Source organism: Streptomyces sp. NPDC006512 (assembly GCF_040611935.1).
GTDB lineage: Bacteria > Actinomycetota > Actinomycetes > Streptomycetales > Streptomycetaceae > Streptomyces.
The window spans coordinates 54,811-110,220 of record NZ_JBEXPG010000007.1 but is presented as its reverse complement, the minus strand read 5'-3'; the positions used below and the strand labels follow the sequence as shown (position 1 = coordinate 110,220).

The window sequence follows — 55,410 nt, the reverse complement described above, 5'->3', positions numbered from 1 at the left end:
TCCGAACTCCGCAAACGGGAATCGCTCGAAGCCCTCGGCCACAAGACCCTCTTCGACACCTACCCGGTCCCCGAGGGCCCCGGACACCTCCGCGACAGCCTGCGGCTGCTCGCCCCGGACCTCTCCGACCTTCCCCCCGTCCTCCTGCTCCCCAAGTTCCACGGCCCCACCGCGGCACACTGGTCCGGACTGCGGACCACGCTCGTCTCGGCCCTGCGCCGCACCCTCGGCGCCGACGGCCTGGTCGAGTTCCAGGAAGTCGACGGCGCCATCTCCTGGCCCCACGCGGGGCTCTACTGGAACGACCTCTACGGCCTGCCCACCCTCGTCGTCCAGGTCTCCCTCTTCCGCGACACCCTCGACCTCGCCCTCGGCGGCTGCCACCTGCGCGCCGCCACGGACGGCCCCCCGGCCGACCCCCTGCGCACCGTCCACCGCCACCGCCGCGCACCGCGCCAACGGTGGACGGACAAGGAGGTCGCCCGCCTCAACGCCGCCGCCCCGCCGGCCCTCGCCCTGGCGGTCCCCGACGACGAGGAGAGCGGCGGCCGGCTGGAGGTCGAGGTCGCGGCCCGCGCCGTCACCGCGGTGGTCACCGCCGCCGTCGACACCTACTGGCTCGCCGTCGCCGTCCGCTACCGCCAGCGCTTCGACGCCGCGGTCGCCCTGCTCGGACCCGACGCCCTCACCGACTGGCCCGCCGACCTCGGCGTCCCCCTCGGGCAGGTCGCCGACCCGGCCCACCACTTGCTGACCGTCGCCCGCCGTGAGGCCGTACGCGGACGCACCGCCGAAGCGGAGGCGGCACTGGAACGGTCCCTCGCGGCCCTGGCCCACCCCGACTACGCCCTCACCGGGCCGCCGTACCCGCCCGGTGAGGAGATCGCCGACCACCTGCGCGAAGCCGACCCGCTCTACACCGAAGCCCTTCGCGGGGCCGTCGCCACCCTGGACGCCGCCACCGGCCCGGACGGCCCGGCCCCCCTCCCCGCCGCCGTACGGGAGGTGCTCGATGCCCGATGACACCCTCGACCTCACCGGACTCCCCGACGCCCTCGACCGCCACCACGCCCTCCTGCCGCAACCCGAACCGGCCGTCACCGAAGCCCTCGCCGCCCTGCGCGACGCCTGCGAACGCTCCCACCTGGCCGTCGTCGGGCCCGAGGCGGCCGGCAAGTCCACCCTCGTCAACGCCCTGGTGGGCGCCGAGGTGACCCCGGTCTCCGCCGGGCTGCCCGGGACCGTCGCCCCCGTGCACGTCCTGTACGGGCCCGCCCACGACCCGCGCTACCGCGTCCTGCGCCGCACCGAAGGGGCGGACCCGGGGCGGCCGGGCACCGGGCAACGGGTCACGGACCGGACTGCTTTCGAGCAGTGGATGCTCCAGGCGCACAACCCCGACAACGAACGGGAGGTCCTGCGGGGCGAGATCGAACTCCCCGCAGCACTGCTGCGCAACGGGCTGCGCCTGGTGGACCTGCCCGGCATCGCGGGCGTCTCCGGCCACGTGGCCGCGCAGACCGAACGCGACCTGGACGGGCACGCCTTCAGCGTCGTCCTGGTGTCCCTGGGCCGCGCCAGCCTCAAGGGCCTCGTCGACATCGTGCGCGAGCTGCGCGACGGTCCCCGCCCGGCCAGGGTCGCCGCCGTCGTCTTCAACGAGATCGACCCCCGCCCGCTCACCCCCGAGCGCCTCGGCGACCACCTCGCCATGCGGCGGCGCAGCGTGGCGGAGCTGCTGCTGCCGCACGACGAGGACGGCTCCCTCGGCCTCGCGCAGGCGTCCCTGCACTGCCTGAACCTGCTGGCGCCGGACGAGGCGGCCCTGGAGTCCCTGCGCACACGGCTCCTGGAACGGATACGCCGCGACGTGGGGGACACCGTGGCCCACACCGCCCAGTACGCGTTCCCGGTCCTGGGCGCGGCCCTGGACCGCCGCAGGGCACGTACCAACGACGTACTGGCAGGCCGGATCGGCCGCGAAGAGATCCGCCGGCACCGCGACGAGGTGCTGGCGGGGGTCGGATACCGGTACCGGCTCGCCCCGTTCGTCCCCAGCCCGGGGGGCGACGTCCTGGCCACCATCGAAGGCGCCACCCGCAAGGCGGACTGGCTGGGCGTGGAGCAGGTGTTCCTCGCCGAAGCGCGGCGGCTGGACACGCTCCTGGAAACCCACAAGAGCCGCATCATGGGACCGGTCATGATCACCAAATCGGAGGCCAACGCGATCAACACGGAGGTCCGGGCGGCCCTGGACGAGTCCCGCACGCGCATCAGCGCCGCGGCGAAACCCGGTCTGAGCCGCCTCGCGGCGGACCTGGACGAGTACGCCCGGGAACGTGAAGCACGGTTCGACGCCCTGATACCGACGGAGCTGTACCGCAGCACGGGCCGCGCCGCCTCCGTCGGGGCCGTGCAGGTGGGCAGTTACCACTACGAGAGCGCGGGCGACGCGTTCGAACGCGAGGTGGAAGACGACGGCCTCGTCGGCTTGTTGGGGGCCGTCTGGTACGTGCCCTACCACTATCTCGGAGGCGGTCACCGCGGATACTCGCTGAGGGAGATCCGCAAATCGAGGGGGAGGATATCGTCCCTGCTCCTCGGTACCTCGGAAGCGCCGGCGGAAGGCTGGCTCGCACGGCGCAGGAGCCTGGTGGCGGCGGCCCGCGACGACCTCGTCAAGAGGATCGGCAGCCTCGGCGACATGGCGGCCGAACGGCCGGCGTCGCTGACCTCGGCCCTGCGCCGGCACCTGGACCGGCTGGACGGGGCCCGCGAGGACCTCGCCGCCCAGCGGAAGCTCCTGGGCCCGGGCAAGGTGAGGCCGGCCGGCTGAACGGTGGTGGCCGGGGCGGGCGTCGTGCCCGCCCCGGCCGGGGCCGTCTACTGCCAGGAACCCTCGGTGCCGAAGGCGGTGGTGTCGGTCACCGTCCCGCCGTCGACGGTCCGGCTCTCCTCGGTGTACACCTCCCCGCGGGCGGTGAAGCGGGAGTCGTCGCCCGTCGGGTCGTCCGCGGTGCACTCCCCGCCGGTGGTGGGGCCGTCGTCCCAGCCGTCCGGGTAGTCGACGTCGACCTCGCCCCCGTAGGAGTCGCGGACGGTGTGCACCCCCTCCCCGATGGTCTCCCGGGTCGTGTGGTGGACCTCGATCCCGAACAGCCCGTCGTTCGCGTTTCCGTCTTCCCCCTGGCAGCCCTCGCCCGCGGGCGCCGACTCCTCGCGCATGTCCTCCGAACCCGGCACGTGTGCCCCCTTTCCGGGACGGCGACGCCGTCGTGGCTCCGCCCGGACCACCCCTTCCCGGGCGAAAGGGCCGCCACACCGCCGAAGGTGAACTTCCGCTTCTTTCGTCCTCCCCGTCATGTGCGGGGCGTTTGCCCCGACTTGTTCATGAACTGACCCTGCGGGGTTCCTTAAGGGAAGCTGAAGGACCCTTCCACGGGGCTCTTTTGGCTGATCACCGGCCTAGTCTCGGTCGCACCCCTCCTCCCCTCTCTCTGTGAGGTGCTACAGGCATGAGCCGCAGCCGAACTCCCGCAACGCCGTCCCGCGTCGACGCCCGCCGGAAGAAGACGGTCCGCACCCGCATCGTGCTGTCCGTCACCGCGGCGTCGGCGGCCGCGGCGGTCGCGGTCGGGGTCGCCGTGGCCGACTCCGACGGCGGTGCGCGCGTGGACCGGGCCGACGGCGCCACCCAGCCGAAGGCCGCGAAGGCGGACCCGAGCGAGCTCCCCGGCGGCGCCGAGGTGACGGCGACCCCCACCTCCACCCCGGCATCCCCCGCCCCCTCGGTCTCCGCCGAGGCCGCGGCCGCCTCGGGCTCGCCGCTCCCGGCTTCCCCCGAGGCCGGGGCCGGGTCCCCCGGATCCGCCGCCCCCGAGAAGCCCGTGGAGGCGGAGGACGCCCCCGCCAAGCCGGCGGCGACCCCGACCCGCAAGCCGGCGCGTACGACGGCTCCGACGTCCGGCGGCTCCTCGGGCGGTGGTTCCGGCTCCTCCGGCGGGTCTTCCGGCGGCGCCCCGAGCGACACCGAGTCCGCGGTCCTCGCCCTGGTCAACAAGGAGCGGTCCGCCGCCGGATGCGGCCCCGTCACCGCCAACGCCAAGCTGACGGCCGCGGCGCGGGCGTACAGCGACACCATGGCCCGCAGCGGCGTCATGTCCCACACCGGCCCCGACGGGTCCACCATGACGAGCCGTGTGGAGGCCGCCGGATACGCGTGGTCCCGCCTGGGCGAGAACATAGCCCGCGGCCAGTCGGACGCCGACGCGGTCATGAAGGCGTGGATGAACAGCTCCGGCCACCGCGCCAACATCCTCAACTGCGCGTTCAAGGAGATAGGCATCGGCGTCCACAAGGGCGACGGCGGCCCCTGGTGGACGCAGAACTTCGGCGCGCCGAAGTAGGAACGTGCCGGCGGCCGCCGTACCCCACCCCCCACCGGCCGCCGAGCGGCAGACGTCCTCCGACCCGTCCGCGGGTCCGGAGGACGTCGGCGTTCGGCGCCCGTCCGGCTCCGCCCGACTCCGTCCCGCCTCGTCCGGATTCGTCCGGGGGGAGGCGGTGACGGGCCGCCCGGTCCGTCGGTCACTATGGGGCCGTGCCCCGAATTCCGCGCTACCTGTTCATATGGCTGTCGTGCACGGCCACCAGCGTGACCGCCGTGCTCGCCACGGTCCAGTTCGTGGTCGGCTCGACCCGGCACACGCCCCCGGTCGCCCGCTCCGCCCCCATGGTGTTCGAATCCCCGCCGGCCTGGGAGGCGGTGACGGCCGCGCCCTCCGGTACGCCGTCCCCCTCCGCGTCCCCGTCCCCGTCCCCGAGCGGCTCGCCCACCCCGACGGAGCGGCCGTCACCCTCCCCGACGCCCCCCGCGAAGGCCCCGTCGGCGGCTCCCCGGACGACCGCGCCCAAACCCGAGGTGGACTGCCAGGAAGGCGGACCGGGCCTGCACACCGTCCCCTCGCAGGGCGGGAAGGCCACGGTGCGGTACGGGAGCCGCGGCGTCTGCCTGATCTCGGCGATTCCCGGCCGGGGGTTCAAGGCCACCACGTCACAGACCGCGGACGACACCCTGACGGTCACCTTCACCGGCGCGGACCACCGCTCGGTCATCACGGCGACGATCAGCCCCGTGGCGAAGGCGAGCATCCGCGAGACCTCGTACTGAGCGCACGCCCACCGGGAACCGGGAAGGGATCCGTCGGAGAACCGGGGCGGGAGGAGGTCCGCGGCGACCGATCCGCACCACCCTGCCCCACTTGCCCCCTTCCAGCCGATTCACCGCCCTACGCAGGCACATGGACCGGGTTCCGCCGAAGCGGAAGCTGAGCTCTTCCTTAGGGCAACCTCAAGATCGGGTCCACCCGGTCCGCGCGGCCCCGAACGGCCCTACGCTCGCGTCAGCCGAGCGGCCCTCGGCGCCCGGGCCCGGCGGCTCCACCGCGCCGGCGGGCGCCGCCGCCCGTCGCCCTTCCCGCAGTCCGAACCGTGCCTTGGGGTGTCTTCGCCATGAGTTCCCGCCCGCTCCGATCCGTCCCCCGCGCCCCACAGGGCTCCCCGGCCCGCCGCCGCGTGCGACTGCCACTGGTCGCCGCGGCCGTGGTCGCGGCGGGCCTGACCGCCGCGTGCGGTCCTTCCTCCCCGTCGGTCGGCGCCGCCGCGGCGTCCGCGGCCGGAACCGCCCCGCCGGCCCCGGCCTCCGGGAGCCCTTCCTCCGCGGCACCGTCCGAGTCGGAGCCGGCGGTGGCGTCCCCGAGCGCGACGGCTTCCCCCTCGCCCTCCAGGTCCGCGAGCCCTTCGCCGTCCGCCCCCTCGCGCGCCCGGACCGGATCGCCCGCCCCCACCCGCTCGGCCGCCCAGCCGTCCCGTACGACGGCCGCCCCGGCGCCCGCACGGGTACCCGGCCCCGGCTACGACAGTTCGGCCGACGGGCAGCGGCAGATCGACGCGGCGCTGCGCGCGGCCAAGGCCGACGGGAGGATGGTGCTCCTCGACTTCGGCGCCAACTGGTGCGGCAACTGCAAGGCCGCCGACCAGGTGTTCGCCCAGCCCCAGACCGCCGCGCTCCTCGGCGACTCCTACCACATGGTCAAGATCGACATCGGTGGCAACAGCTCCGCGAACTCCGCGCTCCTGCGCAAGTACAGCCCGGGGGGCGGAAGTTACAAGATGCCCGTCCTGGTCGTCGTCACGCCGTCCGGCACGGTGCGCACCGACACCCACGCCACGGGCAACCCCTCCCTGACCTCGGAGGGCCTCAACGCCTTCCTGCGCAAGTGGGCGTCATGAGACGGGTGCCCTCCCGGAGGGCCCGCATCGCGGCGGCCCTCCTCCCGCTGGCCGCGCTCACCGCCTGCGCCGGCGCACAGCCCGCCGGCAGCGGCGCCGCCCCGGCCACGGCGCGCTTCACCGCCAACGGGGTCACCGTCACCCTCACGGTGTCCGACTGGCACGCCCCGAAGGGCACCCTGACCGCCGTCCTCACCCCGGAACAGGGATTCCACCTCTACAGCACGGACCTGCCGCTCACCGGAATCGAGGGCGTGGGCAGGCCCACCACGATGGCCGTCACCGGCGCCCTGACGGCGGAGGGGAAAGCGGAGGCCGCCGCGGAAGTACGGTCGATCACCCTGCCCGGCGTCGGCGCGCCCGTGCCCGTCTATCCGGACGGCCCGGTCACCGTCACCCTCCCCGTCCGCGCCGACGGCGACGGGGACGCGACCGTTCTGTTCGGCTACGCGAGCTGCAGCACCCAGGAGGGCTGCACCATCCCGGTCAGCGACCACCCCGTACCCCTGCGCGTCACCGGCGCCGAACTCAGGCTCGGCACCCCGTAGTGCCTTCGGCGACGACGCCTCACGGATCCGGTGGTTGCTCAGGCGTGCTGCATCGCCGTGTGCTGACAGAACTCCCGCTGACACCGGGCGTCTAGACCGCCGTCGTCGTCAGGTGAAAGGAACTGGCTGCACGTGCAGATGTAGCAGTACAGAGGACCGCCAGGGTCGTAGTCCGCTTCACGCAGGCGGGCCGCGGCAGCCTCGCGTACCGAACGGCTGTGATTCTCCAACTCGGCGAAGTCGGACTCGTTCTGCTTGAACGCTTCGCGTTGAGCTTCCGTAGGGGGCCCCGTCGGGGCCGGCTGCTCGCTGGGTTCCGTCATCGCAAACACCTCCGTGCAGAGCTGTGCCGAGCTGCCGGGCCGAACGCAAGAGGCGGCCGATCGTGCCCGGGCTGAAGGGGGAATCGCGGAAACGAGTGGGGGGCACCCGGGCATGGCCGCAAGCCCTCGACCGAGCGCACCCCCATTGTCCGACCGGTGACGCGGGCCGGCCACCGGTGAAGCCCTCCCCCCTCCGCCGCCGCGGACTCACCAAAGGAGACGGCCCGCCCCGTGGACGGAGCTGCTCCGGGACCGCGCGGACCGGGTGGTTCCGGAGACGGCCTAGGGTGTCCCCATGCCCAGCGTCCTCGTCGTCGAAGACGACCCCAGCATCCGCCAGTCACTCATCGAGGTCCTCGCGGAACACGGGTATGCCGTACGGAGCGTGGGCGACGGGTTCGGCGCGCTCCGGGAGATCACCCAGATACCCGTCGACGCGGTCGTCCTCGACCTCGGGCTGCCCGACCTCGACGGAGGGGACGCCCTGCGCATGATCCGCGGCATCTCCTCCGTGCCCGTACTCGTGGCCACCGCCCGCGACGACGAGACGGAGATCATCAAGCTCCTCAACGCGGGCGCCGACGACTACCTGGTCAAACCGTTCTCCGGCGGCCAGCTCATCGCACGCCTCTCCGCCGTCCTCCGGCGCACCACCCAGGTTCCCCCCGCCCACACCCCCGCGGGTTCCCTGCCGGCTCCGGCCACCGAACCGCTGCGCCCCACCACCGTCGGGGAACTCGCCGTGGACCCCGTCGCGCGCACCGCGCACCTGGCCGGCCAGGAGCTCCACCTCACCCGCCGGGAGTTCGACCTCCTCGCCTTCCTCGCCCACCACACCGGCCAGGTCGTCTCCAAACGCAGGCTGCTGACCGAGGTCTGGCGCGAGCCCTACGTGGACGACCAGACCGTCGACGTGCACCTGTCCTCCCTGCGCCGCAAGCTCGGCGAACGCGCCGCGGCCCCGCGCTACCTGCTGACCGTCCGGGGCGTCGGCATCAAACTGGTGGCACCCCGTTGAGACGCTCACTGGCCGGAGTCGCCCTCGCCGTGACCTCCATGGTCGCGCTCTCCTTCCTCATACCGCTGGCCGCGCTCGTCATGTCCCTGGTCAAGGAACAGAGCGTCACCGCCGCCGAGCAACGTGCCGCGGCCCTCGCACCCGTCCTCACGCTGACCACGGACCCGGCCGCCCTGCGGGAGTCCGTCGCCGGCCTGGACGCGACCGAGTACCTGGTGATCCACCTGCCGGACGCCCCGCCGCTGGGCAGCTCCCAGGCACCCGGGGCGCTGCTCCAACGGGCGCAAAAGGCGCGGGAGTCCATCTCCCAGGAGATTCCCCGCGGCTGGATCTCCCTCCAGCCGGTGGTGCTCCCCGGAGACCGGGTCGCCGTCATCGAGAACTTCGTCCCCGAGGAGGAGCTGACCCGAGGGGTCAAGGCCTCGTGGGCCGTCATGGCCCTGCTCGCAGTGGGCCTGGTCGCCGGCTCCGTCCTGGTCGCCGACCGCCTCGGCGCGAAGGTCGTCAGGTCCTCCAGGAACCTCGCGCAGGCCTCCCGCGCACTGGGCGAGGGCGACCTCGACACCCGGGTGGACCCCGTGGGACCGAGGGAACTGCGCGATGCGGGCGTCGCCTTCAACGCCATGGCCCACCGGATGACCGAGCTGCTCGCCGTCGAACGCGAACTGGTCGCCGACCTGTCGCACCGGCTGCGCACCCCGCTGACCGCCCTGCACCTGGCCTCGGAACGCATGGCCGGTACTCCGGAGTCGGCCAGGGTCGAGGCCGCGGTCGCCGAGCTGGAGGCGGAACTGGAGGCCATCATCACCGCGGCACGCACCCCGCTCGCGGTCGGACCCATGGGCCAGGGCCTGCTCGGCACCCCGGACACGAACGCCGCGGACCACGGCGCCCGCTGCGAGGCCGCCGACGTCGTCCGCCGCCGGACCGCGTTCTGGGAGGTCCTCGCGGAACAGCAGAAGCGGCCCTGCTCCCTCGAACTCACCCAGGAACCCACGGCCGTCGGCCTCTCCGACGACGACCTCGCCGCCGTGGTCGACGCGCTCATCGGCAACGTGTTCCGCCACACCGCGCCCGGGACCCCGTTCGGCGTCCGTGTCGTGCGCACCGCGCAGGCCGTCGAACTGGTCGTGGAGGACTCCGGGCCGGGCATCCCGCGTCCGGACCAGGCCCTCTCCCGCGGCGGCAGCAGCGGCTCCTCCGGCCTCGGTCTCGACATCGCCCGGCGGGCCGCGGACGTCACCGGCGGCTCCCTGCGCATCGCACGCGGCCCGCGCGGAGGCGCCCACATCACCGTGACCCTCGCCCTCGCCCCGCCCCTGCCGTCCGAGCGCCGGCCGCGCACCTCCCGGCGGCGGCCCGGATGGCTGCGCCGGCGGTGAACGCCCCGGCCCGCACCACCGAGCGCGGGTCCCGCACCTGATCTAGCATCGTGATGTGGGTGCGAAGCGTGACGCCACCGACCGGCCGGCCCCCTGACCAGGGACGGAACCCGACAGCCGGCTGGCCGGACCACCGCACGCCACGAGCCGGAGCCGTCGGACACGCGCGAAGCGAAACCGGACGGCACTCCTCCATCACTCCGCGATGTCCTTCTCGCATCGCGTGACTCGGCGCGCGCACCCAGAACCCAGGCGGACGCCCGGCGACGAGCCGGGCCGAGGGAAGGGAAGAGGGGAAGACCATGAGGAAGAAGATCCTGCCGACGGCGGTCGTGGCCGCCGTCGCGATCGGCGGCTGGACCGCCGTCACCGGCACCACGGCCGGGGCGACGGAGAGGGCCGTGCCCAGCGCCACCTGCATGCTGTCGGAAGGCCCCAACAACACCTTCGGAGTCTCGGGCAACGGCTTCAGGCCCGGCACCCAGGTCACCGTCAAGAACTCGAAGGGCCAGGTGGTGCGCACGACCACGGCCATCACAGGAGGCTTCTTCGAGGTCACCGGCCTCCCGAACGACACGTACCGCGCCGAGGGCGCGAGACGCCGCGCCGCGACCTGCCCGCGATGGGTGTCGGACGAGGAAGCCGCCATCAAGTGCACCGTCACCAAGGGACCCGGCCAGACGTTCGGCGTGTCCGGCAGGGGCTTCCCGGAGGCGGAGACGGTCACCCTGAAGAACTCCGCGGGCGCCGTCGTGGGCACCACCTTGACCATCAAGGACGGCTTCTTCGAGTTCACGGGACTGCCGAACGACACCTACAACGTGACCTCGAAGTTCGCCAAGGTCACCTGCCCCCAGGCCGCCGCCACCACCGACGGCGGCTAGTGCCGTCGAAGTCCGGGCCGCCCGGCTCAGACCTGGCCGAGGTCCGAGCTCACCCACCGCTGCGGACGCATGTGGATCACGACCTGCTCGCCGTGCTCCTTCCACGCGAAGTCGACGTAGCCCTCCACCTTCTCCGCGGGCAGGTACCGGGCGGACATCTCCACCAGCTTCTCGCGCGTCGCCGGTACGGTCGACACGACCGGGCCCTCCACCGAGACGTAGCGGATCGACGGTTCGACCCGGTCGACCATCAGGGTGAACCGGCCCGCGGCCCCGATCAGCTCGGCCTTGCGGGAGTCCCGGCCGGTCATGATCCAGACGTCGCCGCCGGGGGAGTACTGGTACCAGATCGGGACCGTCAGCGGGGCACGGTCGCCTTCCGGGCCGGCGTCGACGGCGAGGGCGGCGATGTGGGCTTCGGCGAGGAACTCCTCGCGTTCGGCGGGAGACAGGGGCACGGGATACTCCTTCGGGAGGGAAGGTCTGTACCGGGTCAACTCCGCCCCGCCCCGGGCCATTCCCCGGGGTGCGAGCGGTACCGCACCGGCAGCGGCCGCGTCCCAGGATGCCACCCGCGGGCGGCGCTCGCCCTCACCGCAGCGCCGGTGGCGCGCCGCCGTCACAGGCGGGTCCCGGTCGCCGCCCAGCCGGAGGACGGAACGGCGAGCGGCCCCGCCGCCGGGGCGAGCGGCGACGGGGCGCGGTGCGTCAGGCAGGTCAGACCGGCAGCTCGTCGACCGTGGCGACGACCGTGCCGAACAGGTCGGTCACGGCGGTGAGGGCGGCGGCCTGGAGCGCGGTGGCGGACAGGACGGACCCGTCGGGGGCGGCGAGGGCGCGCGTGGCGGTGGTCTCGGCTACCACGGTGGGGCGGTATCCGAGGTTGAAGGCGCCCTGCGCGGTGTAGTTGACGCACATGTGCGTCATGAAGCCACCGATGACGAGGTCCCTGCCACTGCCCGGCGCGGCGCCCAGAGCGGTCAGGGTCCGCTCCAGCTCGGTGCCGTGGAAGGCGTTGGGAACCTGCTTGACGACCACCGTCTCGCCTTCCGCCGGGGACACCTCGTCGCTGATGGCGCCGATGTGGGCGCGGATGTCGTACGGGGTGTCCTCACCGCCGTCGTTGACGACGTGGACGACGGGCGTGCCGGCGGCGCGGGCGCGCTCCAGCAGCCGGGCTCCGGCGGCGACGGCTTCCTCGACGCCTTCGAGCGCCATGACGCCCGTCCGGTAGGTGTTCTGGAAGTCGATCATGATCAGGATGGAATCGCTCAGCTTGGGCGGCTGGTTGTCCAGGCCGGAGAGGTCGCGCAGGGTCGTCGAGGGCTGGATCGTCGAGGGCTGGATCGTCGAGGGCTGGTTCGTGCTCATGGAGTGCCTTTCACAGGGGGTTTGACGGTGGTTCGGGCATGGCAAAGCCGTCCGCCGTGCCCGCGTACGGGTGTCACGGTGGTGGCGGGTGGGAGGGGTGGGTCGGGTCAGGCGTCCGTCTGGGTGCGGAAGCGGCGCCGGTAGGCGGCCGGGGTGGTGGCCAACTGGCGTTTGAACGCCCGGTGCAGGGTCTCTGCCGAGCCGAGTCCGGCCGAGGCCGCGACGTGGTCGACGGGACTGTCGGTCGTTTCCAGGAGCCGCCTGGCCACCTCGACGCGGGCGGCCTCGACGTACGCGGCGGGACTCGCGCCGGTCTCCTGTTTGAAGACGCGGGCGAGGTGCCGCTCGCTGAGGCACATCCGCGCCGCCAACGCCTGCGCGGAAAGGTCCTCGTCGAGGTGGTCGGCGATCCACAGCCGCAGCTCGTCGATGTCCCGGCGGGAGGACGCGGGCCGGCTGAGCGGCACGGAGAACTGGCTCTGTCCGCCCTGCCGTTTGAGGTACATGACCAGTTGCCGGGCCACCGCCAGCGCGACGTCCTCACCGAGGTCCTCGGCGACCAGCGCGAGCGCGAGGTCCAGGCAGGCGCTGATCCCGGCACCCGTCCACAGCCGGCCGCGGTCGGTGCGGACGAAGATCGGATCCGGGTCGACGGTGACGGCCGGATGGTCGGCGGCGAGCTGGGCGGCGGTCGACCAGTGCGTGGTCGCCGTCCGCCCGTCGAGGAGTCCGGCCGCCGCGAGCAGGTGTGCTCCCACGCACACCGAGGCCACCCGCCGTGCGTGCGGGGCGGTTTCCTTCACCCACGCCACGACACCGGTGTCGATCCGGGCCCGGGGCCCGTCGTCGGTCATGTCCACCGCGCCGGGTACCAGCAGGGTGTCGACCTGCCCCTGGACCTCGCCGAAGGCCAGATCGGCGAGCAGCCGCACACCGGCCGACGTCCGTACCTCGCCGGCGGCGGGGCCGGCGAGCCGGACCCGGTAGCCGGCGCGGCCCGCAGTCTCCCGGTTGGCGAGCGCGAAGACCTCGGCCGGACCGGTGACGTCGAGGAGGTCGACATCGGGGAAGACCGCGATGACGACACGGTGTGTGAGGGGCATGAACACATCCTCACGGCCCCCACCCGTGACCGCAATGACGGTTTCCTGTCACATCCGGACATCCGGACACCGGACACCGGACATCGGTGGGCGCGGGACCGGCAGGGAGAGCGGAGGCGGACGCAGTGATGCGCGGGCCGTTGCCGGTCCGCGCATCCTGCCTCTGTCGAGGGCTGGGGTCAGTAGTCGCCGTGGCCGTGGCCGCCGCCGTGGCCGCCCCAGCCGTAGTCGTCATCGTCGTCCCAGCCGCTGTTGTGGTAGCGGCCGCCGTCATGGTCCGAGTCGCCGCCGCATCCGCCACCGGTGAGGTAGCTGACCGAGTGCGTCGGAGCTGCCGCCGAGGCCGTGCCCGCGGTGCCGATCGCGGCACCGCCAGCCATCAGAAGACCGGCAGCGGAGACCGCGAGGAGGCGCTTCGCTCTCTGTGCATGCATGGGAATACCCTTCCTTCCACCCTCCTCCAGCTTTTTCAGGGCAGGAGCGGATGGCCGCGGCCGCAAGACAGGGTGCGGCGCGGGTCGTATGCGTTGCCGCCTTCACGTACGGCACGTCTGCCCAGCGGTGCGTCCGCGTGCGACGTACGTTCCCCGGGCCGGGCACGCTACAGAGCCTCGGTCCCCGTCGAAGCGGAGACTCCGGCCGCCAGGGGGCGTGCCCCGGGGGAGCGGCCCTCACCCCACTCAGGCTAGTACCGCTTGCGCGGGTCAGCACCTTGTGGCGGCCGGGACGGCATCGTCCGCCGCGCAGTTCCCATCGCCGCACCCCGAACCACCCGTCGTGGAAGGGCAGTTGGCGGCACGTCCGGCCGCCGCGTCAGGGCCCCGGCAAACACGGCACCGGCGGTCAGGGGGCGGCCGGGACGAACTCGGGCTGGTCGAGCACCCGCAGCCAGCTTCCGTCGGGCTGGCGCCGGACGACCTGGGCCCGGGCGCCGGACCCGTCCTTCGGCGGGGTCGAGGTCAGGGCGATGTCTCCGCTGACCAGCGTCGGCAGCGGAGCCTCCTGCTCGAAGACGGGACGGCCGGCCAGCACCCGCTCCCACAGCGCGCGGATCGCTTCCCGGCCCACCGTCCGTTCGCCGGGGGGATAGGCCAGCACCGCGTCCTCCTCGTACAGGGCCGCCACCCCGGCCGCGTCACCGGCGTTGGACCGCTCGACGAACAAGCGGGTGATGTCCTCGGGCCGCATCGCCTTCTCGTACTGCGTCATCGCCGCCTCCTCCTGTTCTCCTGTCGGGTTCCGTCGACTCCCAGCCTGATCCGCGCCCGACCAGAAGTCCAACAGCTGGAAGTGCTGGAAGCTAGAATCTGTGGTCATGGAACTGAGGCAGCTGGAGTACTTCGTCGCGGTCGCCGAGGAACGGAACTTCACCCGGGCCGCCGAGCGGGTCCACATCAGCCAGTCCGGGGTCAGCGCCCAGATCCGCCGCCTGGAACGCGAACTGGGAGCCGTGCTGTTCGACCGGTCCGAGCGCACCGCCACCCTCACCGTCGCGGGAAAGGCGGCCCTCGAACACGCCCGCGCCGCGCTCGCCGCGGCCGGGGCGGTGGGACAGGCGGTGGGGGAGGTCACCGACCTGATCCGGGGGCGGCTCACGGTCGGGATGGTCATCGGCTGCACCGTCACACCGCTGTTCGACGCCCTCGCCGCGTTCCACCGGGCGCACCCCGGTGTGGAGCTCTCGCTGCTGGAGGACCACTCCGACCGGCTCGTCGAGGGCGTCCGCGCCGGTACCGTCGACCTGGCCCTCGTCGGGACGGCGAACGCCAACCCCGACGGCCTGGAGGCGCTGACCCTCGTGAGCGAACGGCTCGCCGTGGCCGTTCCGGCCGGGCACCCCCTGGCGGGACGGCGCCGGGTGACCCTGCGCGACGTGACCGCCCACCCCGTCGTCTGCATGCCGCCCGGCACCGGTTTGCGCACGGCGTTCGACCACGCCTGCGCCGCACGCGGCCTCCGGCCCGCGATCGCGCTCCAGGCCAGTGCCGCCGACGCCGTCGTGGCCCTCGCCGTCCGGGGGCTGGGCGTCGCCGTCCTCAGCGAATCGATGGCCGCGAGCCATCGGGACCGGCTCACCGCCCGCACCATCGACGACGTCGAAACACCGGCGCTGCTCTCCCTGGTCTGGCGCGACGCGCACGGCCCGGCGGTCCGCGAGCTGCTCGTGCACGCCCGCCGGGCGTTCACCGGCCCCTGAGCCGGCCCCTGAGCCGGTCCTGAGCCGGCCCCCTGAGCCGCTCCCCCGAGCCGGGCCGTCCCGCCCCCCGATTCCGGCGATCCGACGCGGGTGGGCAGAACGGCCGTCGGAGCGCTACTAGGCTGACGGCATGACTGTGCTCGTGTATGAAGACTTCGGTACCGGACGCCACCGCGAGGCCTCCCTCATCCGCCACGCCCTGGGGAGCGCCCACCCGGAGGAGCTGGTCGCCGGACTGGCCGGCGGCATCGGCTTCATGTACTTCGTCTTCGAGTACGCGGGCCGGACACCCCTCCCGACCATCGTGGCCCAGGCCCACCCCGAGCCCTGGGTCCAGGTCGCCCTCGGCCGCCTGGGAGTCCCGTACGACGCCACCCGCGCCATGAAGCCCCGCTGGGGCCGTGTCCGCGCCGCCCTCGACGAGGGACAGCCCGCCTTCTGCGTCGTCGACCGCTCCTCCCTGCCCTGGCACGAGGCCGACCCGGACGCCGAGATGACCGGCGCCGACCCCTACACCGTCGTCATCGCCGGGTACGACGGCGACGACCTGCTGATCGAGGACGGCGCCCGGACCCCGCACCGGATCGACCGCGAGGAGTTCGGCGCCGCCTGGACCGCCCACCGCAAGGGCCGCCACCAGCTGATCGTGCCGACCGGGCCGCCCGAGGGGGAGCCGGACGTCGAAGGGGCCCTCGCCTCCACCGTCACCCACCTCACCGGGCCCGTCCTGGGCAACCAGTTCGACGTCAACTTCGGCTTCACCGGCATGGAGAAGTTCGCCGCGCAACTGCGCGACCGGACCACGAAGACGGGCTGGGAGCACCGCTTCGGCAGCTCCCCGGATGCCTTCCGCGAGGGCACCGCGCGACTGTACGCCTGCCTGGAGGAGGAGTGGACGGCGCCGGGCGCCACCCGCCCGCTCTACGCCGACTTCCTGGACCTCGTCGGCCGCCCGGAGGCCGCGGAACTCTTCCGGGAATCCGCTCGGCACTGGTCGGAGCTGGCCGGCCGCGCCCTCGCCGCCGACCCGCAGGCCGGCGCCGAGGAGCGGCGCGCGCTCTTCGACGCCTGCGCCGAGCACGTGGACCGCTGCCTGGACCTGGAGGGGCGGGCGGTCGAAGCCCTCCGGAAGTAGCGCCCCGGCCGGCCCGCCCCCGCGGGGGCGTCAGCCGCGGCGGGCCCACTCCTCGGCGAGCAGCCGGTAGGAGCGGACGCGGTCCGCGTGGCCGTGCGTGATCGTGGTGATCAGCAGCTCGTCGGCGCCCGTGGCCCCCTGGAGCCGCTCCAGGTGGTCGGCGACGGTCTGCGGCGACCCCACGAACTGCGTGTCCACCCGGTCCGCGACCAGCGCGCGGTCGGCGTCCGTCCACGGCAGCCGCCGGGCCTCGTCGGGCGTCGGATAGGGGATGGCGCCCTCGGCGGTACGGATGCTGCGCACCCAGGGTCCGTAACCGGCGGCCAGCTCCTGTGCCTGCGCGTCGTCCGGAGCGACCACCACGTCGGCGGACACGGTCAGGTACGGCCGGTCCAGCTCGTCCGAGGGCTTGAACGCGGCCCGGTAGCCCTCCGCCGCCTCCAGCACCGAAGCCGGACTGACGTGGTAGTTCGCCGCGAAGCGCAGCCCGTTGCGGCCCGCGGTCTCCGCGCTGACCCCGCCGCTGCTGCCCAGGATCCACACCTGTACGTCGGCCCCCTCACCGGGCACCGCGTGCGCCTCCACGCCCTCGGGGGAGCGGTACTCGCCGCGCAGCAGCGCCAGTACGTCGGCCACCTGCTCGGCGTACTCCTGCGGGCGGGCCCCCGGCAGGTTCAGCAGCCGCTGGTGGAGGGCCACCCGCGGATGCCCGAGGAGGTGCGCGAAGGAGAAGCGGGCCGGTATCAGCAGGCCGTTCGAGGTCAGGCCCTCGAAGGGCGGCGGCGCGTCCGGGGCGGGCTGCGGCGGCCGGCCGGCCGAACGGCCCAGCCCCAGGTCGAGGCGGCCCGGGTGCAGCGCGTCGATCAGGCCGAACTCCTCCACCGTGGACAGCGCGGTGCGGTGCCCCAGCTGGACGGCCCCGGAGCCGATGCGGATCTTCGTGGTCGCCGAGGCGGTCAGGGCGAGGACGACCGCGGGTGAGGTCCCGGCGACGCCCGGGTTGAGGTGGTGCTCGGCGAACCAGTAGCGGGAGTAGCCGAAGCGTTCCGTCTGCCGGGCCAGGTCGATGCTGCGGTGCAGGGCCTCGGCGGCGGTGGAACCGGAGGTGATCGGGACGAGGTCGAGGACCCCGAGGGGGATGCCGGGCATGGCCGTGCTCCTTACAGGTCGGGGGAGGAGGGGACTGCGGGGGAGGCGGGGACCGGGCCGGGGAAGACCGGGTCGGGGATCGAGCGGCGCAGCACCGGCGCGACCTGCGACTGGAACAGTTCGAGGGAGGCCCGGTGCTCACGGTCCGTGAGCCCGCCCGGCTCCGCCTGGAGGTGCAGCACCGTGTGCCCGAACTCCTCGTGGTAGCGGTGCACCTTCTCGATCACCTGCTGCGGGCTGCCGATCAGGGCCGAACTCCGCTCGACGAAGTCCTCCAGGGTCGCGAAGACCGGCTCCACGCCCTGCGCCCGGTGGGCGGCGAGGTACCGCGCGAACGCCGGCCGGTAGGCGGCGACCGCCCCCTGCGAGGTGGGCGCCGTGTGGAAGCCGGCCGTGCCCGCGCCCACGACCGCGTGCGCCGGATCGTGCCCGTAGTGCACCCACCGCTCGCGGTAGTGCCGGATCAGTTCGGCGTACGGACCGATCGGGTGGGTGACGTTCGCCGAGAACAGGGGATCGCCGTGACGTGCCGCCAGGTCGACGGAGTCCCGGCTCGTGGCGCTGCCGTGCCAGACCCGAAGGTTCCGCTGGTACGGCCGGGGCAGCACCTCGGCGCCGTCCAGCGCGGGCCGGAACCGCGGCCGCGCGCTCACCTTGTCCTCCCGCCAGATCCGCCGGAACAGCTCGTAGCCCTCGGAGTTGCGCTCCCACTGGTCCTCGGGGCTCACGTCGAACAGCTCGCGCTGCGCGGAGCCGTTCCCCTTGCCGATCATCAGCTCCAGGCGGCCGTCGCTGAGGTGGTCGAGCGTCGCGTAGTCCTCGTAGGCCCGCACCGGGTCCAGCAGGCTGAGCGTGGTCACCGCCGTGTACAGGCGGATGTCGCGGGTCAGCGCGGCGATGTGCGCGAGCACCACGGGCGGCGAAGAGGACAGGAACGGCCGCTCGTGGCGCTCGCCGACCGCGAACCCGTCGAAGCCGAGCCGTTCCGCCAGCAGTGCCGCGGAGACGACCTGGCGGAACCGTTCGCGCGTCGGGATCGGTGCCCCCGTTTCCGGGTCGGCGGAGTCGGTGATGAGGGTGATGGCCAGGAACTTCACGAGGCGGCTGCCGCCCGCCCGGCTTCCCGCTCCGCGGCGGGCACGGCGATGCCCAGGTGGTCGCGCAGGGTGCTGCCCTCGTACTCCGAGCGGAAGACCCCGCGTTCCTGGAGCAGCGGTACGACCGTGTCGGCGAAGACGTCGAGGCCGCCGGGGGTGATGTGCGGGACCAGGATGAAGCCGTCGGCCGCGTCCTGCTGCACCAGCGAGTCGATGGACTCGGCGACCGTGGCGGGTGAGCCGACGAAGGTCTGGCGGGAGGTGGTGGCGATCACCAGCTCGCGGATCGACAGGTTCTTCGCCTCGGCCAGCTCGCGCCACTGACGCGCGGTGGCGCGCGGATCGCGGAACTGCCGTACGCTCGCGCGTCCCAGGGCGATGGTGTTCTCGCCCACCTCGGGGTCGACGTCGGGCAGCGGGCCGTCGGGGTCGTAGCCGGACAGGTCCCGGTTCCACACGTGTTCCAGGTACTTGATCGCGGTCTGTCCGCTGACCTGGAGGCGGCGCACCTCGTGGGCGTGCTCGTGGGCCTCGGCATCGGTGTCGCCGAGTACGAAGGTGGCCGCGGGCAGGATCTTCAACTGGTCGGGCGTGCGGCCGTACTTGGGGAGGCGCCCCTTGACGTCGGCGTAGAACGCCCGGCCCTCGTCCAGGGTCCCGTACCGGCCGAAGATCGCGTCGGCGCCGGACGCCGCGAACTCCCGGCCCTCGTCGGAGTCGCCGGCCTGGAAGATCACCGGGCGGCCCTGCGGGCTGCGCGGCACGTTGAACCGGCCCTCGATCTCGAAGTGCCGGCCCCGGTGGGCGAAGGCCCCGGCGCGGGCGTCCCGCAGGAAGGTGCCCGTGGCGGGGTCCGCGGCGATCTCGGAGCCGTCCCAGGAGTCGAACAGCTCGATGGCGGTGGACAGGAACTCCCGGGCCCGCGAGTAGCGTTCCTCGCGCGGCAGGAAGCCGCCGCGGCGGAAGTTCTCCCCGGTGAAGGCGTCCCACGAGGTCACCACGTTCCAGGCGGCGCGGCCCTCGGAGAGGTGGTCGAGGGAGGCGAACTGGCGGGCCACCTCGTAGGGCTCGTTGAAGGTCGAGTTGATGGTTCCGGTCAGGCCCAGCCGCTCGGTGACGGCCGCGAGGGCGGCGAGCACCGTGAAGGTGTCGGGACGACCCACGACGTCCAAGTCGTATATCTCCCCGCCCTGTTCGCGCAGGCGCAGTCCCTCGGCGAGGAACAGGAAGTCGAACTTGGCGCGCTCGGCGGTCCGGGCGAAGTGGACGAACGAGTCGAAGTCGATGTGGCTGCCCGCCGCCGGGTCGCTCCACACGGTGGTGTTGTTGACGCCCGGGAAGTGGGCCGCGAGGTGGATCTGCTTGAGCGGCTTGGTGCTCATGGTTCGTCCTTCCGGATCGTCCGGGTCAGGCGGCGGGGGTCGCGGAGGGCGGCGTGGCGTAGCGGCCGGCCGGGTGCCGGTCCAGGCCGAGCAGCCCGCGCAGGGTGTCCGCCCCGTACGCGGTGCGGAAGAGGCCGCGCCGCTGGAGCTCGGGCACCAGCCCCCGGGTCACGGCGGGCAGGTCGTGCGCGATGACCCCCGGGTGCAGCCGGAAGCCGGACAGGCCCGCCGCCCGCCGCTCCTCCAGCAGGTCGGCCAGCCCGGCGGGGGTTCCCGTGAAGACCTCGAAGTCCTCCGCCCGCGGGTGGCCCGCCAGCGCGTCGAGCCGGTCCTTGCGGGCGGCCGCCGCCGGGCCGTCCGCGTCCAGGAACACGGTCAGCTCCCCGAACAGGTGCAGGGCCTCCGTCCCCGTCCCGGCCGCCACCCGGAGCCGGCGGATCGCCTCGACGGCCGCGCGGGCCTCCCCGGTCCCGCCGGCGCGCACGTATCCGACGTCCGCGGACCGGGCGACGAGGCGGTAGGCGTCCTCGCCGTCCCCGGGGGCCGCGACCGCGCTCACCAGGGGCTGTCCCTGCGGGGGCCGCGGGGTGATCGAGGGGCCCCGGACCTTGAAGTGGCGGCCCTCGAAGTCGATGTAGTGCAGCTTGGCGCGGTCCACGAACCGGCCGGTGGCCACGTCGCGGATCTCCGCGTCGTCCTCCCAGCTGTCCCACAGCCGCCGGACCACCTCGACGTGGTCGCCCGCCTCCTCGTACAGCTCCGCCGTGGAGAGCGGCGCCGGGCGGCGGCCGAAGTGCCGTTCCTCGTGGGGCTGTCCGGAAACCTGCACGTGCACGCCGGCCCGGCCCCGGCTGACGTGGTCCAGGGTGGCGACGGCCTTCGAGATGTGGAACGGCTCGGTGTGGGTGGTGGTGACGCCCGGCACCAGCCCGATGTGCCGGGTCAGCGGCGCGACGCGGGCGGCGGTCAGTACGGCGTCCAGTCGGCCGCGGACGCGGTCCGTACGCCCGTCCGGGCCGTCCGGCGAGGAGGACTGGAGCGCGAGACCGTCCTCGAAGGTGACGAAGTCCAGCAGCCCGGCCTCCGCCTCGGCGACGGCCCCGGCCCAGTACCGGGCGGTGAACAGTGCCTCCGGCCGGGCCCCGGGCTCGCGCCACGCGGCGGGATGCCGGCCGGCGCCGTCGAGGGCCACGGCGAGGTGCAGCGGTGCGGAGGAGGGAGGAACGGCAGGTGACGGGGATTCGGACACGTCGGAATGCGCCTTCCTGATCGGCGGACGGAAAAATGGCCGGTGCGGGCTCTCGAATTCATCCCGTCAGCAATTGCTTAGAAAACGCTACGCCCGATGTGTGGGCCATGCAATGACCCGAATATTAAGAGAACTTGGCGGCAGTGTTGCCCGGAGCGCCCGGTGGGCGGAGCGCCATGAAGAAGGGCCTGCGGCGCACGGTGAACCCGATCGACTCGTAGAGCCGTACCGCGTCCCGGTTGCTCGCCGCCGTGTGCAGGAACGGCACGTCGCCGCGTTCCCGGATGCCCGCGGCGACCGCGCGCACCAGGCGCGTGGCCAGGCCCCTGCCGCGGTAGCCGGGGCGGGTGCACACCGCGCTGATCTCCGTCCAGCCGGGCGGACGCAGCCGCTCCCCGGCCATCGCGACCAGCCGGCCCCGGTCGCGGATGCCGAGGTACGTGCCCAGTTCGACGGTCCGGGGCAGGAAGGGCCCCGGTTTCGTCAGGGCGATCAGCTCCAGTACTTCGGGAACGTCGTCCGGCCCGAGCCGTACCGCCTCGGGGGCGGGCTCCGCGCGCAGTGAGGTGTCGACCAGCTGGACCCCTTCGACCGACCCGACGGTCTCCCAGCCGTCGGGCGGCGTCAGCACCCCGGCGAGGGCGACGACCCCGTCCGCTCCGGTCAGGGAGCGCAGCCCCGCCCAGGACCGGGGGTCGGCCGGATCGGCGAGCGCGGAGAACGGCGCGACGTCCGGGGCGTATCGGGCGGCGTGCGCGCCGGCCCGCTCGGCGAACACCGCGTGCGCGCCGGACAGCGCGGCCCAGGCCGGGTTGTCGAGGACGTGCGGGGTGACCGGGGCGGGGGTGCCGGTGTTCGTGCCGGTGCTCATGGGAAGCCCTCCTTCCGTGGGGGCGCCCGGGCCGTGGACGGCCCGCGGGCTCAGGAGTTGGTGACCGGCAGGCCGGGCGGGTTGACCTCGGAGGTGGTCACGGCCTCGTCGGACAGGTTCCAGGCGCCGAGGAGCTTCGCGTACTGGCCGTTCTTGATCAGGTGGTTGATCGCCTCCGCCACCGGCGCGGCCAGCCCGCTGTCCTTCTTCGACGTCGCGGCGATCAGCCCCTGGAGGGACTCGCCGGCCCCGGAGAACGAACCGGCGTTGCGCGTGGGGGCGTTGCCGCCCGCGGTCTGGGTGACGTGGTAGGCGATCGAGGGGCTCGGCCCGAAGTTGAGGTCGATCTTCTTGCCGCTCAGCGCCAGGTTGACGCTGTTGGCGTCCGGGAAGTACTTGACCGTCAGGTCCTTGCCCTCGGAGCGCAGCTTGTTCTGCCACTCCAGGAGGATCTTCTCCTGGTTGGTGCCCGAACTGACCGCGACGGTCTTGCCCGCGAGGTTGCGGTGGTCGCCGCCGAAGGTCCAGGTGTCCTCCTTCAGCGCCTCGAAGGCCAGGTTGTCCTGCCGGTAGGAGGCGAAGTCGTACTTCTTCTTGCGTTCCTCGGTGACCGTGACGTTGGTGAAGGCCACGTCGACCTTGCCGCTGTCGATGCCGACGAAGAGGTTCTCCCAGGTGGAGTTCTTGACCACCGGCTTCAGCCCCAGGGTCGAGGCGACCAGACGGCCGAGGTCCGGCTCCGCGCCCGTGAAGGTCTTCTGGTCGGTGCCGACGAAGGCGAGCGGCGGGTAGCCGGCGGGCAGGGCCCCGACGCCGATGACGAGCTCCCCGCGCTCGCGCACGGCCTCCGGGAGCCGGGCGCGCAGGGATTCGACGACCGGGGCGGACAGTTCGGCGGGCTGGGCGGCCCCGTTGGAGACGGCGCCGACGGTGACCTTGCCCGGCGCGCCGCCGGTGGCCTCCGCTTCGCCGCCGCACGCGGTGAGTCCGGAGGCGAGGGCGGTGGTCGCGGCCGCCGCGCCGAGGCCTCGGACGAGTCTGGTGCGCAGGGTGGAATGGCGTCGCATGGTGTTCCTTTTCGAGTGTTCGGTGAGCCGGGTGAGATGAGCGGGGGCGGGCGGGGGCAGGGGCAGGGTCCAGGGGCAGAGGTCAGAGCACCTTGCTGAGGAACTCCCTGGTCCGTGGGTGTTCCGGACGGTCCAGGACCCGTGCGGGCGGGCCCTGTTCGACGATGCGCCCCTCGTGCAGGAAGACGACCTCGTCGGCCACCTCGCGGGCGAAGCCGATCTCGTGCGTCACGATCACGAGGGTGGTGCCCCCGGTCGCGAGGTCCTTGATGACGGACAGCACCTCGCCCACGAGCTCGGGATCGAGGGCGGAGGTGGGTTCGTCGAAGAGGATGACCCCCGGCCGCAGCGCCAGGGCCCGCGCGATCGCCACCCGTTGCTGCTGCCCGCCGGACAGCTGCCGGGGGTAGGCGCCGGTGCGGTCCCCCAGCCCGACGCGCTCCAGCAGCTCGCGCGCCAGCGCCTGGGCCTGTGGCCGGCTCAGCCTGCCGGTCGCGACCGGGGCGGCGGCGACGTTGTCCAGGACGGTCAGGTGCGGGAAGAGGTTGAAGTTCTGGAAGACGAAGCCGATCCGGCTGCGCTGGGCCAGGATCGCCCGCTTCTTCAGCTCCCTGAGCCGGCCGCCGTGCCGCTCGACGCCGATCAGCTCGCCGTCGACGCTGACGTGCCCGGCCTCGGGCTTCTCCAGGTGGTTCAGGACCCGCAGCAGGGTGGACTTGCCGGAACCCGAACGGCCCAGGACCACGGTGACCGTGCCCGGCGCGACGGTCAGGTCCACTCCGTCCAGGACGGGCCGGCCGCCGAACGACTTGCGCACGCCGCGCACCTCGATGGCCGGGGGCCGTGCGGTCGCGGCGGTGCCGGTCGCGGTCATCGGGCCGTCTCCTTCGCGAAGCGGGTCCGCAGGTCCGCCAGGCCCGCCCGGGCCCGCTGGAGGGGGGTGGGCGGCACGGTGCGCAGCGCGCCGCGGGCGTAGTACCGCTCGACGTAGAACTGCACGACGGAGACCACGCTGGTGAGGATCACGTACCAGACGGTCGCCACGAGCAGCAGCGGCACCACGTCGCCGGGATAGGTGCTGGCCAGGCTCTGCACCGAGCCGAACAGGTCGAGCAGCGAGACGTAGAAGACCAGTGAGGTGGCCTTGAGCAGGCCGATCAGCTGGTTGACGTACGAGGGCACGATCGAGCGCAGCGCCTGTGGGAACACGATCCGGGCGAACTGGTACCGCCCGGGCAGCCCCAGCGCCGCCGCCGCCTCGTGCTGGCCCTGGTCGACCGAGAGCACCCCCGCCCGGACGATCTCGGCCGCGTACGCCGCCTCGCACAGGCTCAGGCCGACCACCGCGACGACCAGGTCGGTGGCGAGCCGGGACTCGTCGAAGGTGAAGAAGGCGGGGCCGAACGGCACCCCGACACTGAGGGTGGGGTAGAGGGCGCTGAGGTTGTAGAGGAAGAGCAGGACGACGATCAGCGGCACGGAGCGGAACAGCCAGATGTACGTCCAGCTCACCGACCGCAGCACCGGGTTGCCCGAGAGCCGGCCGAGGGCGAGCAGGACGCCGCCGGCGAGGCCGAGGACCGCGCTGTACGCGGCCACCTGGAGCGTGATGAGCAGCCCGTCCAGGACGACCGGGCGCAGGAACCAGTAGGCGAAACGGTCCCATTGGTAGAAGGGGTTGGTGATCAGACCGTGCCCGGCCTGGGACAGGAGCACCAGGACGACGGCGGCGGTGATCCACCGCCCGGGGCGGCGGAGCGGGAGGACCCGTTCGGCCGCCGCCGGGGGCCCGGAGGACCCGGCGGGCGGCGCGGAGAGGAGCAGCGATTCGGTCAAGGACACTCCAGCAGCATTCGACGGAAGAAGAATCGAAAAGCAGCCGTCATGCCGGACGGGAGAGGCCGCTGATGTCGTCATCTGCGGCGTAAGCTAGGCAGCCCCGAGAAGGGGTGTCAATGGCAATGGATATTGCGACACGAGGAAACGTGTCTCGATTTCATCCGCCGTACACATAACGCCTCTTGGTGAAATAAAGCCGGTCCGGCACGGCCCTCCCGGGCCGGGTCCGCGCGACCGGTCCGGCCGACGGCACGCGCGCATCAGCGGGCCGTGCGCGGGCACACGCGGGTCATGAGGACAAGGAAGCGGATCTCGTTAGAGGAAATCAGCGCACGGCTGGGGCCGCAGCTGCCGGCCTTCCAGGAAGCGGTGCTCGCCTCGGTCCTGCGCCGGCGCGGGCAGGTTCCCGGGACCGGGACCGAGAGGAGGACGAGGTGATTCCGGCATGGGTGCACCTCGCGGTGATGGCCGTGGCCCTGCTCATCCTCGGCTACGACCGGGCCAAGGGCAGGCGCTGAGGTCCTCTCCCACGTCCAAGTGGCCCCGGGCGCGGGCGACTTGGTGACCCCGGAGAGCCTGGCGGGCCGCTCGGCCGGACCGCACGTCCGCCACGACGACTTCTTCGCCCCGGAACCCGCCGGCCCGGCCCCGCCGAAGGGCCCGTCCTGCGGGACCGTACGGCCCGGCCGCACGCGGAAGCGCGGAGCCCGTCGGTAGGGTCGGCGGTGTCACGTGATCACCACCGGTCGGGAGACGCAGCATGCCGGGCAGCACCCCCGAGGGCAACGGCCAGGGCGGCACCGGGGGCCTCGCGGCCCGGCTGCGGTCCCGGGCGGTGGACGGCTTTGGCGACGGGGTCACCATCCTCAAGACCGTCGTCGCCTCGGCCCTGTCCTGGTGGATCGCCGCCGACCTGCTCGGCCTGCCCGATCCGGTACTGGCCCCGGTGGGGGCGATCCTCGTCGTCCAGGCCACCCCGTACGCCACCGCCCGCAAGGCGTTCCAGCGGGCGGCCGGCGTCGTCGTCGGCGTCCTCCTCGGAGCCGGCGCCGCGGCCGTCACGGGGACCGGGCTGCTGACGATCACCCTGGTCACCGCGGTCGGGATGGTCGCGGGACGCCTGCTGCGCCTGGGTCCGCAGATGCACCAGATCGGCCTCACGGCCGTACTCGTCGTCGGGAGCAGCCAGCGGCTGGGCTACGGCACGGCCCGGATCGAGGAGAACATCCTGGGCATCCTCGTGGGCACCGCCGTGGCCCTGCTCGTGCCGTCCGCCGGGTTCGCCCGGCAGGCGCGGTACCGGACGACCCGGCTCACCCGCGACATGGCGGACCTGCTCCGGGCCATGGGGGAGGGCCTGGCCGACGGAACCTGGGGAGCCGCGTCGGGCGGCTGGGTCGTCCGCGCCCGCGCCCTCAGCGGCCGCCTGGACGAGGTGCGGTCCGCAGTGCGGCAGGCGCACGAGGCCGCCCGGTGGCGCACCCGGGCCGGCGCGGAGGAGGTCGCCCAGCTGGCGGAGGCGTCGGCCGCGCTGGAGCACGTCAGCCACCAGCTGCGCGGCATCGCCCGGGGCCTGCACAACCTGTCCTACCGCGGGGGACGGCCCCCGGCGCTCCACTGGGACCAGCGCGACGCGGCCCTGCGTCCCGAGCCGGGGCGGGCACCGGAGGGCCTGGACGGCCTGCTGACCGAGCTCGCGGACCTGGTCACCGAAGTCGCCGACCACCACATGGGCGCCCGGCGGGGCACCGGAGCGCAGCGGGTCCGGCTGCGCCGCCTCCAGGGCGCCGCCGAGACGCGGTTCCTGACGACCGCCCTCGGCCAGTCACCCGCGTACGGCCAGTGGCGGGTCCTGTGCACCGCCGGGATCCTGGAGGACGCCCGCAAGGTCCTGCACGAACTCGATCCCGAACACGGCCCGCACCAGGCGGCCTTCCGGTAGCGCAGTGGCGGCCTTCAGTGGGCGCCGCTGAAGTGCCACGACTCGATGTCGCGGTAGTGGATCGGCCCCGGGCCCCGGCCGATGTTGCTGCCGACCAGGTGCAGGCGCTCGGCGGGCCAGCCGCGGCCGGTGAAGCCGGCGAGGCCGTCGGCGGCCCCGACCGCGCAGGACGGCTCGCCGCGGCGGGACCGGGCCAGCGTCAGGTGCGGGCGCAGCGGCCGGTCCTCGAAGGGGATCCCGCACTCCTTGACCACCGCCCGGACCTCGCCCGCGAGCAGGTGCAGCCCTTCGAGGTCCCCGTCGATCCCGCTCCACAGCACCCGGTCGTCGAAGTGGCCGCCGCCGCGCAGGGACAGCCGTACGGGCCGGCGGTTCGCGGCGAGCTCCGCGAGCGGGGGCCGCAGCAGGGGGACGGCCGTGACCGGGAGCTCACCGAGGAACGCGAGGGTGACGTGCCAGTCCTCGATGCGGTTCCACCGCATGCGCGGGTACGCCTCGTAGGCGGGGCGCAGTTCGCGCGCGAGCTCCTCCTTGGCGTCGTCGGGCGGCGCGAGGGCGATGAATATCCGAACGGTGGCGGGCGGGATCTGTTCGTTCACAGGGGACTTCGTACAGTGCGCAGGGCGGTCCCGTCACATCCGGCCCCGCACGGCCGGCACCGTCGGCGCGGTTCCCCGCTCACCCGGCGTCCTTGCGGGCGCGGAAGGCCGCGGCCTTGGTGCGGTTCTGGCAGGCGGTGGAGCAGAACTGGCGGGCGCCGTTGCGGGAGGTGTCGACGTACACGCGGTCGCAGCGGTCGGCCCGGCAGACGCCCAGCCGGCCGGCGAGACCGCCTCCCACGGCCAGCGCGAGCGCGGTGGCGCAGCTGGCACTGGTCCCGGCCGCGAACGAGTCGTCCGGGCCGTGGAAGTGCATCTGCCAGGGCCCGTCCGCGCCCCGGTCCAGCCGGGGCCGGGCACCGGTGTCGTGCAGGAGGCCGTTCACGGCCGCGGCGGCGTCGTCCAGCCTGCCGTCCTGCATGGCCCGGAAGACCTCCCGCATGCGCCGCGCCGTACCGACCAGGTACGCGGCCTGCGCGTCGTCGATGTCGCGAGGCAGGGACGCGGCGGTGTGCGACACCGCGGCGTCGACCGCGCGGGGCAGCTCGGCCCCGCGCGGAGCGGCGTAGGGGCGGCCGCGGGCCTCTCCGTCGGTCAACGCGTTCACGAGCGACACCGCATGGTCCAGCAGCACCACTGCGTGACTGTCGAACATCACTTGACCAGTCACTCCCTCGATGGCTAGCGTAGGTGACTGACGATACTCGATTCGCCGGTTACGTGAGGGGTGGCGTGCATGCCGCGGACCGTATGGCTGCTGGTGGCGGCCCGGGCGATCAACCGGCTCGGCGCCTTCTCCCTGCCCTTCTTGACCGTCCTGATCAGCACCGACTTCGGCGCGAGTGGCACGACGGCCGGTATCCTCTCGGCCGCCTTCGGCCTCGCCACGATCCCCTCCCGGCTCGCCGGAGGCCGCCTCGCGGCCCGCATCGGGCGCCGGCGCACGATGGTGCTCGGGCTCACCGGGTGCGCACTCGCGCAGCTGGGCATCGCCGCCGCCGGCTCACTGGCCACGGTGGCCGTCTTCGCGATCCTGCTCGGACTCGCCTTCGAGCTGTACGAACCGCCGAGCCAGGGGATGATCGCCGATGCCGTCGCCCCCGCCGACCGGGTGCGCGCGTACGGCCTGCTCAACACCGCGCTCGCCGTCGGCGGCACCGGAGCCGGCCTGATCGCGGCGGGGCTCGGCCGGTGGGACCTGCGCTGGCTGTTCGTCGTCGACGCGCTGACCTGCCTCGTCTGCGCGCTGGTCCTCCACCTCGTGCTGCCCGCCGACCACGAGCGCCGTCCGCCGGCCCGCCCCGCCGCCCGCCCCGCCGCCCGCCGCGCGGAGGCGGGCCCCTGGCGCGACGGCGCCCTCGTGGCCATGTTCACCGCCGGTACCGTCTTCGCCCTGGTCTCCATGCAGATCCTCATCGCGCTGCCGCTCAGCCTCGACCACCGGGGCCTCGAACCAGCCGATGCCGGGCTGCTGTTCACCACCTCCGCCGTGACCGTCGTGGCCGCGCAGCCCGCCCTGCGCCTGCGCCGCCTCGCCGAGCTCCCCGCCTCCGCGGCCCTCGCCCTGGGCTACGTCCTCATGGCGGCCGGCCTCGCCGGATACGCCGTCGCACACGCCCTGCCCGCCTTCGTCGCCGCCACGGTGGTGTGGAGCCTGGGCGACGTCATCATCCTGGGCCGCGCCCTGAGCGTGGTCGCCGAGCTGGCGCCGCCCGGAGCCACCGACCGCTACCTGGCCGCGTACGGCATCAGCTGGGGCATCGCCACCGTCGTGGCCCCGGTCACGGCCACCCAGACCCTCGAACACGCCGGCGTGACCGCCCTGTGGGCCGGCACCGCCGGTGTCTGCCTCGTCCTCGCGGCCGCGCAGCTCCTCGTGGTCGACGCCCTCCTTGGCCGGCCGAAGCACCCCCGCCCGAAGCACACCCCGACGCCGCGGCCGGACCACCCCGAGGCCATCACTTCCTAGGTCAGTCCGCGAGGAACAGGCCCGCCCGTACGCCGTCCAGGACGAAGCCGTTGTCGAAGCGCACCCGGACCGTGACGAGGGGGCCGCGCTCCTGGTGGGCGATCCACTCGGGCTCCAGCGCGGCCACCTGCTCTTCGAGCCGCTTCTTGCTCTCCGCGGGCATGTCACGGCCGAAGGAGTCCAGGAGCGAGGCGAGGCGCTGGTACTCACGGACCCCCTCGCTCTCGTGCCGGTCCTCGACGGCCCGCTCGACGGTGCCCTCGGTCCCCGCCGCGAGGGACAGGGACCCGGCCGGGGCTCCCTGCGGAGCCGGGGAGCCGTCCGGCTCCGCCAGCGAGTCGATCAGCCGCAGGTCCGCCGCCAGCCGTACCCGCCGGCCTTCTGTCAGGGTCATCGCTTCCTCGTCCCTCGGATCGGAGCGGGCCGCCCACCCGGCCCGGCTGCCAGTATCCACGCAGGTCACGGCATCCACGCAGGTCACGGCGGACCCGTAGCCGCGTCGGCCCCGGTGGCCGGCCCTTTCGGCGGGGCCGGAGCCGCCTGCCGGGGGAGTGCGGCCCCCTCGCGCGGCCGGTTACTCGCGAGGAAACCGGGCCATTGGCTATGGTGAGCGCCCTCCGGTCGAGATCCCTTCGAATCCGCTCATCAAAGACGGATCCGCTGCGCCGATCGAAGGAAGTCCTGCCACTCCAGGACGTGTATGCAAGCAGAGCGACGCACTGCCGGAACACCGCCCGGCGTCGGCCCACTGCGAGCCGGCCTGCCCTCGCCCCGTCACCCGGGGCTGGAGGGCGGCGGTCTTCTCATTCACCTACCTCGCGAAGGCAAGGCAGAGATGGCAACAGCGCCCAGAAACACCTCCCGGAAGTCCGCCCGAAGGTCCGCCACGGGCCCGACGCACCCCGTCGACGAACTGCTCCCGATACCGAAACTGGCCCTCTACGGCTTCCAGCACGTGCTCGCGTTCTACGCCGCGGCCGTCATCGTCCCGGTCCTGCTCGGCAACGCCCTCGGCCTCAGTCGCCAGGAACTCGTCCACCTCATCAACGCCGATCTCCTGACCTGCGGGGTGGCCTCGATCGTCCAGGCCCTCGGCGTCGGCAAGATCGGCGCCCGCCTGCCCCTGGTCCAGGGCGTCACCTTCACCGCCGTGTCACCCATGATCGCCATCGGCGTCGGCGCGGGCGGGGGCACCGCGGGGCTCCTGGTCGTCTACGGGGCCGTGATCACGGCGGGCCTGGCCACGTTCGCGTTCGCGCCGCTGTTCAGCAAGCTGGTGAAGTACTTCCCGCCGGTCGTCATCGGCACCATCCTCACCATCATCGGCATCACCCTCATACCGGTGGCCCTCCAGGACGCGGCCGGCGGCGCCCACCTCATCGGCACCCCCGCCTACGGATCCCCGAAGAACCTCGCCTACGCCGCGGGCACCCTGCTCTTCGTCCTCCTCCTCGCCCGGGTCGGCAAGCCGCTGCTCAGCAGCCTCGCCGTCCTGCTCGGGCTCGTGGCCGGCACGACGGTCGCCTGGATGTGCGGGGACGTCGACCTCGCAGCCGTGGGCCGGGCCGACTGGTTCGGGGTCACCACGCCCTTCCACTACGGCATGCCGCGCTTCGAACTGCTCCCGATCGCCGCGATGCTCGTCGTCATGCTGATCACCATGGTGGAGACCACCGGCGACGTCTACGCGATCGGGGAGATCACCCGCAAGAAGGTCGACGCCGACACCGTCGCGCGGGCCCTGCGCGCCGACGGCGCGGCCACCGTGCTCGGCGGCGTCCTCAACTCGTTCCCGTACGTGGCGTTCGCGGAGAACATCGGCCTCGTCCGCATGTCCAGGGTCATGAGCCGCTACGTGGTCGTCGCGGCAGGCCTGTTCATGGTCGTACTCGGACTGCTGCCGAAGGCCGGCAGCCTCGTCGCCTCGGTACCCCACCCGGTGCTGGGCGGGGCGGCGGTGTCCATGTTCGGCATCGTCGCCGCGGTCGGCGTCCAGATCCTGGGGAAGGCCGACCTGCGGGAGGAGCGCAACACCCTGATCCTGGCCGTCAGTCTCGGCGCGGCCCTGCTCCCGAGCACGGTGACGCCGTTCTTCGACCGGATGCCGGAAGACGTACGGGCCGTACTCGACAGCGGCATCACGCTCGGGGCGCTGACGGCCATCTCGCTGAACCTGCTCTTCAACGTCTTCACCAGCCGCAGCACCATGGAGATCGACTGGGACGACATCGAGGACGGCGACAGCGGCCCACCCGCCCCGGGCCTCGGCGCGACCGCCCACTGAACGCCGTGACGCCCCGTCGGTGACGGGCCGGGGAGGGCTGCGGCAGCCCCCTCCCCGGCCCGCGCGGGCGCCGCGCCCCCCACCCCCGTCAGACCCCCGCCGCGGGGTACGGGGGCGCCTCGCCCTGCTCGCCCACCAACTCCCAGAAGTGGTCGACGAGACGGCGGAGGTAGGCGGCGCGCTCGGCCGCTATCTCCTTGAGGCGCGCGTCGTCGTTGCGGGCGACCAGGTGTCCCATGTACCGCTCGGAGAAACCGGAGAACTCCGCGTGCATCGTGCGCAGCGCGTCCCCCACGCTCGTCGCGTCCACCGCCGCGATGTCCACCACCGCGTCGACGTGCGCCTTCCACCGGCCCGCGATGGCCGTGCGCAGGTGCTCCTCCAGCTCGTCGACGCGCCCCATGATGCCGATCAGCTTCCGGAGGGACAGTCCGAGGGCCTCCACCAGCACCCTGGTCTGCCGGGCGTCTCCGTGCCACTCCCGCGCCGACTCCGCCGCACGGTAGTCGTCCGGGTCCATGCCCAGACGGTACGAGAGCCGCTCCACGCCGAGCCGGCGGGCCAGCCGGAACTCGGCGAGGGTGCGCGGCTCGGTGCCCATGAGGGTCACCGGGTCGCACCACAGGACGTCGGCGAGCGCGAACAGGTGCTCGTCGGAGGGCACGTGGGAGCCCTGCTCCCACGCCATGACCCACTCGGGATGGACCGGGGTCCCGCAGACCGCCATGGCGTCGGCCACCTGAGACACGGTCAGGCCCATGCGGGCGCGGGCGGACCTGGCCTCTGTGGGGGAGAACGGAGTGCTGTACACGTACGAGACACCTCGCAAAACCCTTCGGACGCACCGCGCCGGAAGGTAAACGGAATGATGGATGAACACCAAGCGCGGGCACACTAACAGATGTTCCCCAGGGTGTATCCGGCAAGTGGCCTTGAATTCAAAGGGTCTATCTGGGTTGCAGCAGGGTGTTTGCCCTTACCGAAAGCTCGCCTCGTCGGGCGGTGTGAACAAGCGGAATGTTGGCGGCGAGGGTGTGCGGCTCCGGTGCTCCGGCCCCACCGGGTGCGTGCGCAAGCGGGCTGTTCTAGCGTCGTAAGGAGGGAGGGGAGGCCCTGCCGAGCCGGCCCGGAGCGCGAGCCCGGGGCCCGTGGCCACAGTCGGCCGCGTGCGCTCGGCGCCGTTCCTTCGCGGATCCGGCACGACCAGGTTCCGGGCCGCGCGACGATCCCGGAGAGCAGGTGCGTTCCATGCGCACGTCGACCCGTATCGCAAGTGTCCTCAGCGGCCTGACCCTGGCCCTGGGCGGTGTGGCCTTCGTCGCCCCGGCCGCCCACGCGGACGTCACGGCCTGCATCAACCAGGTCGAGCGGGAGCTACAGGGCGGAGAGGCCCCGGACTCCATCCGGATGGCGTGTTACGTCGGGCTGACCGGCGACCACGCGCAGTGCGTGTCCGGCCTGACCGCGGGCGGCGTGACCAACGGCACCGCGGTGAGCGCCTGCCGGGTCGCCCCCAACTAGACGGCCCAGCCGTCCCCGACCGGGAGAGCAGGTGCGTCCCATGCGCACGTCGATCCGTGCCGCCGGTGTCCTCGCCGGTCTCACGCTCACGCTCGGCGGCGCCGCCCTCGTCGCGCCCGCCGCGCACGCCGACATCCCCGCCTGCGTGAACATGGCCCGGCAGGCGGGTGTCGAAGTCACCGAAGCCGTCAGCGCGGCCTGCCAGCGCGGAGTGTCGGCGGACCTCCGGGGCTGTGTGGACGGGCTGACCCAGGCCGGCGTGCCGGGCGGCGCCGCGAACGGCGCCTGCCGGGCCGCGGCCCACGAGCCGCGTTAGGCCGTCTCAGCGGCCCATCGCGGTGCGCAGGGTGATCCCGTGCAGGGTGCGCAGGCGGCGCACCTCCCACACCGACAGGGCGGTCACCGACAGCGGGCCGCCCAGGAGGAAGGCGTAGAGCACCTCCGGAGGCGCGGCGATGTCGGGGCCGCTGAACAGCTGGAACGCGAACAGCGACCACACCAGCAGCGGCGAGAGCAGCGCCGGGAGCAGTGGGTGGACGGACGAGGCGCGGAAGCAGGTGGTGACGCAGACGTACGCCGCGACGAGCGTGTACGGGATCGAGACGATCACCAGGGCGACCGACAGGAGCCAGCCGATCACCAGGAACAGCAGGCTGAGGATGTGGGCAATGATGCCGCGGCCGAAGATCGAGGCGAAGAACGACAACAGGTCGTCACCGGTGATCAGTTCGCCCTTGAGGCTGGTGACGGACAGCCAGACCGCTGTGGGACCGGCGGCGAGGGCGAGGAACGCCAGGGCCGGCTCGCCGAGTCGCCGGGTGTAGGCGCGGCGCCGGTAGGGGGTGCTCGCGATCAGGAACGCGGCGATGCCGATGACGGTCCCGGTCATGAGGACGGCGCAGGAGAGGCCGAGTTCGGCGAGCTTGCCGAGTACGAAATCCTGCCGGCCGCTGCTCAGCGGGTAGGCCACGATGAGCCAGAGCGCCGCGATCGTGCCGATCACCGTACGTCCGACCCGCATCCGGGTGATCACCCGGTCGTCCACGCGGTCGTCGAGGTCGCCGCGGCCCTCTCCCATGGCGGCCTGGAAGGCGCCGTTCACCGAGCCGATGTGCGTGGTGCCGTCGCCGAACGGCGTGCTGAGCCTGCTCACTTGCTTCCCCCGAGTGTGGTGCGCGTGCTTCGTGTGACATGTGTGCGTCACGACGAACGTCGAACACCCTAACGGTTTCGGCCGGGTTCCCAGCCCTCCCTCCGCGCCTCCCACCAGCCCGGATCCGGCCCGCCGGCGTCGCCGTACCCTGATCCCCGGTTCCTCCGGCCGCGGCCACCGACTCTCGAAAGGGCAGCACACATGACCTGGTCCGAACGCGTGGTGGTGCGCGAAGGCGTCCGTCTCTCCTGCCGGGACTGGGGCGGGCCCGGGCCGGCCGTCGTCCTGTTGCACGGTCTTGCCGGGCACGCGGGCGAATGGGACGCCACGGCAAGCCGGTTGAGCCCTGATTTCCGCGTCGTCGCCCTCGACCAGCGTGGTCACGGTGCCAGCGAACGACGCCCGCGCGACCTCTCGCGCGCCGCGTACGTCGCCGACGTCGTCACCGTACTCGAAGAGCTCGGGCTGTCCCGGCCCGTGCTGGTCGGCCAGTCCATGGGCGGCAACACCGCCATGCTCACCGCGGCCGCGCACCCCGGGCTGATCCGCGGCCTCGTCCTCGTCGAGGCCGGACCGGGAGGATCGGGTCCGGACGTCCCCGCGATGATCGGTGGTTGGCTCGATTCCTGGCCCCTGCCGTTCCCCTCGCGCGAGGCGGCCGTCCTGTTCCTCGGCGGCGGCCGGGTCGGCGAGGGCTGGGCGTCCGGACTGGTGGAACGGGACGGCGGGTGGTGGCCCCGTTTCGACCGCGACGTCATGGTCGACTCGCTGGCCGAGAACGCCAGGGGCCCGTTCTGGAACGAGTGGGCGACCGTCGGGTGCCCGACCCTGGCCGTCCTGGGGCAGAGCGGCATCATCCCTCCCCGGGAAGCCGACGACATGCTCCGCCGACGGCCGGACACGCTGGCCGTGAGCGTCCCCGGGACGGGACACGACGTACACCTGGAACAGCCCGACGTCCTGCACCGCTTGCTGACGGAGTTCCTGGAAGCGCTGACCTGACGCCCCGCCGGTCACCGGCAGGGGCAGGGAACCCGGGCCGGCGGTGTGCCCGTGGGCCCGGACGGGGGAACGGGCGGCGCCGGGCGCGTCCCGCGCGGTGTCGATGCGGGGAGCCGGGTCGGGGGCGGTGAGGATCGGGGGATGGGCTTCGTACTGCCGGTCCTCTTCGCGTTGTTCGCGGCGCTCAGCAACGCCCTCGCGACGGTGCTCCAGCGGCGGGCGGCGCTCACCGTGCCGCAGAGCGACGGCTTCCGCTTCGGGCTCGTCCTGGACCTGCTGCGGCGGCCGCTGTGGATCGGCGGGATCCTGGCGGTGATCGCGGCCGGCGTCGGTCAGGCCGTGGCGCTGGCAACGGGCGCGCTGGCCCTCGTACAGCCCCTGTTCGTACTGGAACTGCCGCTCGCGCTGCTGATCGCCTCGCTCGTGGCGCGCAGTCGGCTGCCGGGCGCGACGTGGCTCGCCGTGGCGGCGGTGGTGGCCGGCCTCGGGATCGTGCTGGTGGCCGCCTCGCCGGCGGGCAACCGCACGCACGTCCCGACCGACCGCTGGGTACTGGCCCTGGCTGCGTGCGCGGTGGCCGTCACCCTGCTGGCCGTGGCGGGACTGAGGCGGACACCCGGCCGGATGCGGGCCGGCTGCCTCGGCGCGGCCACCGCCGTCTCGTACGCGCTCACCGCCGCCCTGATGAAGTCGGCCATGCACGTACTCGACGAGGGCGGGCTCGGCGCGTTCCTGACGGCCTGGGAGACGTACGCCTTCGCCGCGACCGGGGTCTGCGCCCTGCTGCTCCTCGAACACGCCATGCAGGGCGGCCCGCTCGTCGCCTCGCAGCCCGCGCTGACCCTCGGAGACGCGGGCGTGAGCGTCGCACTGGGCGTGCTGCTGTACGAGGAACACCTGCGGGGGCACTGGTGGCTGGTCCCCCAGGCGCTGGGCCTCGCCCTGATCTGCGCCGGGGTGTTCACCCTGGCCCGGGCCGAAGCGGGGGCCGAGCCGGGGGCGACGTGAGCGGCGCGGGACGGGCGTCATCGGCAACTTCGCCTATGTCGGCCCCTGTTACGTACTGCCCCCGCACTCTGCCCCTCTCGTCGGCCGCCTGTTATCTTGAACGCGTTCAATGACGTGACCGCAGAGCTCCGATGGGAGAGGAACGCGCCCATGACCACAGGCCGTTGGCTGATCGTCAGCCTGCTGCGCCACCTCGCGACCGCCGCGGTGGGCTGGACGGCCGCGGCCTCCGTGCTGCCCGTCCTGGGGGACGGACCGTCGGCGCGGCAGCTGGGGGAGGGGATGCTGGTGGGTCTCTTGGCGGTTCCCCTGCTCACGCTCGCCACCTTCCTCGTCCTCGTACTGCTGTGTGAACGGCGGTTCGAGCCGCCCACGGGCGGCGCGGCACGGATCCGCGGCGGCTGGCTGGTGCTCCTCCCGCTGGTCCCGCTGCTGCCGCTGGGCCTGATGGCCCCGCTCCAGTACCTGATCGTGCTGTGCGCGCAGGTGGTGTTCGTCATGGCGGTCCTGCCCCGAGCGGACTCCCTCGCCACCGCGGAGGCCGTCCGCTCGGTCGGTGACCCGGACGTCCCCCTGGAGGAGAGGATCAGGGTGGTCCACGAGCTGGCCCGCTTCTCCACCCGCCCGGTGACCGTGGCGTTGGTGGACGCCGCGACGGGGGAGGAGCCGCGCCTCGCCGGAGCGGCCCTGGACGCCCTGTGCCGCGTCTGGCGGCGCGACGGCGTCGTGGGCGAAGACCTGCTCGCGCGGCTGCGGCCCGTGGAGCGGCAACGCGTGCGCGGACTCCCGGTCAAGGTCCGCAGCCCCTGGTGACCGGAGCCTCGCCCAGCCGGCGACCCCTCGGGATTCCCCGGCTCCGGGGCCTCTGCCATCCTGGTGGCGTGCAGACACCTGCCCCCGTCACGCCCGACGCCCCGGCCGCCCTGCGCAGGCCCCTGTTCACCCAGCAGTGGCTCGACCTCACCTTCATCCACTGGGCCGTGGAACCGGACGTCGTCGCGGGGCTCCTGCCGCGGGGGACCGCCCCCGACGTCCACGACGGCGTCAGCCACGTGGGGCTGGTGGCCTTCCGGATGCACGAGGTGGGGCTGCTCCGGCTGCCCGGGATCCCGTACCTCGGATCCTTCCCGGAAACCAACGTACGGCTGTACTCGGTCGACGAACAGGGACGGCGCGGGGTCGTCTTCCGGTCCATGGACGCGGCCCGGCTCCTCCCGGTGCTGGCGGGACGCCTCGGGTTCCGGCTGCCGTACCTGTGGTCGCGGATGGCCGTGCGGACCGAGGGGAACACCGTCGCCTACGCGAGCCGCCGGCGCTGGCCCGGCCCGCGCGGGGCGCACAGCCGGATCGTCGTGCGCACCGGTGAACGCATCGAGGAGCCGACCGCCCTGGAGCACTTCCTCACCGCCCGGTGGGGCATGCACAACGCGTTCCCGGGCGGAGTCGGATACCTGGCGAACGACCACCCGCGCTGGCCCCTGTACCGGGCCGAGCTGATCACCTGTGAGCAGGACCTGCTCGCCGCGGCGGGCCTCCCCGCCCCCGAGGACGCCCCGGTCAGCGTCCTGTACTCACCCGGCGTCCCGGTCCGCCTCGGCCACCCGTCCCGCGCCCCCCACCACCCGGACCCGCTCCGCGCCGCACCGTGACGCGGACCTGCTCCCCGCGGGGCCGGGATGCCCCGATCACCTGGCGCCTGGTCATGTGAGGGTCACGGAACCGGTTCAAGTGGGCCCGGCCGTGCGGGAGACGGTGATCGGCGGGTGCGGCCCGGGTACCTTGCGGGGTGTCACTGGGGGAAGGGCCGGTCCGGTGCGGACCGGCGGGGGAGCGGGGGTCCGCTGATGATGTTCGGTTACTCGGACGAGTGGGCGGCGGTGCTGTGGGGCCTGGGGCTGCTCTGGATGCCGTTCGGGCCGTTCATCATGCTCGGCCTGGGGATCCTCACCGCGCGGGCCCGCCCCGGCCGGTCGCGGACCGTCGCGCGGACGTGCTCCGTCGTCATCCCGGGGATACCGGTCGGGGCGGCCGCGGCGCTGATGTTCGCGACCGGTGACTCCCCTCCGACCCGGGGCGACGTGACCGGGTTCTTCGGGGTGTTCGTCGGCCTGCTGACCGTGCTTCCCTGGCTCCTCTCCTACGGTCTCACCCGGCTGTGGGCCGCGCGGAAGAAGCGCTGAGCCCCCCGGTCTCCGCACCCCGCTACGGGCGCACCTGCTCCCCGCTCCAGATCTTCCGGTACGCCTCGCGGTAGCCCGCCGGGTCCCACGACGTGGCGCCGCCGCTGTTCCCGGCCGTGGCGATGTGGACGGGGGCGACGTAGCCGCTGGTGGGCCGGCCGGCGAAGGCGCGGTTGAAGTCGTCGACGATCTGCCAGCCCTGCTGGGACAGCGGCTCGGGGACGGTGGCGGCCTGGTACTGCCCGCTGTTGATGCGCTGGAACGCGGAGGGATCGCCGTCGCCCGCACCGATGTTGAGCGGCGGGCCGGAGCCCGGCTTGCCCGCCGCGCGCAGGGCGGGGGCCGCGTCCGCGAAGTAGAGGTCGTTGATGGCGACGGAGTGGGTCCACCTGCCCTGGAAGCGGGACAGGAGGGAAGAGACCTCCTGGGGCGTGCGGCTGCTCGCGTCCGGGATGGGGATGTTCTCGTACGCCAGGAGCGCGACGCCCGGGCAGGTCGCGAGCTCTTTCTTGATCAGGTCGGCCTTGTTCCTGGCGAACGGGATGGAGTCGTCGGTGAAGAGGACCGCTCCCGCGTCCCCGCCCGACTGGGCGATGATCCAGTCCGCGCTGATCCTCGCCACGTCCTCCACCTTCGTGGTGATGTTGGTGAGGAGACCGGCGTCCTCGCTCGGGCCGGGGGTGCCCACCGCGTGCCAGCCGATGAGCGGGATGCCCGCCGCCCGGGCCCGCGCCACCTGCTGGGAGGTCAGCTTGGGATCGAAGCCGCCGATGACGATGCCCGAGGGCTTGAGCGTGACGGCCTGGCTGAGCGCGGCCTGGATGCCCGCCGGGGTGCCGTCCCCGTCGATCACCCTCGCCTTCCAGCCGATGGCCTTCGCGGCCTCCTCGAACCCCTTCGCGACGCCCGCGACCCCGGGGTTGGTCATGGTCTGCGCGACGTAGACGAGGGTCTTGTCCGGAACGGCGGCCGGGCCGCTGGTGGGGCCGCTCCAGGCGGCGTCGGTGTTCTCGGCCTGCCGGACGGCCGCCTGCGCCCGCGCGAGGGTGGCGGGGCAGCCGGCTCCCGACGGCTCGCCGCCCGCCGACGGGCCGTCCCCGCCGCAGCCGGCCACGAGGACGGCTGCCGCCGTCAGCAGGGCTGCGGTCACGACGCTGGTCTTGGGGTTCGGGTACACGGTGCTCCTGACGCGGGTGCGCGTACGAAAGGGGTCAGGGACGGCGGTTCTCCGCCGATCCGGCGGGTGACGGGCGGGGCGCGGCGGCCGTGGTGCGCAGCCGGCGGCGGGCGGAGTAACCGGCCAGGCCCACGGCGATGAGCAGGGTCGCGCCGTTGAACAGCGGCGTCGCCCAGAACTGGGCGCCGAGCTGGCCGATCCCCGCGAGGCCGATGGCGAGGACGGCCACGGCGACGAGGGTGCCGAGGGCGTTGGCCCGGCCCGGTTTGATCGTCGTCGACCCGAGCAGGGCGCCGACGAACGCGGGCAGGAGGTAGTCCAGCCCGACACTCGGGTTGCCGGTCTGCTGCTGGGCGGCGAGCAGCACCCCGGCGAAGCCGACGACCAGGCCCGATCCGGCGAAGGCGTACACGCAGTACCGGTGGGTGGGGATGCCGACCATGTCCGCGGCGCGCGGGTTGGAGCCGATGACGTACAGGTACCGGCCGGCCGGCAGCCGGTCCAGCACCAGCCACAGGACGCCCGCGACGGCCAGGACGTAGAACGCGGGCAGCGGCAGCCCGAGGAACCGGGAGTCGTAGAGGGCGGTGAACGGGGCGGGCAGGCCGTCCGGGCCGGGGACGATCCGCGCCCCGTCGGTGATCCAGCCGGTGAAGGCGTACATGATGCTGCCGGTGCCCAGGGTGGCGATGAACGAGTTGATCCGCCCGAATTCGACGATGACCCCGTTGAGGGCGCCGGCCACCGCCCCTCCGCACACCACCACCCCGCAGGCGAGGGGCCAGGGCCAGCCCCCGTTGACGACCAGCTGCATCACCAGGACGTGGGCGAGGCCGAGACCGTAGCCGATGGACAGGTCGAACTTGCCCGTGGCGATGGGGATCGTCGCGCCGAGCGCGAGGAGCGCGGGGATCGACTGGTTCGAGAGGATCGAGGCGACGTTGTCCCGGGTGGGGAAGGTGCCCGGCAGGGCCAGGGAGAACACCGCGAAGAGCAGCACGGCGAGGGCCAGGAGGCCGTATCCGCCGATGAGGTGCCCGCGAAGGCGCGCCCGCACGGATCTGAGCGAGGGGAAGGTGGTCATCGGCTCGTCGCAGCTCCGGTGATGGGGGGCATGGCGGAGGCGGTCCGGGTGAGTTCGGCGACGGTGAGGGCCGTACCCGTCAGCTCGGCGCGCACGGTTCCGCGGACGAAGACCAGGGCGCGGTGGCACACGCCCGCGACCTCTTCGAAATCGGTGGAGATGAGCAGCACCGCGAGGCCGTCGGCCAGTGCGTCGTCGAGCAGGCGGTAGAGGGTGGCCTTGGCGCCGACGTCCACGCTCGCGGTCGGCTCTTCGAGGACGAGCACGCGCAGACCGCCCCGGAGCCACCGGCCGACCATGACCTTCTGCTGGTTGCCGCCGGAGAGCGCGGCGATCGGCACCTCGCTGTCGCGGGGTTGCACCGAGAACCGGTCGATCAGGGCGGTGGCCTCGGCGCGCTCGCGCCGCGGGCCGAGCCAGTGGAGGGCCGGGGCGCCGGCCGCCCGCGGGTTGGCGAGGAAGTTCTCCCGTACGGTCAGTTCGGCGGCGCAGCCCTCTTCCTGACGGTTGCCCGCGACGAAGCCGACGCCGGAGGCGAGCGCGGCCGCGACCGTGGCGGGGCGGTAGGGACGGCCGTCGAGCAGGGCCCGCCCGCCGAGGACCGGGCGGGCGCCGGCCAGGGCGCGGCCCAGGTCCGTGTGGCCGGCGCCGGTCAGGCCCACCATGCCGAGGATCTCGCCGGACCGCAGCTCCAGGTCGACCCCGTCGGCGTACCGGGTCGTCAGCCCGTGGAGGCGCAGGAGCGGCGGGCCGGGGGCGGGCCGGGTGGCGGGCCGGTGCGGGGGCGTGGCCCGGCCCACGATGGCGTGCACCAGCCGGGCGTGGCTGTGGCCGGCCAGTGCGCCCCGGTCGACCAGGCGCCCGTCCCGCAGGACGGCGAACGCGTCGGCGACCTCGTACACCTCGTCGAGCCGGTGGCTGACGTAGAGGATGCCGTGTCCCCGGTCGCGCAGGGCGTGCAGGACGCCGAACAGCCGGGCGCACTCCGCGGCGGGGAGGGTGGCGGTCGGTTCGTCGAGGACGATCAGCTCGGCCCGGGCCGCCAGCGCGCGGGCGATGGCGACCAGCGACCGCTCGGCGGGGGCGAGGTCGGCGATGCGGGCGTCGGCGTCGAGGTGACCGGCGACGAGCCCCAGCGCGTACGCGCAGCGCTCGCGGGTGCGCCGCCAGGAGATCAGGCCGTAGCGGCGCGGGTAGCCGGTGCCCAGGGCGATGTTCTCGGCCACCGTCATCCATTCGACGAGGCCGAGGTCCTGGTGGATGAAGGACATGCTCCGGGTCGCGGCGTGCGACCCGAGGGGGTGGCCGGCCACGGTCACCTCGCCCTCGTCGGCGTGATGGACTCCGGCGAGGACCTTGATGAGGGTGGACTTCCCGGCTCCGTTGGGGCCGAGCAGGGCGAGGACGCTGCCCCGGCGGACGTCGAGGTCGACGGAGCCCAGGGCGACCGTGCCGCCGAACCGCTTGCCGAGCCCGCGGATCCGGACGAGGGGCTCGCCGCCGGAGGGGGAGCGCGGGGTGATCGAGGTGTCGGGAGCGTCACGCACAGACTTCTCCGGGGGTCGGCCTCCGAGTTCTTCCCGACTGCATGCGGGATTCTACGGGGAACCCGCAGGGCATTCCCGGCATATCGCCTCGTTTTGGCAGGCGGGTCATGTCGCTCGTGACGGCGGTCATCCCGCGTCCAGGGCGCACTCCGCCCAGATGACCTTGCCGGAGGGGGTGTAGCGGGTCCCCCAGGCCTGGGCGAGCTGGGCGACGAGGAACAGCCCGCGGCCGCCCTCGTCGGTGATGGCCGCGTGGCGCATCCGGGGGGCGCTGCTGCTGCCGTCGTGGACCTCGCAGATCAGGGTGCGGTCGCGGATCAGGCGGACCCGGATGGGGGCACGGCCGTAGCGGACGGCGTTCGTGACGAGCTCGCTCAGGAGCAGTTCGACGGCGAAGGCGGACTCCTCCATGCCCCATTCGCCCAGCCGGTCCGTGGCGGCGGCACGGACGCGGGAGACGAGGGCCGGGTCGGCGGACAGGTCCCAGGAGGCGATCCGGTCGCCGGGCAGGGCGTGGGTGCGGGCGACGAGCAGGGCGATGTCGTCGCCGGGGTGTTCGGGAGCCATGGCGTCGATGACGGCCCGGCAGGTGTCCTCGGGGCTGCGGTCCGGGTGGGCCAGTACCCGCATCAGGTCGTCGAGGGCCGCGTCGATGTCGCGGTGCCGGCCGTCCACCAGGCCGTCGGTGTAGAGGACCAGCCGGCTGTCCTCCGGGAGGTGGATCTCGACCGATTCGAACGGCAGACCGCCGAGGCCGAGCGGGGGACCGGCCGGCACGTCGACGAGCGACACCGTGCCGTCGGGGCGGACCAGCGCGGGCGGCGGGTGCCCGGCACGGGCCAGCGTGCACTGCTGCGAGGTCGGATCGTAGACCGCGTACAGGAAGGTGGCGCCGACGATGCCGGTGCTGGTCTCGCCGGGATGGTCACCGCCCTCCTCGCGGTCGAGACGCACCATCAGGTTGTCCAGGTGCGTGAGGAGCTCGTCGGGCGCGAGTTCCAGTTCGGCGAAGTTGCGCGCCGCCGTCCGCAGCCGGCCCATGGTGGCCGCGGCGTGCAGTCCGTGGCCGACGACGTCGCCGACGAGGAGGGCCACGCGGGTGCCGGAGAGGGGGATGACGTCGAACCAGTCGCCGCCCACTCCGGACTCGGCGGGCAGGTAGCGGTGGGCGACCTCGACGGCGCTCTGTTCGGGCAGCCCGCGCGGGAGCAGACTGCGCTGCAGCGCGAGCGCCAGGGTGTGTTCGCGGGTGTAGCGGCGGGCGTTGTCGATGCACAGGGCGGCGCGGGCGGCGAGCTCCTGGGCCAGCGAGCGGTCGTCGTCACCGAAGGGCGCCGGGTCCTGCGAACGGTAGAAGCTGGCGATGCCGAGGAGGACGCCACGGGCGAGCAGCGGCACCGTGATGAGGGAGTGGACGTTGTGCGCGAGGAGCCGCTCGGCGTGCTCGGGATCCTGGGCGATCCAGCCGAAGGCCGCCTTCAGGTCCGGCTCCAGCACCGGCTGGCCGGTCGCCAGGCAGCGCATGTGCGGGGTGGTCGGGCGGAGGGCGACCTGCTCGCCCACCGGGTAGAAGGGGCAGTCGGCACGGATGCCGTGGACCACCGTGCGGTGCATCTCGGTGGTGGGGCGGGCGGACTCCTCGCCCCGCAGCACGGCTTCGGGCAGGTCGATGGTGACGAAGTCGGCCAGGCGCGGGACCGCCGTCTCGGCGAGTTCCCAGGCGGTGCGGCTCACGTCCAGGGTGGTACCGATGCGGTTGCTGGCCTCGGCCAGCAGTTCCAGACGGCGCCGTGCGGCGACGGCGTACTTGCCCACTTCCGGCTCGCCGACCAGTACGAGCCCCCTGACGGGGCCCGCGGCGGAGTCCTCGGTGCCGGCCGCCCCGGGGGCCGCCTCGCGCACGACCCGGAGGTGCGGCGCGGGGGGCGGGACGCCGGGGGCCGGGGCGTGCCGGTCCGTGTCCTCGGGGAGGAGCGCTTCGATGACGAGGCCCTCGACGCCGGAGGCGCTCGTCACCGGACGGCTCACGAGGGTGATCAGCCGGCCGCGGGACAGCGGCACCCCGAGGGCGGCCAGCTGGGCCGAGGACATCAGCTCGGTCGCCTTCTCCTTGAGGACCAGCTGGTCGGCCTGGTCCAGATCGCTCTGGAGCAGCTCGGCCATCGCCAGCGGATGCCCGTCCAGGCCGCCCGCACCGGCTCCGACGTGGTCTCCGGCGTCGAAGTACGCCTGCAACAGGCCGCGCTCGCGCGCCGAGCTCTGCTCCATCAGCCGTCGCTCGACGGCTTCGGCCGCCCTGCGCACCAGCGGGACCAGCGCCGGGTCGGCGTCGGTGTAGGGGTAGCCGAGGCACAGCACGCCCTCGATGCGCCCGCTGAGCTGATCGCGTACGGGTATCGCGGTGCAGGCGCTCGACTGGGACCGCTCCGCGAAGTGCTCGGCACCGTAGACCTGGACGAGGCGCCGCTCCGCGAGGGTGAGGCCGATGCCGTTCGTCCCCGCGACCCGCTCGGAGAAGACGAACCCGGGAACGGTCTGGATCGGGGCGAGGTGCCGGAGCAAGGACTTGTCCCCGAAACGGCGTTCGAGCACCGTGCCGTGGCCGTCGGCGAGGCAGATGTTCATCTGGCTCCCCGCGAAGATCGACTCCAGCCGGTCGAGGACCGGCCCCGCGGCGCGGACGAGCGGGCCGTCCCGGTCGAAGTCCTCGGTGAAGGGGAGCTCGGACTGGTCCGGCGACAGCCCCAGCAGCCGGCAGCGCTGCCACGAGCTCAGGATCGGACTGCGCACGCCGTCCTCGACCGCCTCGCCCTGAAGGAACCGGTCACGGGAATGAGCGGGGCCGATGCGGTCCCCGGCGACCCCCATCTGCACCACTCCCCTCACCGGAGCACGCTCGATCACCGGATTTGAGTATATTCCTCATGTTCTGGGGTGTGCGGGAGTCGCCTGCTCGGTGGCCATCCGGTGGCCCGTCCGTGGTCAGGGCGTCACAGGACGGCGACCGGAGCGACGGGCGAGCCCGTCCCGCCGGGGACGTTCAGCGGCGACACGACGAGCATGAACGCGTAGCGGCCCGCCCCGGCACAGGCCTCGGACAGCGCTTCGAGGTCGAGGTTGTCCAGCAGCGGCACCCCCATCGCCGCGATCGCGAGCGTGTGGACGGGGGAGTGCACACCCTCGACCGGCGACGGCCGTACGTCGCTGTCCCCGTCCGCGCCGAGCAGGGCCACGGCCCGCTCGGCCAGCAGCGGCACGGCGTCCACGTGCCAGCCCGCGCTCGCGGCGTCGCTGTCCCACGGGCCCGTCTCCCGGCTCCTGCGGAACCGGCCGGAGCGCAACAGCACCGCGTCCCCGTCCCCGATCGTCACCCCCAGCGCCCTCTCCGCGGCGAGGACGTCCCGCCCGTGCACCGCGTGCCCCGGCTCCAGCCAGTCGACCCCGAGGGCGGCGGGCAGATCGAGGAGCACGCCCCTGGTCACGAGGGGCCCGAGGGCCGCCACCGAGCCGAACCGGGCGCCCCCGGCACCGACGGCCTCGCGCGCCACCCGGCCGTCGTACAGTTGCCCCCGGTAGGCGATGTGTGACAGGGCGTCGAGGTGGCTCACGCCCTTGCCGTGGTAGTCCGCGCCCAGGAAGTCCTTGTACGTGGTCGGCTCGGGGGCCTCCACGTCACCGAGATCGGCCATGTAGTGCAGCGGGGGTTTCGGGTTGTCCGGCCCGGGCCGGGTGTCCCAGGGCCGGCCCAGGGGGACGACCGTCCCCGACCGGACCAGGGCGGCCGCCCCGGTCACGTGGGCCGCCGTCACCCCGTTCCAGGCGCCCCGGTCGGCAGCCGCCCAGCGGCCCCACGTACGCACCGAGGCGAAGAGCGCGTCGAACTCCGCGCGGGAGACGCAGGCGCCGGACCCGGGACCGGGACCGGCCGGCGGGGGCGCGGGGACACCATCGGGGTGGCTGCTCATGTGTGGTCAGCGCTCCAAGGCTCGTACGGACGTCGCCGGGGCAGGCCGCCGGGTGCCCACGCACCCGCAGCCCCCGCTCAGCATTCCCGCCCGCGCCCAGCACGCCGACGACGGCGCGCGGAGACCGCCGATTCCGCCCCGCGCAGGGGTTCGCCGCACCCCGGCCCCGGACGTCCCTCCCGGACGCCGCCGCGCCCCGGCGGACCCTCCCGGCCACGGCACTAGCCTGACGGGGTGACCAGCAACGATCTCGGGGACTTTCTGCGCGCGCACCGCGCCCGGCTGCGGCCCGACGACGTGGGCCTCGCCTCCTACGGCCGCCGCCGCGTGGCGGGACTGCGGCGGGACGAAGTCGCCGTCCTGGCCGGCATGAACGGCGACTACTACGCCCGTCTCGAACAGGGGCGCGAGCGCGGCCCGTCCCCGCAGGTCCTCGACGCGATCAGTCGCGCCCTGAGGATGGACGACGCGGCCCGGACCCACCTGCACCGGCTGGCGGCCGTACTCCCCGACGGCCGCCGCACGCGGCCGGACGAAATGGCGAGCGCGGAGCTCCGCCACCTGCTCGACGGCTACCCGCACACCCCGGCGTTCGTCCTGAACCCGGCGACCGACCTCCTCGCCTCCAACGCCGTGGCGGACGCGCTGTTCTCCCCGTTCGAAACGGCGGACAACCTGGCCCGCATGACCTTCCTCGACGTGACCGCGCGTACGTTCTTCGCCCGCTGGGACCGCGCAGCCGAGGCGGTGGTGGCCGGCCTGCGCGAGGCCACGGGCCTCGACCCGCACTACCCGCGCCTGCGCGAGGTCGTGTCCTCCCTCACCGCGGCGAGCGGGGAATTCGCGGCGCTCTGGTCCTCGCACACGGTCTACGGGAAGACCCGGGACGCCAAGGAAATCCACCACCCCGACGTCGGACCGCTGGACCTGAGCTACCAGTCCTTCGACGTCCGCGGAGCGCCCGGGCAGCAGCTCGTGATCTACCACGCCGCACCCGGAAGCCCCAGCGCCCGGGCGCTGTCCCTGCTCGCCGCGTAACCGGTGGTGCGCGGCCGGCTCCGCGAGGTGACGTCCGTCCCGTCCGGGTCGATCAGGGGCCCGGCCACCGGCGCCGTCGTGCGGCGACACCCGGGGAGACGTCCGCCGGCCGTCATGCCGGAGCCGCATTCCCTGCGCGTCGATCGCGCGATGGGTAGCCTGCCCCTTGTCGGACCGTGCCGGACCAGCCACTCACGTACGCGTTCACCAGCGGACGCGGCACAAGTATTGGACGTGGAACCCTTCATGACCACACCGCGGGACTTGTTGATCGTCGCCATGGACACCGTGTCCGATCGCCCGGCGGAGCAGGGGGACCTGTCGCTCGCGCTCGCCGGCGCCGAGGCGATCGACCTCCTCGGAGCCCGAACCGTCACCCTGGACGGCGACCTGATCGTGCCGGGTCACCAACCGGCACCCGCCGACCGGCTTCTGGAGGAGGCCGCCGCCTCGCTCCTGCGGGAGGCGCCCTACGAATCGGTCACCGACTGGCTGTGGAGGCGCGGCCGCGGCCTGTCCCTGGCCTATCAGGCCGAGCTGGAGGCCGAAGGGCTGCTCGTGCGGCAACGCCGCCGGGGGCTCACCCTCCGGGCCGGTCAGACGGTGCTCGTCGACTCGCCCGCCCGCCGCAGGGCCGCCGACCGCTGGGCGTCGGACGACCCCGTACTCGCCGCCCTCACCGAAGCCGTCGGCGTGCGGGGGCAACGGACCGCAGACTCACCGGACGTGACCGATGACGCGGTGGCGACCGTACTGGCCGCCGTCCACCACGCGGTGGTGGAACTCGCGGCCGAACGGCAACGACGCTCCGTCGACGAGGCGGCCTTCGACAACATCTGGCGCGGCGGCGTGTGACCGCTCCGCGGCGGCCGGCCACGATCGGCTCGTGCGGTCACGGCACTGTGCCCCCCCCCCCGGGACCGGGAACGACCGTGCCGTTCTACGGTGTTCCCCGTGACAGCCCTGAACACGAGCGTCGACGCGCTCCTCGCCGACGTGCCCGACCTGGTCCCCTACGCCCGCAAGGCCACCCTGCTCCGCCCGAAGGCGGGCCGGCCCGCACCCGCCGACAGCCACGTCGGCGGACCGCTGCTGTGGCCCGCCGACGAGGCCTGGCCCGTGTGCGAGGGACCGCACCAGGTCGAAGTACGCGAGAAGCTCTCCGACGAGGACCGGGAAACCTGGCAGCGCATCGACCGCGCCATGCGGGACCGGCGCGCCGGCAGGCCGAACGCCGCGTACGAACTCACCCACGAGGAAGCCGACGTCCAGGCCCGCATCATGGACGGCGCCGGCGCGCTCGACCTGAAGAGGTGGGAGCGGATCCGCCGGGTACCGGTCGCCGCCGTGCCCGGAGTACCGCTGGTCGCGGTCCTGCAACTGCGCGCGCAGGACGTGCCGACGATCGAATGGCCGGCGGGTACGGACCTGCTCCAGGTCCTGTGGTGCCCGAGGGAGCACTCCGGCCTGCCGGGCCAGTCGTACTACTGGGGGCCCGCCGTCCAACTGCGCCACCGCGCGGCGGACTCCGTCACCACCCGCGCGGAACCCCCGCAGCCGGTCGACGCGGTCGACTCGTACCTGCCCCGGCCCTGCGTCCTCGATCCGGTCGGGGTGACCGACCTCCCCGACGGTGACGAGATCCCGGAGGAACTCCTCGCCCGGGCCGAGGCCTGGGCGGAGAGCCGGGGCACCGAGTACCACCGCGGCGAACTCTCCTGCCGGGAGGGATGGAAGGCGGGAGGCTGGCCGAGCTGGCACCTGACGGACCTCGTCCCCCTCGACTGCCCGGCCTGCGGCGCACGGACCCGGCTGCTCCTCACGATGGACAGCGGCGACGACCCGGACCTGAGGGTCGGCCGCTTCGGCGAACTCCGCGTCTTCACCTGCCCCGCGGACCCCTCCCACCCGATCCGCCTGAACATCCAGTAGCCGGGCAGACAGGACTTCGACGGCACTCCCTAGGATCGTGTCATGGCCAACGACCTCGGTTTCTCCTGTTCACGCTGCGGCGACCACCACGCGGAACTGCCCACGAGCTACTCGACCATGGCCCCCGACGCATGGGAACCGGCCTTCGAGAGCGACCCGGGGAGCATGCTGTCGTCCGACCAGTGCGTCATCAAGGGCCGGCACTTCTTCGTCAGAGGGCTGATCGAGATACCCGTGATCGGCGGCGGCGACGTGTTCACCTGGGGCGTCTGGGTCTCCCTGAGCAAGGACAACTTCAGCCGGGCGCTCGAACTGTGGAACACGCCGGGCCGTGAAGCCGAGCAGCCGTACTTCGGGTGGCTGAGCACCGAGCTCGCGCTCTACACCCGACCGACCACCAACCTGAAGACGACCGCCCACACCCGGCCGGTCGGCCGGCGCCCCTCGATCGAACTGGAACCCACCGATCACCCGCTCGCCGTCGAACAGCGCACCGGCATCACGTGGGAACGCATGCGGGACATCGCCATGGCCGTGCTGCATCCGGCCTGACGGCACCCGGCTACATGGCGGCGCGCAGCATGCCCGCCGTCCTGGCCATGGCCGCTCTCGTCGCCTCGTCGGTGGCGGTCCGTGCGGCTTCCTCCAGCAGGAGGGTCGCCGCCTGGAGGAGCCCGACGTGCACGGGTACGGTTTCCAGTCCCGTGAGCGCGGCCATGGCCTGATCGGTGGCGCTCTGCGGGATGAGGGTGCTGACGCCGCGTCCTACGCTGCGCTGGGACTGCGTTGGTGTGCTCACCCGGTGATTCTCGCGCTTCCGGAGCCCGAACCGGGCCCGATCGTGAGTGGTTTCACCGGCTCGGCCCGATCGGTGCCCGAGGTGCCCGGTCACCGGTCCGCCCGGATCGCGTACGACCCGGGCGGGCCGCCTCTTGTCAGGCCGGATCAGGCCGGATCAGGCCGGGTCGGGTCATCGGAGAGGACGTTGCCGTCCTCGTCGAGCGCGAGGTGGATGCGGGTGGGGTCCTGGCTGTTGACGTCGGAAGGACGCGGGCCCTCGGGCCCGTCGGGGCCCCAGCGCAGCAGACGGCGGGTGCGGACGATCTGGTACACGGTGTCCTGGAATTCCAGCTGGTTCACGCGCCCGGCCCGGAGCGCGTCGGCGGCACCGGCGTACGCGGCCAGCTTCGCGGCCCGCACGTCGGCGGCGGCCCTGCTCGAGGCCGCACCGTCCGCCGCACCGCCGGTACCGCCGCCCGCCGTCCACGTACGGGCGTCGACGTGGGGATCGGACCCGTGGGAGATGAGGCCGCGCATGCGCGGCCACATCCAGGTCAGGGCGAAGTCCAGGGACTTGCGGGCGTCGTGCGCGGTCGCGTGCGGGCCGCTGACCGGGCTCCAGCCGCTCGCGGTCCGCTCCACGACCGTGAACGTCGCCGGCAGCAGCAGCACGTCGGGATGCGTGTCCAGGGCCCGCCGCGCGTCGGCGCGCACGTCCGCGGGGAACCGTTCCCCGGTGTAGCACAGATCGCGCAGCACCAGCTGCTCCAGCGCCTGGGCGGGGGTGACCGGTGCGTCCGGGTCGACGAGCAGGCCGTCGTCGATCCCCGGACCCCTGGAGGCACGCTCCCAGTCCGGAACGGGCGGCTCGGGATCCGTCGGGCGGGGCTGTTCGATGCCGCCCGGGCCCGCGCCCGCGTACTCCTCGGCACGGACGATCCGGTACCTGGTCCCGGCGACGTCGAGATCGTCCACCCGCTCGGTCTCCAGCCGGGCCACGGCTGCCAGCAACGCCCGCCGCTCCGACCTGTCCCGCGCATGGTCCTTCGCACGGAACCACAGCATCGAGTTCAGCCCGTCACGCGCCTGCTGCGGGCAGCCGGACGTCACCTCGACCACCACCCGCCACCGCGGCCCGTCCTCGGCACGCTGCTCCGCGACACCGAACAGGGGCCCGCGCACGACCAGATCGCCCGCACGGGCCGCGGCGTCGACCGCGTCGGCCTCCATCGCCGCCTCCACCGGTTCCACCGGCACCCGCACCCGCATCGGCCGTGATCCGCCCGGCCCCGCATTCCCATGGTCCATGCATCCCATCCTGTCGGCCACGGACGCGCCCCCGCTCCGGATTCGCCGATTCCGGCGGGCCTCCGCGCCCGCGTGCGACACATTCCGAACACCGGCGCGATCGCTCGAACGCACTCCCGGGCGGGATGCCGTCAGGAGTCCTCCGCCGGGCGGCCTTCGCCCGCCATGAAGCGCCAGACCAGGGCGTGACCGAGGACGATCAGGCAGATGAGCATGATGGCCTCGGCCTGGATGGGGCGCAGGCCCGTGTGGCGGCCGAGTTCGGGAAAGGCCCCGACGACGGCGATGAGGGCGTAGAGCACGGTGGCGCCCGCCTGCTGCCAGACGAGGAAGCGGTTGCCGCTTCCCCGGGACAGCAGGCGGAGCGTGCACGCGCAGCCGATCAGGGCGAGGACGATGAACGCGCCCCGCCAGATCTGCGGCTGCTCGGTACCGCCGACCTGGGCGAAGAGCCCCATCAGGGCGGGCAGCAGGAACGACAGGTAGATCCCGCCGACGACGCGCCGCAGGTCGGGGTCGCGCATCCACTCGTGGTGGCTCTGGACGACGTTCCACCACAGCCCGACGAGGGTGAAGCAGGTGGCGGAGAACAGGGCGTAGAAGGTGCTGACATCCATGGGTGCCGAGGGTGGCAGCTGAAGGGCTTCCGGTGAGCCGTACACGCCCGGAAGGTGCCCACGCCCCGCCGGTACGGGCTAGGCCGTCTCTTCGTGTCCGAGCCCGCTGATAGCGTGCCGTTCCGGCCGAAACGATCACGAGAGGGCGGCCAGAGTGCGGGAAGTGACGGCACACGAGATCAGCGGAGGGCGGATGGAGGAGGCGCTCGACGACATCCGTCGGCGGACCCGGCGGCGTTGGCAGCGGATGCGGTACGACGACCCGTCGCCGGAGAGGCTGGCGGAGATGTGCGACGAGCTCCTCGACCACGTCGCCGCCCGCACCCTGAAGGAACCCGAGCTCGACGAGACGACCCGCTCGGCCCTGCGGACCGCGGCCGAATGCGTTCACGGGGTGCTGAGCATCGGCTGCTTCCCCGAAGGCGACCAGGAGGTCTCCTTCCCGCTCATCGGCGAGACGCTCAGCAGCGAGGACACCTCCTTCGCGAAAGCCGTCACGCAGGCCCCCACCGCCCGAACGTGGCTCGACACGTTCGAGACCGCCGTGGTCAGCGGCCTGGTGTGGGACTGGCAGCAGGTCGTCGGCCTGATGCTGCTGAACGACTACGCGCCGGCGGTCCGCGAGGGGATGCCGTACTCGCCGCTGGATTCCACGTCGGACCCGGCGGACCTCGCCGCGATGGACGCGCTGTGCGGCTACCTGACCCCGTCGACCGGGCACCAGCCCCGGCACTGGCCGACCGTGACCCTGCGCAAGCCGGACGCCGACGAACGGGCCGGAGCGGCCCGTCGCCTGGACGCGGCCGGCGCGCTGACCCCGGACCAGCGCCTCCTGCGCGTCCTCCTCGACGACGACCGGCACGCCTTCGAGGACGCCCTCGCGGCCCGGCTCGTCACCCACCGCGAGAGCGTCGGAGACGACCCCGCCCCGAGGACCCTGCTGCCCCTCGGCCCCCTCGCCCTGGCCGCCCTCTCGGTCCAGGCGCACGGCTGGGAGCCGGGCATCCGCTCGGGCTATCTGCCGCACGGCATCCTGGGCTCCCCGGAGGCGCTGCGGCGCGCGGCGGATGCGGGCGGGAACGACCTGGGAGCCTGGGGCGCCAAGTAGCCGCGCCTGCGCCGCTGTTCCGCCCAGCTGTTCCGCCCAGCCGTTACGCCTCGAACGGGACCGCGGGGCCGTGTTCCGGGTCAGTTCGGCGTGCCGGCGCGTTCCGTCTGCAGGGTGCGCAGGAGGTCGAAGGCGGGCCGGTCCACGGGCCGTTGGGTGTTGGCGAGCGCGACGACGGCGCAGCGCGTCTCCGGGTCGAAGGCCACGAAGGAGGAGAAGCCCCCGGTGCCCCCGTTGTGCCAGATCTGGAGGTGGGCGCCCTGCCGGGGGTGCAGCCGGTGGGCCGTCCAGCCCAGGTGCACCTGCGCGAAGGGGCTCGTACGGTGCGGGTCGGCATGGCTCACCCGGATCGCCTCGGTCAACTCGACCGGGCCGCCATCGAGTTGGGCTCGGGCGAAGGCTGCCATGTCGGCGGCGGTCGACCACAGACCGCCCGCCCCGGCCAGGTCCGCCAGGTGCCACGGCCGCGCCGGGCGCCCACGCCGGCCGTGCCCCCGGGCCGACCGGTCCGCGCGTGCGCCGTCCACCGCCACGAGGGTGTCGGCCATGCCCAGGGGGGCGCACACCTCCCGGGTGACCAGGCTCTCGTAGTCCGTACCCGCCCGGCGGGCGAGGGCCAGCCCGAGCAGGCCGGCACCGAGGTTGGAGTAGCGGAACCGCTGCCCGGGAGCGGCGCCCAGACGGGTGCGGGCCAGCCCGGCCAGGAGTACGTCGGCCGTGCAGTCGGCGTACGGATCCGGCTTCGAGGGGCGGAGCAGCGCCTGGAGCAACATGCCGCGGGGCAGGCGGGGCAGGCCGGAGGTGTGGGTGGCCAGGTGCCGCAGGGAGATCTGCCGGCCGCCCCGCGACGGCACGGCCACCCCGTCGGGCAGGAGATCGCGCAGCGGCTCGTCCAGCTCGACCTCGCCGCGTAGGGCCATGCGTGCCAGGGTCAGGGCCGTGAGCGACTTGGTCACCGAACCGATCTCGAACAGGGTGTCCGGACCGGGCGAGCGGCCGTGGTCGCCGCCGGTGCCGCCAGCACCCCTGATCTCCGTACGGTCCCCGGCCAGGGCGGCCACGACCGCCCCGACGCGGTGTTCGGCCAGCCGGTCGGCGGTCTGCTGGGCGAGGGTGCCTAGTTCTTGAGCCATGACCGAAATCATGACGGCGCCGACCGGCCAACCCGTGCGCCCAGATGATGATTTCGGGCGGGGCGCGCTGCGACCTGAGCGGTACGGCGGGCCCCACCGGGGACGGTTGCTCGCGCTAGTGTTCGTGGGTGAGCTTCTACGTCGTCATGGGATTCGGGGCCGCCGGAGCGGCCACTGCCCGACTGCTCCTGGAGCAGGGGCATTCGGTGCGCGTCGTCACGAGAACGGGCCGCCCCCCGGAGCCCGGCATCGAGCACGTCGCCTTCGAAGCGGCGGACAGCGCTCGGCTGACCGAGGCCGTGCGGGGGGCCGTGGCCCTCTTCAACTGTGCGGCTCCGCCGTACCACCGCTGGGTGGCGGAGCTGCCGGCGCTCGCGTCGTCGGCCTGTGCGGCGGCGGAGGCGACCGGGGCGGTCCTGGTGGTGCTGGGCAACCTCTACGGCTACGGCCCGGTGGACGTCCCGATGACGGAGGCGCTGCCGCTCGCGGCGAGCGGCCCCAAGGGGGCGGTGCGCGCGGCCGCCTGGGAGGAAGCGCGGAAGCTCCACGAACAGGGCCGCATCCGCGCCGTCGAGGTACGGGCCTCGGACTTCTTCGGCCCCGGCGTCACCGACGGCGGCCACCTCGCCGCACGCGTCCTGCCGCCCCTGCTGCGCGGCAAGCCCGTCTCCACGCTCGGGGACCCCGACGCCCCGCACAGCTGGACCTACCTCCCCGACGTGGCGCGGGCCCTGGCCGAAGTGGCCGGCCAGGAGAGCGCCTGGGGCCGGGCCTGGCACGTCCCCACCGAACCCGCCCGGTCCGTACGGCAGATGACCGACCGCCTCGCCGCCGAAGCGGGCACCGCACCGGTCGCGGTGCGCACGGTCCCCGCTCCCGTACTCGCCCTCGGCTCCCTCTTCTCCCCGCTGCTGCGCGAACTGAAGGAGATCCGCTACCAGTTCACCCGCCCCTTCGTCGTCGACGCGAGCGCCTACGAAGCCGGGTTCACCGTCCGCGCCACCCCGCTCGACCAGCAGGTCAAGGCCACCGTGGACTGGTGGCGGGAGCGACTGAACATCACCGGGTGAACGCCGTGCGTAACGGCAAGGCCCCCACGGCCCAAGGTGTCTCTTTGGTAACTTTTGATTTATTTTGCGGTTTTACCAATCCCTTGC

The 55,410-nt window shown here is 73.4% G+C and carries 55 protein-coding genes (1 of these 55 only partly in view); 27 read left to right on the top strand and 28 right to left on the bottom strand.

All coding sequences use genetic code 11. The features are described from left to right. Both ABZZ17_RS07580 and ABZZ17_RS07575 read left to right on the top strand, forming a co-directional pair. Positions 1–1,023, top strand: the 3' portion of a protein-coding gene (locus ABZZ17_RS07580; RefSeq protein WP_356873075.1) for a hypothetical protein. 210 nt of this gene lie to the left of the window's left edge; only the last 1,023 of its 1,233 coding nucleotides appear in the window; the start codon falls outside the window, past its left edge; the stop codon is at positions 1,021–1,023. Next, positions 1,013–2,836 (top strand): dynamin family protein, encoded by a 1,824-nt coding sequence (locus ABZZ17_RS07575; RefSeq protein WP_356873073.1) that lies wholly within the window; start codon positions 1,013–1,015, stop codon positions 2,834–2,836. The genes ABZZ17_RS07580 and ABZZ17_RS07575 overlap by 11 nt, the downstream gene beginning before the upstream one ends. A gap of 47 nt (positions 2,837–2,883) precedes the next feature. Here ABZZ17_RS07575 and ABZZ17_RS07570 read toward each other — a convergent pair whose 3' ends face one another. Beyond that, positions 2,884–3,243, bottom strand: a complete 360-nt coding sequence (locus ABZZ17_RS07570; protein ID WP_356873071.1) for a hypothetical protein — start codon at positions 3,241–3,243, stop codon at positions 2,884–2,886. Positions 3,244–3,515: 272 nt separating this feature from the next. On the opposite strand from ABZZ17_RS07570, the gene ABZZ17_RS07565 reads away from it, so the two are divergent. The 7 genes from ABZZ17_RS07565 to ABZZ17_RS07535 all read left to right on the top strand — a co-directional run bounded on the left by ABZZ17_RS07565 (position 3,516) and on the right by ABZZ17_RS07535 (position 10,446). Then, on the top strand, positions 3,516–4,406 hold the full coding sequence (locus ABZZ17_RS07565) for a CAP domain-containing protein (RefSeq protein WP_356873069.1): 891 nt from the start codon (positions 3,516–3,518) through the stop codon (positions 4,404–4,406). Between the two features lie 194 nt (positions 4,407–4,600). Further along, on the top strand, positions 4,601–5,170 hold the full coding sequence (locus ABZZ17_RS07560; protein WP_356873067.1) for a hypothetical protein: 570 nt from the start codon (positions 4,601–4,603) through the stop codon (positions 5,168–5,170). A 341-nt stretch (positions 5,171–5,511) separates the two neighbouring features. Then, positions 5,512–6,291 carry a thioredoxin family protein gene (locus ABZZ17_RS07555; protein ID WP_356873065.1) on the top strand — a complete coding sequence of 260 codons (780 nt, stop codon included), beginning with the start codon at positions 5,512–5,514 and terminating at the stop codon, positions 6,289–6,291. Then, entirely contained in the window at positions 6,288–6,839 is a 552-nt protein-coding gene (locus ABZZ17_RS07550; protein WP_356873063.1) for a hypothetical protein, read from the top strand. Before ABZZ17_RS07555 ends, ABZZ17_RS07550 begins: the two co-directional genes overlap by 4 nt. Positions 6,840–7,457: 618 nt before the next feature. After that, positions 7,458–8,180, top strand: a complete 723-nt coding sequence (locus ABZZ17_RS07545; RefSeq protein WP_356873061.1) for a response regulator transcription factor — start codon at positions 7,458–7,460, stop codon at positions 8,178–8,180. After that, positions 8,177–9,562 carry a HAMP domain-containing sensor histidine kinase gene (locus ABZZ17_RS07540; RefSeq protein ID WP_356873060.1) on the top strand — a complete coding sequence of 462 codons (1,386 nt, stop codon included), beginning with the start codon at positions 8,177–8,179 and terminating at the stop codon, positions 9,560–9,562. Before ABZZ17_RS07545 ends, ABZZ17_RS07540 begins: the two co-directional genes overlap by 4 nt. Positions 9,563–9,864: 302 nt before the next feature. Further along, entirely contained in the window at positions 9,865–10,446 is a 582-nt protein-coding gene (locus ABZZ17_RS07535) for a hypothetical protein (protein WP_356873058.1), read from the top strand. 26 nt (positions 10,447–10,472) lie between these two features. Here ABZZ17_RS07535 and ABZZ17_RS07530 read toward each other — a convergent pair whose 3' ends face one another. The 5 genes from ABZZ17_RS07530 to ABZZ17_RS07510 all read right to left on the bottom strand — a co-directional run bounded on the left by ABZZ17_RS07530 (position 10,473) and on the right by ABZZ17_RS07510 (position 14,129). Next, positions 10,473–10,904 (bottom strand): pyridoxamine 5'-phosphate oxidase family protein, encoded by a 432-nt coding sequence (locus tag ABZZ17_RS07530; protein ID WP_356873056.1) that lies wholly within the window; start codon positions 10,902–10,904, stop codon positions 10,473–10,475. Between the two features lie 259 nt (positions 10,905–11,163). After that, complete coding sequence (locus tag ABZZ17_RS07525; RefSeq protein ID WP_356873054.1) at positions 11,164–11,817, bottom strand: cysteine hydrolase family protein; 654 nt, start codon at positions 11,815–11,817, stop codon at positions 11,164–11,166. A gap of 107 nt (positions 11,818–11,924) precedes the next feature. Beyond that, positions 11,925–12,920 (bottom strand): DJ-1/PfpI family protein, encoded by a 996-nt coding sequence (locus ABZZ17_RS07520; RefSeq protein ID WP_356873052.1) that lies wholly within the window; start codon positions 12,918–12,920, stop codon positions 11,925–11,927. Between the two features lie 179 nt (positions 12,921–13,099). Further along, positions 13,100–13,354 (bottom strand): hypothetical protein, encoded by a 255-nt coding sequence (locus ABZZ17_RS07515; RefSeq protein ID WP_356873049.1) that lies wholly within the window; start codon positions 13,352–13,354, stop codon positions 13,100–13,102. A 409-nt stretch (positions 13,355–13,763) separates the two neighbouring features. Beyond that, positions 13,764–14,129, bottom strand: coding sequence for a nuclear transport factor 2 family protein (locus tag ABZZ17_RS07510; protein ID WP_356873047.1), 366 nt, complete (start codon positions 14,127–14,129; stop codon positions 13,764–13,766). 106 nt (positions 14,130–14,235) lie between these two features. Between ABZZ17_RS07510 and ABZZ17_RS07505 the strand changes: the two genes are divergently transcribed. Next, positions 14,236–15,117 carry a LysR substrate-binding domain-containing protein gene (locus ABZZ17_RS07505; RefSeq protein ID WP_356873045.1) on the top strand — a complete coding sequence of 294 codons (882 nt, stop codon included), beginning with the start codon at positions 14,236–14,238 and terminating at the stop codon, positions 15,115–15,117. Between the two features lie 130 nt (positions 15,118–15,247). Continuing rightward, positions 15,248–16,252 (top strand): BtrH N-terminal domain-containing protein, encoded by a 1,005-nt coding sequence (locus tag ABZZ17_RS07500; RefSeq protein ID WP_356873043.1) that lies wholly within the window; start codon positions 15,248–15,250, stop codon positions 16,250–16,252. Between the two features lie 30 nt (positions 16,253–16,282). Here the strand turns inward: ABZZ17_RS07500 and ABZZ17_RS07495 are convergent, their stop codons facing one another. The 8 genes from ABZZ17_RS07495 to ABZZ17_RS07460 all read right to left on the bottom strand — a co-directional run bounded on the left by ABZZ17_RS07495 (position 16,283) and on the right by ABZZ17_RS07460 (position 24,903). Then, positions 16,283–17,401: an LLM class flavin-dependent oxidoreductase gene (locus ABZZ17_RS07495; RefSeq protein ID WP_356873041.1), complete on the bottom strand. Its 1,119-nt coding sequence runs from the start codon at positions 17,399–17,401 to the stop codon at positions 16,283–16,285. Between the two features lie 11 nt (positions 17,402–17,412). Continuing rightward, positions 17,413–18,498, bottom strand: coding sequence for an LLM class flavin-dependent oxidoreductase (locus tag ABZZ17_RS07490; RefSeq protein WP_356873039.1), 1,086 nt, complete (start codon positions 18,496–18,498; stop codon positions 17,413–17,415). Next, positions 18,495–19,880, bottom strand: coding sequence for an NtaA/DmoA family FMN-dependent monooxygenase (locus tag ABZZ17_RS07485; RefSeq protein ID WP_356873037.1), 1,386 nt, complete (start codon positions 19,878–19,880; stop codon positions 18,495–18,497). The genes ABZZ17_RS07490 and ABZZ17_RS07485 overlap by 4 nt, the downstream gene beginning before the upstream one ends. A 25-nt stretch (positions 19,881–19,905) precedes the next feature. Next, positions 19,906–21,129: an LLM class flavin-dependent oxidoreductase gene (locus tag ABZZ17_RS07480; protein WP_356873035.1), complete on the bottom strand. Its 1,224-nt coding sequence runs from the start codon at positions 21,127–21,129 to the stop codon at positions 19,906–19,908. Positions 21,130–21,253: 124 nt separating this feature from the next. After that, on the bottom strand, positions 21,254–22,000 hold the full coding sequence (locus tag ABZZ17_RS07475) for a GNAT family N-acetyltransferase (protein ID WP_356873033.1): 747 nt from the start codon (positions 21,998–22,000) through the stop codon (positions 21,254–21,256). Positions 22,001–22,050: 50 nt separating this feature from the next. Beyond that, complete coding sequence (locus tag ABZZ17_RS07470; protein WP_356873031.1) at positions 22,051–23,067, bottom strand: transporter substrate-binding domain-containing protein; 1,017 nt, start codon at positions 23,065–23,067, stop codon at positions 22,051–22,053. An 82-nt stretch (positions 23,068–23,149) separates the two neighbouring features. Next, entirely contained in the window at positions 23,150–23,941 is a 792-nt protein-coding gene (locus ABZZ17_RS07465) for an amino acid ABC transporter ATP-binding protein (protein ID WP_356873029.1), read from the bottom strand. Beyond that, entirely contained in the window at positions 23,938–24,903 is a 966-nt protein-coding gene (locus tag ABZZ17_RS07460; protein WP_356873255.1) for an amino acid ABC transporter permease, read from the bottom strand. Before ABZZ17_RS07460 ends, ABZZ17_RS07465 begins: the two co-directional genes overlap by 4 nt. Positions 24,904–25,666: 763 nt before the next feature. Between ABZZ17_RS07460 and ABZZ17_RS07455 the strand changes: the two genes are divergently transcribed. Further along, positions 25,667–26,848: an FUSC family protein gene (locus tag ABZZ17_RS07455; protein ID WP_356873027.1), complete on the top strand. Its 1,182-nt coding sequence runs from the start codon at positions 25,667–25,669 to the stop codon at positions 26,846–26,848. Between the two features lie 14 nt (positions 26,849–26,862). Here the strand turns inward: ABZZ17_RS07455 and thpR are convergent, their stop codons facing one another. Both thpR and ABZZ17_RS07445 read right to left on the bottom strand, forming a co-directional pair. Then, positions 26,863–27,447, bottom strand: a complete 585-nt coding sequence (gene thpR / locus ABZZ17_RS07450) for an RNA 2',3'-cyclic phosphodiesterase (protein ID WP_356873025.1) — start codon at positions 27,445–27,447, stop codon at positions 26,863–26,865. A 79-nt stretch (positions 27,448–27,526) separates the two neighbouring features. Then, positions 27,527–28,102, bottom strand: coding sequence for a CGNR zinc finger domain-containing protein (locus ABZZ17_RS07445; protein ID WP_356873023.1), 576 nt, complete (start codon positions 28,100–28,102; stop codon positions 27,527–27,529). An 81-nt stretch (positions 28,103–28,183) separates the two neighbouring features. Here ABZZ17_RS07445 and ABZZ17_RS07440 point away from each other — a divergent pair, with 81 nt between their 5' ends. After that, a complete protein-coding gene (locus ABZZ17_RS07440; protein ID WP_356873021.1) occupies positions 28,184–29,416 on the top strand; it encodes an MFS transporter in 1,233 nt (410 codons plus the stop codon). A 1-nt stretch (position 29,417) separates the two neighbouring features. On the opposite strand, the gene ABZZ17_RS07435 is transcribed toward ABZZ17_RS07440, so the two are convergent. After that, a complete protein-coding gene (locus ABZZ17_RS07435; RefSeq protein WP_356873019.1) occupies positions 29,418–29,810 on the bottom strand; it encodes a hypothetical protein in 393 nt (130 codons plus the stop codon). Between the two features lie 441 nt (positions 29,811–30,251). Between ABZZ17_RS07435 and ABZZ17_RS07430 the strand changes: the two genes are divergently transcribed. Further along, the gene (locus ABZZ17_RS07430) at positions 30,252–31,700 is read left to right on the top strand and encodes a nucleobase:cation symporter-2 family protein (RefSeq protein WP_356873017.1); all 1,449 of its coding nucleotides are present in this window, start codon (positions 30,252–30,254) and stop codon (positions 31,698–31,700) included. Positions 31,701–31,788: 88 nt separating this feature from the next. Here ABZZ17_RS07430 and ABZZ17_RS07425 read toward each other — a convergent pair whose 3' ends face one another. Further along, entirely contained in the window at positions 31,789–32,511 is a 723-nt protein-coding gene (locus ABZZ17_RS07425; protein WP_356873015.1) for a helix-turn-helix transcriptional regulator, read from the bottom strand. Positions 32,512–32,948: 437 nt separating this feature from the next. Here ABZZ17_RS07425 and ABZZ17_RS07420 point away from each other — a divergent pair, with 437 nt between their 5' ends. Both ABZZ17_RS07420 and ABZZ17_RS07415 read left to right on the top strand, forming a co-directional pair. After that, positions 32,949–33,221, top strand: coding sequence for a hypothetical protein (locus ABZZ17_RS07420; protein WP_356873013.1), 273 nt, complete (start codon positions 32,949–32,951; stop codon positions 33,219–33,221). 40 nt (positions 33,222–33,261) lie between these two features. Then, positions 33,262–33,537: a hypothetical protein gene (locus tag ABZZ17_RS07415; protein ID WP_356873011.1), complete on the top strand. Its 276-nt coding sequence runs from the start codon at positions 33,262–33,264 to the stop codon at positions 33,535–33,537. Positions 33,538–33,543: 6 nt separating this feature from the next. Here ABZZ17_RS07415 and ABZZ17_RS07410 read toward each other — a convergent pair whose 3' ends face one another. Further along, entirely contained in the window at positions 33,544–34,374 is an 831-nt protein-coding gene (locus ABZZ17_RS07410; RefSeq protein ID WP_356873009.1) for a hypothetical protein, read from the bottom strand. Between the two features lie 201 nt (positions 34,375–34,575). On the opposite strand from ABZZ17_RS07410, the gene ABZZ17_RS07405 reads away from it, so the two are divergent. The 5 genes from ABZZ17_RS07405 (at position 34,576) to ABZZ17_RS07385 (ending at position 38,564) form a co-directional block, all read left to right on the top strand. Beyond that, the gene (locus ABZZ17_RS07405; protein ID WP_356873007.1) at positions 34,576–35,376 is read left to right on the top strand and encodes an alpha/beta hydrolase; all 801 of its coding nucleotides are present in this window, start codon (positions 34,576–34,578) and stop codon (positions 35,374–35,376) included. Positions 35,377–35,517: 141 nt separating this feature from the next. Next, positions 35,518–36,384: a DMT family transporter gene (locus ABZZ17_RS07400; RefSeq protein WP_356873005.1), complete on the top strand. Its 867-nt coding sequence runs from the start codon at positions 35,518–35,520 to the stop codon at positions 36,382–36,384. Between the two features lie 150 nt (positions 36,385–36,534). Continuing rightward, positions 36,535–37,197, top strand: a complete 663-nt coding sequence (locus tag ABZZ17_RS07395) for a hypothetical protein (protein ID WP_356873003.1) — start codon at positions 36,535–36,537, stop codon at positions 37,195–37,197. 68 nt (positions 37,198–37,265) lie between these two features. After that, a complete protein-coding gene (locus ABZZ17_RS07390; RefSeq protein WP_356873001.1) occupies positions 37,266–38,033 on the top strand; it encodes a DUF2071 domain-containing protein in 768 nt (255 codons plus the stop codon). A gap of 195 nt (positions 38,034–38,228) precedes the next feature. Then, the gene (locus ABZZ17_RS07385; RefSeq protein ID WP_356872999.1) at positions 38,229–38,564 is read left to right on the top strand and encodes a hypothetical protein; all 336 of its coding nucleotides are present in this window, start codon (positions 38,229–38,231) and stop codon (positions 38,562–38,564) included. A 22-nt stretch (positions 38,565–38,586) separates the two neighbouring features. On the opposite strand, the gene ABZZ17_RS07380 is transcribed toward ABZZ17_RS07385, so the two are convergent. The 5 genes from ABZZ17_RS07380 to ABZZ17_RS07360 all read right to left on the bottom strand — a co-directional run bounded on the left by ABZZ17_RS07380 (position 38,587) and on the right by ABZZ17_RS07360 (position 46,337). Beyond that, positions 38,587–39,678: a substrate-binding domain-containing protein gene (locus ABZZ17_RS07380; protein WP_356873253.1), complete on the bottom strand. Its 1,092-nt coding sequence runs from the start codon at positions 39,676–39,678 to the stop codon at positions 38,587–38,589. 97 nt (positions 39,679–39,775) lie between these two features. After that, positions 39,776–40,825 (bottom strand): ABC transporter permease, encoded by a 1,050-nt coding sequence (locus ABZZ17_RS07375; RefSeq protein WP_356872997.1) that lies wholly within the window; start codon positions 40,823–40,825, stop codon positions 39,776–39,778. Continuing rightward, entirely contained in the window at positions 40,822–42,372 is a 1,551-nt protein-coding gene (locus tag ABZZ17_RS07370) for a sugar ABC transporter ATP-binding protein (RefSeq protein ID WP_356872995.1), read from the bottom strand. Before ABZZ17_RS07370 ends, ABZZ17_RS07375 begins: the two co-directional genes overlap by 4 nt. A 126-nt stretch (positions 42,373–42,498) precedes the next feature. After that, entirely contained in the window at positions 42,499–45,240 is a 2,742-nt protein-coding gene (locus ABZZ17_RS07365; RefSeq protein ID WP_356873252.1) for a SpoIIE family protein phosphatase, read from the bottom strand. A gap of 122 nt (positions 45,241–45,362) precedes the next feature. Then, the gene (locus tag ABZZ17_RS07360; protein ID WP_356872993.1) at positions 45,363–46,337 is read right to left on the bottom strand and encodes a cyclase family protein; all 975 of its coding nucleotides are present in this window, start codon (positions 46,335–46,337) and stop codon (positions 45,363–45,365) included. Positions 46,338–46,571: 234 nt separating this feature from the next. On the opposite strand from ABZZ17_RS07360, the gene ABZZ17_RS07355 reads away from it, so the two are divergent. The 4 genes from ABZZ17_RS07355 (at position 46,572) to ABZZ17_RS07340 (ending at position 49,859) form a co-directional block, all read left to right on the top strand. Beyond that, positions 46,572–47,375: a helix-turn-helix transcriptional regulator gene (locus ABZZ17_RS07355; protein WP_356872991.1), complete on the top strand. Its 804-nt coding sequence runs from the start codon at positions 46,572–46,574 to the stop codon at positions 47,373–47,375. Between the two features lie 246 nt (positions 47,376–47,621). Continuing rightward, a complete protein-coding gene (locus ABZZ17_RS07350) occupies positions 47,622–48,230 on the top strand; it encodes a GPP34 family phosphoprotein (RefSeq protein ID WP_356872989.1) in 609 nt (202 codons plus the stop codon). 99 nt (positions 48,231–48,329) lie between these two features. Next, positions 48,330–49,307: a hypothetical protein gene (locus tag ABZZ17_RS07345; RefSeq protein ID WP_356872987.1), complete on the top strand. Its 978-nt coding sequence runs from the start codon at positions 48,330–48,332 to the stop codon at positions 49,305–49,307. Between the two features lie 42 nt (positions 49,308–49,349). After that, complete coding sequence (locus tag ABZZ17_RS07340; RefSeq protein WP_356872985.1) at positions 49,350–49,859, top strand: DUF2199 domain-containing protein; 510 nt, start codon at positions 49,350–49,352, stop codon at positions 49,857–49,859. Positions 49,860–49,869: 10 nt separating this feature from the next. Here ABZZ17_RS07340 and ABZZ17_RS07335 read toward each other — a convergent pair whose 3' ends face one another. From ABZZ17_RS07335 to ABZZ17_RS07325, 3 genes are all read right to left on the bottom strand, one after another. Beyond that, positions 49,870–50,106: a hypothetical protein gene (locus ABZZ17_RS07335; protein ID WP_356872983.1), complete on the bottom strand. Its 237-nt coding sequence runs from the start codon at positions 50,104–50,106 to the stop codon at positions 49,870–49,872. A 146-nt stretch (positions 50,107–50,252) separates the two neighbouring features. Beyond that, positions 50,253–51,395: a DUF5954 family protein gene (locus ABZZ17_RS07330; protein ID WP_356872981.1), complete on the bottom strand. Its 1,143-nt coding sequence runs from the start codon at positions 51,393–51,395 to the stop codon at positions 50,253–50,255. A gap of 131 nt (positions 51,396–51,526) precedes the next feature. Then, positions 51,527–52,012: a hypothetical protein gene (locus ABZZ17_RS07325; protein WP_356872979.1), complete on the bottom strand. Its 486-nt coding sequence runs from the start codon at positions 52,010–52,012 to the stop codon at positions 51,527–51,529. Positions 52,013–52,166: 154 nt separating this feature from the next. Between ABZZ17_RS07325 and ABZZ17_RS07320 the strand changes: the two genes are divergently transcribed. Beyond that, entirely contained in the window at positions 52,167–53,120 is a 954-nt protein-coding gene (locus ABZZ17_RS07320) for an immunity 49 family protein (protein WP_356872977.1), read from the top strand. Positions 53,121–53,200: 80 nt separating this feature from the next. Here the strand turns inward: ABZZ17_RS07320 and ABZZ17_RS07315 are convergent, their stop codons facing one another. After that, positions 53,201–54,253 (bottom strand): serine hydrolase domain-containing protein, encoded by a 1,053-nt coding sequence (locus ABZZ17_RS07315; RefSeq protein WP_356872975.1) that lies wholly within the window; start codon positions 54,251–54,253, stop codon positions 53,201–53,203. Between the two features lie 128 nt (positions 54,254–54,381). On the opposite strand from ABZZ17_RS07315, the gene ABZZ17_RS07310 reads away from it, so the two are divergent. After that, positions 54,382–55,323: an NAD-dependent epimerase/dehydratase family protein gene (locus ABZZ17_RS07310; RefSeq protein WP_356872973.1), complete on the top strand. Its 942-nt coding sequence runs from the start codon at positions 54,382–54,384 to the stop codon at positions 55,321–55,323. The last annotated feature ends 87 nt before the right edge of the window (positions 55,324–55,410 follow it).

Bases quoted from the DNA above. Each gene is read 5' to 3' on its own strand.
- ABZZ17_RS07575 (WP_356873073.1), top strand. From the start codon at position 1,013: ATGCCCGATGACACCCTCGACCTCACCGGACTCCCCGACGCCCTCGAC.
- ABZZ17_RS07565 (WP_356873069.1), top strand. From the start codon at position 3,516: ATGAGCCGCAGCCGAACTCCCGCAACGCCGTCCCGCGTCGACGCCCGC.
- ABZZ17_RS07555 (WP_356873065.1), top strand. From the start codon at position 5,512: ATGAGTTCCCGCCCGCTCCGATCCGTCCCCCGCGCCCCACAGGGCTCC.
- ABZZ17_RS07550 (WP_356873063.1), top strand. From the start codon at position 6,288: ATGAGACGGGTGCCCTCCCGGAGGGCCCGCATCGCGGCGGCCCTCCTC.
- ABZZ17_RS07545 (WP_356873061.1), top strand. From the start codon at position 7,458: ATGCCCAGCGTCCTCGTCGTCGAAGACGACCCCAGCATCCGCCAGTCA.
- ABZZ17_RS07535 (WP_356873058.1), top strand. From the start codon at position 9,865: ATGAGGAAGAAGATCCTGCCGACGGCGGTCGTGGCCGCCGTCGCGATC.
- ABZZ17_RS07525 (WP_356873054.1), bottom strand. From the start codon at position 11,817: ATGAGCACGAACCAGCCCTCGACGATCCAGCCCTCGACGATCCAGCCC.
- ABZZ17_RS07520 (WP_356873052.1), bottom strand. From the start codon at position 12,920: ATGCCCCTCACACACCGTGTCGTCATCGCGGTCTTCCCCGATGTCGAC.
- ABZZ17_RS07515 (WP_356873049.1), bottom strand. From the start codon at position 13,354: ATGCATGCACAGAGAGCGAAGCGCCTCCTCGCGGTCTCCGCTGCCGGT.
- ABZZ17_RS07510 (WP_356873047.1), bottom strand. From the start codon at position 14,129: ATGACGCAGTACGAGAAGGCGATGCGGCCCGAGGACATCACCCGCTTG.
- ABZZ17_RS07505 (WP_356873045.1), top strand. From the start codon at position 14,236: ATGGAACTGAGGCAGCTGGAGTACTTCGTCGCGGTCGCCGAGGAACGG.
- ABZZ17_RS07500 (WP_356873043.1), top strand. From the start codon at position 15,248: ATGACTGTGCTCGTGTATGAAGACTTCGGTACCGGACGCCACCGCGAG.
- ABZZ17_RS07495 (WP_356873041.1), bottom strand. From the start codon at position 17,401: ATGCCCGGCATCCCCCTCGGGGTCCTCGACCTCGTCCCGATCACCTCC.
- ABZZ17_RS07485 (WP_356873037.1), bottom strand. From the start codon at position 19,880: ATGAGCACCAAGCCGCTCAAGCAGATCCACCTCGCGGCCCACTTCCCG.
- ABZZ17_RS07475 (WP_356873033.1), bottom strand. From the start codon at position 22,000: ATGAGCACCGGCACGAACACCGGCACCCCCGCCCCGGTCACCCCGCAC.
- ABZZ17_RS07470 (WP_356873031.1), bottom strand. From the start codon at position 23,067: ATGCGACGCCATTCCACCCTGCGCACCAGACTCGTCCGAGGCCTCGGC.
- ABZZ17_RS07465 (WP_356873029.1), bottom strand. From the start codon at position 23,941: ATGACCGCGACCGGCACCGCCGCGACCGCACGGCCCCCGGCCATCGAG.
- ABZZ17_RS07455 (WP_356873027.1), top strand. From the start codon at position 25,667: ATGCCGGGCAGCACCCCCGAGGGCAACGGCCAGGGCGGCACCGGGGGC.
- ABZZ17_RS07445 (WP_356873023.1), bottom strand. From the start codon at position 28,102: ATGTTCGACAGTCACGCAGTGGTGCTGCTGGACCATGCGGTGTCGCTC.
- ABZZ17_RS07440 (WP_356873021.1), top strand. From the start codon at position 28,184: ATGCCGCGGACCGTATGGCTGCTGGTGGCGGCCCGGGCGATCAACCGG.
- ABZZ17_RS07435 (WP_356873019.1), bottom strand. From the start codon at position 29,810: ATGACCCTGACAGAAGGCCGGCGGGTACGGCTGGCGGCGGACCTGCGG.
- ABZZ17_RS07430 (WP_356873017.1), top strand. From the start codon at position 30,252: ATGGCAACAGCGCCCAGAAACACCTCCCGGAAGTCCGCCCGAAGGTCC.
- ABZZ17_RS07420 (WP_356873013.1), top strand. From the start codon at position 32,949: ATGCGCACGTCGACCCGTATCGCAAGTGTCCTCAGCGGCCTGACCCTG.
- ABZZ17_RS07415 (WP_356873011.1), top strand. From the start codon at position 33,262: ATGCGCACGTCGATCCGTGCCGCCGGTGTCCTCGCCGGTCTCACGCTC.
- ABZZ17_RS07405 (WP_356873007.1), top strand. From the start codon at position 34,576: ATGACCTGGTCCGAACGCGTGGTGGTGCGCGAAGGCGTCCGTCTCTCC.
- ABZZ17_RS07400 (WP_356873005.1), top strand. From the start codon at position 35,518: ATGGGCTTCGTACTGCCGGTCCTCTTCGCGTTGTTCGCGGCGCTCAGC.
- ABZZ17_RS07395 (WP_356873003.1), top strand. From the start codon at position 36,535: ATGACCACAGGCCGTTGGCTGATCGTCAGCCTGCTGCGCCACCTCGCG.
- ABZZ17_RS07385 (WP_356872999.1), top strand. From the start codon at position 38,229: ATGATGTTCGGTTACTCGGACGAGTGGGCGGCGGTGCTGTGGGGCCTG.
- ABZZ17_RS07375 (WP_356872997.1), bottom strand. From the start codon at position 40,825: ATGACCACCTTCCCCTCGCTCAGATCCGTGCGGGCGCGCCTTCGCGGG.
- ABZZ17_RS07365 (WP_356873252.1), bottom strand. From the start codon at position 45,240: ATGGGGGTCGCCGGGGACCGCATCGGCCCCGCTCATTCCCGTGACCGG.
- ABZZ17_RS07360 (WP_356872993.1), bottom strand. From the start codon at position 46,337: ATGAGCAGCCACCCCGATGGTGTCCCCGCGCCCCCGCCGGCCGGTCCC.
- ABZZ17_RS07350 (WP_356872989.1), top strand. From the start codon at position 47,622: ATGACCACACCGCGGGACTTGTTGATCGTCGCCATGGACACCGTGTCC.
- ABZZ17_RS07340 (WP_356872985.1), top strand. From the start codon at position 49,350: ATGGCCAACGACCTCGGTTTCTCCTGTTCACGCTGCGGCGACCACCAC.
- ABZZ17_RS07330 (WP_356872981.1), bottom strand. From the start codon at position 51,395: ATGGACCATGGGAATGCGGGGCCGGGCGGATCACGGCCGATGCGGGTG.
- ABZZ17_RS07325 (WP_356872979.1), bottom strand. From the start codon at position 52,012: ATGGATGTCAGCACCTTCTACGCCCTGTTCTCCGCCACCTGCTTCACC.
- ABZZ17_RS07315 (WP_356872975.1), bottom strand. From the start codon at position 54,253: ATGGCTCAAGAACTAGGCACCCTCGCCCAGCAGACCGCCGACCGGCTG.